The sequence below is a fragment of the Vibrio sp. 2433-A1 genome, from assembly GCF_056726085.1.
On the sequence record NZ_JBRESC010000023.1, the window covers coordinates 1 to 57,028 of the forward strand.

Sequence of the window (57,028 nt, forward strand, 5' to 3'; positions counted from 1 at the left end):
CGCCAGGCTTTAAATTTCGTTTTTAGATTTTAGACAAATCTAAAGGCAAAAACTTAGACTTAGGTCTAACCAGTGCGGAGCGGTAGTTCAGTTGGTTAGAATACCGGCCTGTCACGCCGGGGGTCGCGGGTTCGAGTCCCGTCCGCTCCGCCACTTATTCCAGACCTCAGCAGAAATGCTGGGGTCTTTTTGTATCTGTGGGATTATTTTGGTCTGCGACCAACGAGTCCCAGTTGCCCGCAACCCCGGCCGTCAGCCACTTATTTAGAAAGCCTAGTCTTGCGACTAGGCTTTCGTCGTTTTAGAAGCCCGTTGCTGACGCAACGGGCTTTTTGCGCTTAAGATATAAAGTATCGCTCCATCCCTCCATGACGTTTGTTGGAGCTGCGAGATTGCTTTCCTTCGACCTTTGACAGATACATTGTCATTTCATAGGAAAACGAAGAAGTGACTAGGGAATCTCTAGAGGTTTTATAACGAGCTGTCAGAGCTCTACTAACTGTCATGTATCACTATTGATATAGGTAACGATACTTTTGATGTGTTGCCCGCTAGACTCCCTTTCAGTGTGGGCATGCCCTTATTGCCATTTAGAACGGTTCCCATTAATTCTGTTTCGTTTTCAAATCAAGAGTTTAGTTCGTCATAGATATTCGATGGTAGAACTTTCCCTTTAATATCTCTCCATGACATGAGTCGTAGAGGGATACGAATTACTTTTCTTTAGATACAAAAAAAGCCACTCTATTAAGAGTGACTATTTGATTTTTTGTTGATTGCCTATTGCGTAGCAGGCTCGTTAATTAGAGTTAATGCCTTCTTCGACACTTCATGAGCTGCTTTGGTTAGGTTTTGCTTCTCTAGTGCGTCAGAGAGATAACCATAGTCTGTGACGTTAGAGCGCACAGACAGCGCCTTCTCGAAGTGTACTTGAGCTTCTGGCCATTTCTCGCTGCGTAGATAGAACTGAGCAAGCGCACTGTGAGCATCTGCATTGTTACCATCCTTACGTAGCACACCTTCAAGAAACGTAACAGCAGGGTGACTATCTGCCAGTTTTAGCTTGGGAAGAAGTGCGTATAAATCTGAGTTAGGATGTTTTTTTAGCGTTTCTTTGAGTAATGTGAACGCTTCACTATCAGCTTGGCGCGAGATCAGTTGCTTAGCGAAGCACTCGATTAAATGAGTGTCGGCTTTCACTTTACGAGGTAGTGAATTCCAGTGAGCCACTAGGCCTTCACTGCCCTTTTGTAAGGCTACTTCATGCAGTAATCCACATTGAGCTCGTTGTACTAAAGGCTCTTGCTCTTCTTTAAGGACGATTTTGTGCTTGATGAGCTTAGGCAGTAGGTCGAGTAGTGGCTGCCATAGCTTCAATTCAATGTATACCTGCTTAAGAAGGTTAAGCACAATGGCATTATTTGGGTAGCTAGACTTGAGACTAGATAGCGTATCAAATGCTGCGTTGTAGTTTGCCTCACGAATCAATTGTTTCGCGCGAGTGAGTTCAACAGCTAGCATCGAGTTATCTTGTTGTGCTGCTAGTTCAAGGTAGCGATCACGTTGTTCAGTATCGCCCAAGCCTTGAGCGGCTTCAGAGGCGACTAAGTAACATAGTAGTGGCATATCGTGGTGATTGGCCCAGCGAGTTACTTTCTTCTCGGCAATTTTGAAGTCACCTTCTAATAGCTTAATGATGCCTTCGTTAGTGTAACGACGCGAGCGACGCATCTTACGCACATTAAAGTAGTTCCAAGTTGCTGAGCTTGCGTAAAAGGCTTTCTTCACTAAATACTCAAGGCCAAATAGACCAGCCAGTGCAGCGATAACGAATATGACTAGTGTTGTGACACTCATTTCGATGGTCTTGCTCGCGATGGAGATCAATACATAACCTTGCTGGCCAGAAAATTGCGTGCCAGCAAATAATCCCAGTCCTAAGACGACGAAAAGGAAAATCAGTCGAAACATTATTTATCCTCCGTTACTAGGGTGGTTACTTCACGGCGTAGACGATCGCGAATGACGTCGGATAACTCTTGTTGAGTTTCTAGCTTAACTGGGTATTCGACTTGTACTGTCTGCTTACTTAGTTGCTCTAGTGCTTTATTGAACTCAATGACTTCGTTTGAATCCTGATTAAGGAAAGTCGTAGACCACTTGTCAGCAGTTGTTAAAGCTGTCGAGTAGATCTCTTGCTGCTCTACATAGACGGCTTTAATTGCTGTTTCTAGTTTGGCCTTAATGTTCTCTTTTAAGTAGAAATGCTGCTGAGGTGATAGCAATGGAATGACGTTACCATCACGAGTTCTAAAAGTAATAAAGTTCTCAGAGAAGTCTTTTAATGACGTCATGAGATTATCTTTCCAGTCATAAACATCTTGAGAAACAACCTGTTTCTCTTCTTGTTGCGCTTCAGGCAGTAGAGCATTTGCTAGTGGTAGCTTATCAACTTGCTGCTGTAGTGCCGTGATTCTTAGAACTAGCCCTTCTCTATCAATCAATGGGATGGTTTTTAGCTTAGTAATGTCATTAGCCATCGACTTTCTTAGTGGAACTAAGCTCGGATCGTTTAACGCAGCAATGCGCTGATCGGCGGACTCCATTAGCTTAGTTGCACTTACTGCATCATGTTCAAGGAATAGCTTACGTCCAGCAAGTTTTACTAAATAATCAGCTTCCGCTAGTAGCCAATCATTTGGACGACGGCCCTTCACATCGGCCATTGCGACTTGAAGGCTAACAATGCTTTTCTGTTGCTGGGCAAGAACGGTTTCGGCGCGATGAGTAATTTCTGTCGCTTTTTCGATAGCTTGCTTCTGCGCCGAGTCTAACTCTGATTTGATGCTATCTTGAGTTTGCTTGAGTTGGGTTTGCAGGGCATTGATTTGAGCTTGGTACTCAGCGTTCTTTTGCTGCATTTGGAAGGTTAAGCCGCCCCCAACAAGGATAGAGATGATAATAGCAACAGTGCCAAGTTTAACCCCTCGCTTACCTTGTTTTTCTTCGAATACAGGTTGAGAAGATTGTGCTTGATTAGCTTCAGGTACTTGTGTCGTGGACTTTTCCACGCTTGCTTCACTTGTCGTCTTTTGTTCAACGTCAGATGTGGTTGATTCAACCTTGTTGCTATCCTCTGCCGATTGCTTGTCTTGGTCAGGGGCAATGTTTTCGTTTTTATTCTTGCTTGTCATTACTTATTGTCCTGTTCTATCTGGCTGGAGAGCAGCCAACAACACTGGGTTAGAGGCACTTAAGGTATTGGTGACAACTTTAAAACCAGCCTCACGTGCATTTTGTGCAATACGCTCACTCGGTACATAAAGGTGAAGCGTAAACAACCAGTTCCGTTCTGCGTTGCTCAATTGAGAAATAAAGTACTCAAGTTGACCTGAACTGGTTATGACTAATTGGGTTATTTGTTCATCTTGCCAGAGTGGCACTAATAAATCTGAGCGGAAAGCTAGGTTTTCTCGTTTGTAGACTTCCCGATACTCTACAATAGCGCCGCGCTCGGCCAGAGTGTCAAAGATGAGTTCTCTACCGCCATTTCCTCGTAAAATAAGGATTTTTTTATTGGCGACATGCTGAAGTGTTTCCAGCTTTAATAAATGCTCGCTGTCACTGACATCAGGGTAGTGTACTTGTTGTTTAACCGCTTTGCTTAAAACGTGTGCAGTTTTTTGACCAACGGCAATATAGACCGGATTTATCGGCCAACTTTTGCATGTTTGAGTCAGATGGAGGCAAGTTTCGCTTACCGCATGTTGGCTAATCGCGATAATAATGTCGAAAGAAGAGATCTGATCTTCTAATCCGGATAGTTGCTCACCGGACTGGATTTCAATCAGAGGGTGGTGATGACCGGCGATCCCCACCTCTGATAATTGTTGGCATAGTGAAAGGCCTTCCTTTCCCGGCCTAGTGACCAGTACTGCCATACATAATTACTCGTGCTCTGCGTATAGCTTGGTCAAAATTTCTTTTGCGCCGTCATCAAGCAGTTGATTTGCCAACTCAACACCAAGAGATTCTGCATCAGCACGTGAGCCATGGATCTCTCCACGGATGATCTTAGAACCGTCAGGCTCGCCAACTAGCGCACGCAGCCAAATGTTGTCACCATCAATGAGTGAGTAGCTACCAATTGGTACCTGACAGCCACCTTCCAGAGTAAGGTTCATCGCGCGCTCGCATAGAACGCGATCGGCGGTTTCTTTGTGGTTTAGTGGTTCTAGTAGTTTAATTAGACGCTCATCATCTAAGCGACATTCAATACCTACTGCGCCTTGACCAACCGCTGGTAGTGATTGCTCTGGTTCAATAAAGCTCTTAATACGCTCTTCTAGTTCTAAACGTTTTAGGCCTGCTGCTGCAAGGATGATTGCATCGTATTGACCATCATCAAGCTTACCTAAACGTGTGCCGACATTACCGCGTAGCTCTTTAATCACAAGATCTGGGCGGTATTCTTTAAGTTGGCATTGACGACGTAGACTACAAGTACCCACTACCGCCCCTTGTGGCAACTCATCAATATTGTTGTAGGTATTCGAAACAAATGCGTCGCGCGGGTCTTCACGCTCACAAATTGTCACTAGACCTAGCCCTTCAGGGAAGTCGACTGGCACATCTTTCATCGAATGAACGGCTAAGTCAGCTCGTCCTTCAAGCATCGCAACTTCTAGCTCTTTGACGAATAGACCTTTACCGCCAACTTTTGCCAATGGGGTATCAAGGATAATATCGCCTTTAGTAACCATTGTGATTAGCTCAACTTCTAGACTTGGGTGGGCCGCTTTAAGTGCATCTTTAACAAAATGTGCCTGCCAAAGAGCAAGTGGGCTTTTACGTGTTGCGATTCGAATAGGAGTTGATTGAGTCATAGCGTTCTACTGAAAACAAAATAATGAGCTAATCCTACCACTGTCGGTTAAAAAAGCATTATTGCTTATCAAATCGAATTCAAGTTTGATGTTCGCTAGCATAAAATCATTAAAAGAGTGTGATTAAGGTCTCGTTTGTAAAATAGGCTATTATTATTAATAGGAGTTACGTACCACACTAAGAGCGATAATTTTAGGTGGGCAAAATTGTGTCGAATCGATCGTACATTTCTTTACCAACTCAAAGAAAAGTGTTAGATTGATCACGTTTTGTTGGTGCTTTAGAACAATTAATAGTCAAGGCACTATCTAGGATATAAACCAAGGAAGCTCTCTTGCAGGCTTACACCAAGACGCTAACTGAAAGACTTGATAACCTTAACCAGCAACGTATTGAACGTGCGCTGGCGCTTATGGATTTATCTAGCCAGCGTGTATTCCATCTTATTCCAACCCTGCTTCACTTCAATCATCCAGTTATGCCTGGCTATTTCGACGCACATGTTCCGTTTGGTGTGTGTGACTTCGAACTTAATGAAATTCAGCAGCAGTTTGTAGAAGATACACAGTTAACGATTGGTCAAGAGCTCGCGACATCGAAAAATCCAGCCATCCAAGGCTTGTACACGATGGGCAGTACGTCTTCTATTGGTCAAAGTACATCCAGTGATTTAGATATTTGGGTGTGCGTTTCTCCTAACATGCGCTCAGATGAGCGTGAAAGCCTGACTAATAAATGTCTTTTGATCACTGACTGGGCACAGACTCAGGGTGTAGAAGCCAACTTCTTCTTAATGGATGAGCAGCGTTTCCGCTCAAACCACTCTGAAGAGATGACCGGTGATAACTGTGGTTCATCTCAACACTTATTACTACTTGATGAATTCTATCGCAGTGCCGTTCGCCTTGCGGGCCAGCGCCTATTGTGGCAAATCGTGCCGCCTGAGATGGAAGAGTGCTACGACGAATATGTAAATGACCTTTGCAGAAAAGGATATATTGATTGTTCAAAATGGATCGATTTCGGTCAGCTCAATCGTATTCCGGCAGAGGAGTATTTTGGCTCGAATTTATGGCAGCTGTATAAGAGTATCGACTCGCCGTACAAATCTGTTCTCAAAGCTATCTTACTGGAAGCCTATTCGTGGGAGTACCCAAATACTCAACTTCTTAGCTTAGACACCAAACGTCGCTTCTTTGCCCATGAGCCTGATCTCTATGGCATGGATGCGTACTATCTAATGCTTGAGAAGGTGACGCGTTATCTAGAACGTATTGGTGATACCACGCGCTTGAATTTAGTTCGTCGCTGTTTCTACCTCAAAACCCATGAAAAGCTCTCTCGTGAACCAAGTAACGGCTCGGTAGCTTGGCGTCGTGAAGCGATGACTGACATGGTGCAAAAGTGGGATTGGTCAGAAGCGGTGATAGCTGAACTTGATGATCGCCGTAACTGGAAGGTAGAGCAGGTTAAGGTGGTTCACCATGCTTTGCTTGATGCGTTAATGCAGAGCTATCGTAACCTAATTCAGTTTGCGCGTCGTAATGACATTACGTCAGCGATCAGTCCGCAAGACATCAGTATTCTCGCTCGTAAGCTTTATGCTGCGTTTGAGGTACTACCGGGTAAAGTGACTCTGCTTAACCCACAGATTTCGCCTGACTTACATGAATCTGATCTGACGTTTATTGAGGTTCGCCCTGGGCGCACTAATAAGTCGGGTTGGTATCTCTACAAACAGCCAATAACGCCGCACCGTATTCTTGGTCAAGCACCGCTTGAGCACAATGAATACCTCAGTAAGTTAGTGGCTTGGTCATTCTTCAATGGCTTGATTACCGAGTCGACGCGTCTGCACTCTGTGATTCGTGATGCGCACTTAGACATTGATAAGTTCTACCAAATGGTGAGTGACTTACGTAATACCTTCTCACTGCGTAAACGTCGTCCGACCATGCAAGCACTGGCCAGTCCTTGTGAGATTAGCCAGCTAGCGATGTTCATCAACTTTGAAAATGATCCAACCTCAGAGCTGAGTGGTAAGTCACTTAAGCTAGATCCAAAGAGCACTGATATTTTCAGCTTTGGCCCCGAGCAGAAATGCTTAGTCGGCAGTGTTGATCTGGTTTATCGCAACTCATGGCATGAAGTGCGCACCTTACACTTCAAAGGTGAGACGGCGATGCTTGATGCACTGAAAACTGTATTGGGTAAGATGCACCAAGATGCGATTCCACCAGAGTCGGTGGATGTATTCTGCTACAGCAAAAACCTGCGTGGTGTGATGCGCAATATGGTTTATCAGCTATTGGCCGAGTGTATTGATCTGCGCTTAAAGCCTGTTGAACAAGAAAAGCGTCGCCGCTTTAAAGCGCTACGCATTGGTCAGCAAACCTACGGTCTGTTCTTTGAACGTCGTGGTGTCTCGGTACAGATGCTAGAAAACTCGGTCGATTTCTACCGCAGTATTTCGACCAATAAACTCAAGGGCTCACCACTGCTCATGCTCGATAAAGAGCAGGACTACCAATTGCCGGAAGTGGTGGATGGCTTTGCCAGTGAAGGTTTAATTCAGTTCTTCTTTGAAGATGGAGAGCAAGGTTTCAATATTTATGTGCTCGACGAATCCAATCGCGTTGAAGTCTATCATCAATTTAGAGGTGAAAAAGACGAGATGATTGCCAGTGTGAATAGCTTCTACACCTCGGTACAAGATGAAAATCCGCTATCGTCGAAGCTAATCAACTTCAACTTACCGCAGTACTATCAAATTGTGCGCCCTGAAGATGATGCACCTTATATTGTTCCTTATCGTAATGATGGCGCCAGTTACTCTAGGCCGAGTAAAATCGTCAACGTCTAATGAGTCGATTAAAAAGAGCATCAATGATGCTCTTTTTTGTATCTGTCTGATCAAGGGTTAGACCCACTCAATCTCTTCATCGCAATGTTTTTCACACTCTTGCTTAACCATGGTAATCAGCTCTAGGTGAGTTTTAGAGCAGGTCCATTGATTATCGATAAGCGAGAAATGGAAACCACCTGACTTAGACGCCAACCAAATCTCTTTCATTGGTTCTTGGCGGTTAATAATGATCTGACTACGGTCTTCAAACTCTAGGGTCATCACGTTACCAGAGGTCTCGTAGTCGATGTCCGCGCCTGAATCATCAATCATTTCCTCGATGATTTGCATTTGAACATCTACTAACTGATAAAATTCAGTCTCGTTCATCCAATCTATCCTATTGCTTTTCTTGAGTGTGGTGCGATTATAGGGGGCATTGACAGAATAATCACGATACAACCGATGAAAAAATCACTCTTAGCGCTATTTATCTTTTCGCTTCTTGGCTTAGCTGGCTGTGGTCAAACTGGACCTCTTTACATGCCTGAAGATGCTCAGCAGAACGAGCTGCCTTCACAATAAAATAGAATCAGAATATAAGGGAAAGAATTTTGGATTACTTCAACTATCAGGATGATGGCCAGCTTTGGGCTGAAGATGTCTCACTAACGGAACTAGCACAGCAGTTTGGTACACCTCTTTACGTTTATTCGCGTGCGACTTTAGAGCGCCATTGGAACGCGTTTGATAAATCGGTAGGTGAGCACCCTCATTTAGTTTGTTACGCAGTGAAAGCAAACTCAAACCTAGGTGTGTTAAACGCACTGGCCCGCTTGGGTTCTGGATTTGATATCGTTTCTGGCGGTGAGCTAGAGCGAGTGATTGCTGCTGGTGGTGACTCAGCGAAAGTCGTGTTCTCTGGCGTTGGTAAGACTGAAGCTGAAATGAAGCGCGCGCTTGAGCTAGGTATCAAATGTTTTAACGTTGAGTCAGAGCCTGAACTTGAGCGCTTGAACAAAGTCGCCGGTGAACTCGGTGTGAAAGCGCCAATCTCGCTGCGCATTAACCCTGATGTTGATGCGAATACCCACCCTTATATTTCTACTGGCTTGCGTGATAACAAGTTTGGTATCGCGTTTGACCGTGCGCCTGCGGTGTATAAGTTTGCTCAAAGCTTAGAGAACTTGAATGTTAAAGGCATTGATTGCCACATTGGTTCTCAGCTGACTGATATTGAACCTTTCATTGATGCAACAGACCGTTTACTGGCTCTGATTGATGATCTTAAAGCGCAGGGTGTGACCATAGAACACCTAGATGTTGGTGGTGGTTTAGGTGTAGTTTATCGTGATGAGTTACCTCCTCAGCCATCTGAGTACGCTAAAGCGTTGCTTGGTCGCCTTGAAAATCATCAAGACTTAGAGTTAATTTTTGAGCCAGGCCGTGCGATTGCTGCCAATGCGGGCGTGTTGCTAACCAAGGTTGAGTTCTTAAAGCACACTGAACATAAAAACTTTGCCATTATTGATGCTGCAATGAATGACTTGATGCGTCCTGCGCTTTATCAAGCATGGCAAGATATCGTGCCTGTTGTACCTCGTGAAGGCGAAGCGGTGACTTATGACCTGGTTGGTCCTATCTGTGAAACGGGTGATTTCTTAGGCAAAGATCGTGCGCTCGTGCTAGCTGAAAATGACCTTCTTGCGGTTCGCTCTGCTGGTGCATATGGTTTTGTTATGTCATCGAACTACAATACGCGTTCTCGTGCTGCGGAAGTGATGGTTGATGGTAAACAAGCCCATTTAGTCCGTCAGCGTGAAGAACTCTCTAGCCTATGGGCGCTTGAAAACGTACTTCCGGAGTAATTGAAGTCTTATGCATTTCCATTTTTCTAAAATGCACGGTTTGGGTAATGACTTCATGGTTGCTGATTGCATTACTCAAAATATTTTCTTTTCCCCTGACCTGATCCGCCGCTTGGCGGATCGTCACACTGGTATTGGTTTTGACCAACTGCTGGTGGTAGAGGCACCTTACGACCCTGAAACGGACTTTCACTACCGTATCTTTAATGCCGATGGCAGTGAAGTGGAACAGTGTGGTAATGGTGCTCGCTGTTTCGCACGGTTTGTGCGCATGAAAGGGCTGACGAATAAATACAGCATCAGCGTGAGTACTAAGAAAGGCAAAATGGTCTTGAGCATTGAAGAAGATGATCAAGTCACGGTTAACATGGGCGTACCTGAGTTTGAACCGAGCAAGATTCCTTTCAAAGCCAAGCAAACAGAGAAAACCTATATCTTACGTACTGAAGATAAGACCTTGTTCTGTGGTGCAGTGAGCATGGGTAATCCTCATGTTGTAACAGTGGTCGATGACGTAGCGACGGCAGACGTTGATACCCTAGGTCCACTACTAGAGTCTCACGAACGTTTCCCTGAGCGAGTGAATGCTGGCTTTATGCAGGTAGTTAATCGCAACGAAGTGAATTTACGTGTTTATGAGCGCGGTGCGGGTGAAACTCAAGCGTGTGGTAGTGGTGCATGTGGTGCAGTCGCTGTAGGTATCGTTCAAGGTTTATTGGATGAGAAAGTTACGGTTAACCTGCCAGGCGGTTCATTGAAGATTCAATGGCAAGGTCCAGGTAAACCGCTCTACATGACTGGCCCGGCTACCCATGTCTTTGATGGTCAACTAAGCTGCTAATAACAATAATAAAAGGAACAATCGTGTCGAATATCGAAGCAGATGCGCTGACGGCGGAAGTCGTCGCGGAATACCTGCGTGATAACCCTGATTTTTTTATCCATCGTCGTGAGCTGGTGGATCGTTTAGCACTGCCTGTGCAAGAACAAGGCGCTGTTTCTCTTGTTCATGTTCAGATGAACCGTCAACGTCAACGTATTGAAGAGCTTGAAGAAGAGATCACCGCCTTGATGTCACTGGCAAAAAGCAATGATCAAACCTTCCATGAATTTATGGATTTGCAAGAGCAGATCTTAAGAGGAGATGCATTACTGCCGGTGATTAAAGCGATTGAAGAGAAAGCCAAGGCTTTAGGCTTAGTCGCTTATGTTCGCTTAGTCGATAGTGAGTCGAGCTATTACTCGCTCGATAAAAACAACTATCAACGCTTTGCAACCAACCATCTTAATGGCAAAGACTCTTATCTTGGTCGAATGCGTAAAGTTGACCGCGAATTACTGCTGGGAGATAACTCCCGAGCTCCAGAAATGGGCTCTTACGTGGTATTGCCGCTACATAATAACGGTTTGCAAGGTATTTTGGCATTTTCGAGCAGTGACGGCGGTCATTTCCAGCCGCATATGGATACTTTATTCTTGCGTCACTTAGCCCTTGTACTTTCTCACCTTATCGAAACCCTTCCTTGGCAATGTGAGTCAAATGAGCGAATCAGCAGTACCTCTGCCTAATGGCCTTCATCAGCCTCTTGAACGCTTCTATGAATACTTAAGAAGTGAAAAGGGGCTCAGCCTACACACCCAGCGTAATTACAAACAGCAACTTGAAACCATGGCGGGCCATTTAGCTCAGCTTGGCTTAAAAGAGTGGCAACAAGTGGATGCGGGCTGGGTACGTCAATTAGCCAGTAAAGGCATGCGTGAAGGAATGAAGCCAAGCAGCTTAGCGACGCGCTTGTCATCACTGCGCAGCTTTTTTGATTTTATGATGCTACGTGGCGAGATGAGTGCCAATCCTGCTAAAGGGGTTTCTGCACCACGTAAAAAACGACCATTACCGAAAAACCTCGATGTCGATGAAGTGGGGCAATTGCTTGAAGTTAATGAGGATGACCCATTGGCAATACGCGATCGCGCCATGATGGAACTGATGTATGGGGCTGGATTGCGTTTAGCTGAACTGGTCAGTATCAATGTTAAAGATGTCGGCCTTTCGTCTGGTGAAATACGAGTAGTGGGTAAAGGAGATAAAGAGCGTAAAGTGCCCTTTACTGGTATGGCTGCAGAGTGGGTGAGTAAATGGCTAAGAGTTCGCCCAAGTTTGGCTAATAGCGATGAGCTAGGGTTGTTTGTCTCCAAGCTTGGTGTGCGTATCTCTCATCGTAATGTGCAAAAGCGTATGGCGGAATGGGGCCAAAAGCAGGCAGTTGCCAGTCATATCAGCCCGCATAAACTGCGTCACTCTTTTGCTACCCATATGCTTGAATCGAGTAATAACTTACGTGCTGTTCAAGAGCTATTGGGCCACGAGAATATCTCTACTACCCAAATTTATACTCACTTGGATTTCCAGCACTTAGCTGAAGTTTACGATCAAGCTCATCCAAGAGCGAAAAAGAAGGGCAGTGACCAATGAAATTCTACCGCCATTTGAATCCGCTTAAAGCGATGACGTTCGATCTGGACGACACCCTTTATGATAATCGCCCAATCATTCGTCAGGTTGAGGTACAAATGGCGCAATGGATGCACCATCATCACCCCGTTTCAGCAACGAAGCCGCTTGGCTGGTGGTATGAGCTTAAAATGCGTTTAGCACAGCAAGATAGCTGGATGCTAAATGACGTCACCTTCTGGCGCTTCAAGCAGATTGAATCTGGACTGATGGAGCTGGGTTACTCACAGGCACAGGCGACGCAAGCAGCCAATGAAGCGATAGAGCAAGTACATCGCTTGCGTAGTGATTTTACCGTGCCGTTGGAAGCGCATCAGGTATTAGAGCAGCTCGCGGCTAGACTGCCGCTGGTGGCGATTACTAACGGTAACGTTGATGTGGAGAAAATTGGTCTCGCGCCTTACTTTTCATTGGTGCTCAAGGCGGGTCCTGATGGTTACGCCAAACCTCACCAGCAAATGTTTGATAAAGCGAAAAATTTTCTGTCACTACCCGCTGATAACATCCTGCATGTCGGCGACCACCTAATCTCAGATGTCGCTGGGGCAAAACGCAGCGGTTTCCAAGCTTGTTGGTTTAACGACCAAGGCCAAGATATCTACACATGCAGTAAAGGCCGCACCTTACCAGATGTAGAAGTAAACCGTTTGCATCAGTTGTTACAATTGAGTGGTATATAAATAGCAGCGAATAAAACAACGCTTTCCATCTCGGGCAACATGGATTACGGTATAGACAAATACTAGATAAATAATCCCGCCTCAGGCTTTTAAGAATGCGCACCTATTCCGCACGAGTTGCAAGTCATCAGCAACTTTGCTTATTCCTCCAGGACATTCCTGTGAGAGACTCAACTTCATATTTGGTCCAAGTATTATCGTCCGATACGGAACAAGTTGTTTGTGACTATGCAAACTGGCTTAAACTGCACCTTCCCGTTTGTCATATTATTGGTCATAGCACTCGCCATACCATAAGTGATGGGGTGCTCCATCATGACGGCACTCTCATAATCGTTTCTTGTTTTGAACATACGTCCTTGACTTTGTCACGCGTTCTGCTGGATAGCGACTTAGAGTCTCAAATTGAAGTGTTATGTGAAGAGCTTCAATTGGGCATGACGTCGAAAGCGGTGATCAGTTTTTCCGCTCATGCCAGTAGGCTCTATCAAGTTTTAGGTCAAACAGTGGAGATCCCAATTGGTGGAGGGCTTGCTAGCCGTTCTGATGGGGGGAGTCAGTGGGTGCTGTTTGGGAATAAAACCTTTCAAAACGCTGCGGTATTTGTTGCTCTACATAGTGAACAACTCACAGTACATCGCAATGCGTTTTCTGAATGGGCGCCTATTGGTAGGAGACTGAGGGTGACCGATAGCCAAGGCTATAGACTCAAAACCTTAGATTATCAGTCGATATATACAGTTTATCAGCAGCGACTGGCGGAAGACCGTCCTCTCACTTTAGAACAGCTATACTGCTTTCCTCTTCAAGCGAGTAACGGCCAAATCAGCAGCATACGCGAGATGTATCCCGATGGTAGTATGCGGCTCGATAATCCGCTCAATATCGGTGATGAAGTTCGAATTTGCTATAATCACCCTTCACTGACTCTAGAACGAGTTCGATATGACGTGATGCAGTTGGCGCGGAGTAATCCAGAATCGGTGTTTATCTATAACTGTGAATCTCGATTAGAGTTTCTTGAGGGAATCAGTGAGACTAAGCCGTTTGAGCAACTTGCATGCAGCAATGGTTCTTACTGTATGGGCGAGTTTTATCGAGGCAACCGTCAGGAAACACTTCACCATAGTATGACCTATCTTGCGCTTAGTGAAGATAGACAGCGCCCTGCGATAGAGACTTGTAAGTTAGATGAATTTCCAGTTTCGCCTTTGTTCCACTTGATTCGCCACTCGATTGATGAGCTTGACCAAGCTCAAAGACAGATGCAGGAAAAATTAACCAAGCAGACCAAAAAGCTGATAGAAAGCTACCGCCTTGATAAACATACTGGGTTAAAGAATCGTATCGAGCTGCAAGAGCGACTGAAAGTAATTAAAAGTCATGAGCATGTAGTCACGATTAAAGTGTCTAACTTACACCAAGTCAATGAAAAGTATGGCTATCAGGTGGCGGATGAGTTGATCCGCGACTTAAGTGATCACTTTGTTGAACGCTTCACTCACCTTCGTGGCCAAGAATTTGCCAAGAACCTGTACTACATTGGTACAGCGGAGTGGGCGATCGTCTTTACTGCTTTAGTGCCAAGTAAACAGGTTCAACAAGACTTCTCAGCCTTTGCTGACCAAATCGAGCGCCTTAACTTTGAGCCCTATGGGCTGCCCGATGTAGACTTTCTTTCGGTTTCGATTGCCGGAGGTGTTGCCAGTGCTAGTGATTTCCCTGATATCGGGGGGGACGAACTTTTGTTTAAGTCTATCGATGCAAGACGGACCGGCAAAGAGCGTAATACCCACTTCTTCAATGCTAAAGATCGCGCGATTACCCCGGAACAGCAGCGAGATAAAATTGAGTTAATGGGAATCGTCAGTCGAACGATTCTTAAAAAGAACATCATCACCTACAGTCAGCCAATTTTTGCGGCACACACTCGCAAGCAGGTATCCCAAGAGTGCTTAGTGAGAATTGAAGATGAAGGTAATATCATCTCACCTGGATGTTTTTTACCTGTCATTGAGGGTACGCACCTTTATACTCGTTTAAGTCGCTATATGTTGTCTTCTACTTTAAGTTACATGGCAGACAGCCCCGACTCTTTCTCGATTAACTTGTCACCACAAGACATGCTCAGTAATAAGACTTTGTACTTGTTGGAAGAGTCGATCGCTAAGCTCAATGATCCGCATCGATTTGGGATTGAGGTATTGGAGTCGGAGCAAATTAAAGATTTTGGCCGGATGGCGGAAATCTGTTGTCACTTCAAAAATATGGGGGTGCGTTTAATGGTGGATGACTTTGGTGCGGGCTACTCGAACATTGATGAGATCATGCGTCTAGAGCCGGATATTATCAAGCTTGATGGTAGTTTGATTAAGACCATTGATCGAGATGCGAAACAGCGCCAGATAACTGGTCAGTTGGTTCAGCTATGCCAAGTTTTGAACGCGAAGACTGTGGCCGAGTTCGTCCACAACCGAGAGGTGTGTGAAATTGCCGAAGATCTCGGGGTTGATTATCTGCAAGGCTTCTATCTTGCAGAGCCTAGTCGCTTGTTTTAGTCACTAGAGCATGACCACTTTTGTCGGCTTTAAACGCTTGCATATAGTGGTCAAAGAAATTCAGCAACTGCATTGATTTGCTCTCTTCCCCGAGCGCCTTGAGGACTTCGCAACCCACCTCTAGGGTACACAAATGTCCATCTGCTTGATTACGACGTAATTGATAGTTAGAGGCTTGAGTTACGGTGATGTGCGCAAGGGGTAGGCTCTTGAGCCATGCACTTTTACGTAGCATCTTCTTTGCCTCTTGCCAGGTGCCATCAAGAATAATAAACAGTGGCACTTTAGCTGCTTTTTTTGCCTGCAGAGAAGCTTGGCTTACCGGTACGCTCTCTTCATGTGGAAATAATAAGTAAGACTGGTACTGGTCATTGTTCAATAGCTTGATAAGTTCTGAGCATGGGGATTTGCGTTGCCAAATATGCACGCTGGTCGATGCGGGTAAGCTCTTAAGCAGCCACTGCCCAGTATTGGTGTTACGTTGCTGCTCATTCTCATGCGTTAACAGTGCAATATGACAAGCCGATGTGAGAGCTGGTAACTGTTCACAGACACATTGGTGGCGAAGTTGGCACTGAGGGCAGGGAGCTAGCGTGCCCTCGTGGCTCGTTGAAGGTGTCACAGAGTAATACCTTCTTGATGAGGTGTTAAACCATCAGAGAAGAGTTGAATTTGACTGATCTCATCGTAGCTCGCGACAGGCGCGGTGCTTGGGTTGAGAGGGTATTGCTGGCCATCGAACTTGAGAATATGTTGATTAGGCACGGCGCCTCCACCACTGACGAAAAACACCATATCTTGCCAACCTTGACTACTGCTTACACCAAGGTTAATCGGTGTGCTGACTAAGGTAATTCGACTGTTAAATTGCCAGCTATTTTGATGGTTTTCAAAGATCAGTAGTGTGCAGCCACCAGAACCACACCAGTCAAGCTGGGTGATAAGCTCCTTGTTGCCGTCGCCATTGAGATCGTAGCTAAGCCAACGGTAGCGTGTACCCGCAGGATCGGTTTTCGTACTGGCGAAGTAGCTACGCAGTGCTTTATCCACCTTAGGGTTAAATTCCGCTGAGGATGGGATTTGGTTAGGTGATGCTTGCTTGTTTGTTTGCGTTTGCTCAGAGGCACTTTTAAATAGCGTCACGCCACCATCAGCAATCGGATAAATTACATTACCTACTTTCTCTTTGGTCGCCGTTAATTGTTCACCTTTACGAGAGAAAATGCGCTCGGATAGCAATGGCTGTTGTTGATGATGAGTCATCACGACTTGAATTTGCTCAGGGTTAAGTTGCTGCCAGTAACCTGTTTCCACCGAGTCAGACTCGCCATTATTGTAACTGTATGAGGTGGTTGCCGTGTGATCTTGCTTGAGCTGTAGTGAGATAGAAAAATCACTGCTTTTAGTTGAGTTTGCTTGGTAATTGCCTGTCCAACCTTGAGTACCATCTTGGTTGGATAAGGTCGCGCAACCTTGATATTTGACGCCGTTAAGTTCCAGTTTCGAACTCCAGCCATAAAGGGAATCACTCATATTATCGACACAACTACGTTGGTTGAGTTCTAATGAGCCTCTTTCAAATTGGTAACGACGTCGGTCGCCCTCGATATGGCTTGAGCTAAGTTCTAGCAGTTGTTTCTCTTCGCCCATTTTCTGGAAAGCCAGTTGCTTGCCTTCAAAGTTCATCGACCAGAAGGGTTCGCTGCCAAATGCACGTGTTGGCTTAGAGGCTTGTTGGCATCGTTTTGGGTTTTCAGCGGTAAGAAGGTTGACCGAATCCACCACAAAGCGTGCAGCGTAGTCAGCGACAAAACCATCAGTCAGTCCAGTTTCTAAGTGGCCGACGACTTCCCCATATAGAGGTTCATATGGGCTGCGCATTAAAGACAAAGCTTGTTGGAAGCGATCGTTAGGCAGCTCAAGCCAATATTGCTGCTGGCTACCACAAGGCGTAATGGTTCGTACTTCATGACCGAGAACGACCTCACCACGCATAATGAACGTCTGCGGTTTGATAGTGGCAGGTTTATCTAAGCTGGCTGCAGGTGTAGTCGATGTTGACTCGGAACTTGGCTGTGTTGAAATCGAACAAGCTTGTAATGTAAGTAATGTCACGATAGCGACTGGGTTTCGAAGCGCCTTCATGCTATATCTTCCCTATTCAGAAACTGGCGGATTCTATTATGGCATATTGGTTATTCAAAACAGAACCGGACACCTTCTCTATTGACACTCTCAGAACACAAAATAGTTCTTGCTGGGAAGGTGTGCGTAATTATCAGGCGCGAAATATGATGCGAGATGAGGTAAAAGAGGGCGATTTAGTGCTGATTTACCATTCATCGTGTAAGAAAGTTGGCGTTGCGGGTATCGCTAAGGTGACCAAAGAGGCTTATCCCGACCATTTTGCTTTTGACCCAGAAAGTGATTATTACGATCCGAACTCGAGCCCAGACAACCCAAGGTGGGTAATGGTCGATATTGAATTTGTACGTAAAACGGAGCGTCTGATCCCGCTGACGGTGATGAAAGCGATGCCAGAGTTAGAAAATATGCCGTTAGTTAAGCGTGGTAACCGCCTTTCTATCATGCCTGTCAGTGAGCAAGAGTGGCAGGCGATTCTAGATAAAGAAAAGCTGCCAAGTCAGCGTTAGAGCGATAGAACAAAATCAGGTAGCGATAGTGCTGCCTGATGAAGATAAATAAGTGTGCTGTTATAACAGGTTATCTTGCAGATAATGCGCAACGGCATCGTCTGCGTTACTGCCGATCACTTCATTGTTTGGTAGTGCTTCTTTCACTTTATGGTGTGAAGTCCCCATCACCAATCCTTTGCCTGCCATTGCTAGCATTTCTGCATCGTTCATACCATCACCAAACGCAATGCAGTTGTCTAACGTTAGATCGAGTGACTTGGCAACCGCTTCTAGTGCGTGGCCCTTAGACACTTCAGCCGCCATCACTTCCAGACACCAAGGTGTAGAGAACGCGATATTCAGCTTGTCACCAAATGTATCACGCAGTTTTTGCTCAAAAGTCACTAGGTGGTCATGGTCTTGCTCAGGGTGAGTAAAGAACACTTTAGCAATGCCATCAGTAGGTGCTGCATCCGCTGCAAAGCGCTTATAAGCAAAGCCTGATTCGCTGTGGAATTTCGCCAGCATTTCATCGTCACGGTCGAGTAACCAATCTTCATTTTGGTACATGTGGATAAAGATGTTTGGATCTTGGCGGATCACGTCGATCACTGGCTGAACCAATTCTTGAGGGACATTCTTGCTGTACATCAGTTGATCATTCTGGTCATGAACGCGCGCACCATTAGAAGTGATCATGTAAGCCGGAATACCTGCAATCTCACGAATTCCAGCCACATCAATATGGTGGCGACCAGTCGCAAAAATAAAGGTAAAGCCTTTTTCATGCAGTGTTTTTAATGTCTCTTTGGAGTAGGCACTAAGCTGGTGGTTTGGTGCGAGAAGAGTGCCATCGAGATCTGAGGCTACAATGTGAAAAGGAGTATCTTTGCGTGCTTCGGTCATATCACCCTCGTATGCAGTGCGAATAGTTTCCCGTTTGGGTAGAGAGGGTATTTTACTTGAACATAAAGGGGAAAAAGAGGGTAAAGATCGCCCTCCGCTATTTCCTATTTTAGTATTGAGCGAAGAACTGCAAAGTCGCATCCAGTGCTTGGTTACGATATTGGTCTTTTTCAAACAGCAATTCATGCTTGGCGTTATGAATAATCTTAAACTCACATTGGCTATGGGTCTTGGCGAGTTTTTTCATAAACTGAGTTTGCGCTTGGTTTGAGACGATTTGATCATCGCCAGCTTGCATTACCAACAGTGGAGTCTTGATATGACGAGTCATCAGATAGCACTGCTTACAAGCCATCAATCCTTGCCATACCCATTGAGTGCTGGCACCACCAATTTTCAGTTCTGGGTGCTGCTCATACCAATTGCGGAACCAGTGGTAACGGGCGTTACTTTGGCTAAGTTGATTGCCCGCAAAAGGTTTTGGGTAATAGGCGACTTGCCCCGGAGCAAAGGTTGGTTTGGGGTAAACCGCAGTGAGTACTTGGCCTAATATTGTCGCAATTGGTTTGAGGTGCCAAGGTAGGTTTACCCCATACATAGGCGCACTGAGGGCAACGGCATCAAACTTGGCGTCATGTGTTTGCAGATAACGAGTCGCAATATTGCCGCCCATTGAGTGGCCAAGTAGATAGCGCTTTGAATAACCAGATAAATCAAAATGTTCGATGATCTGAGCTAAGTCTTTAATGTAATCATCAAACTCACCGACAAAGCCCATTTGCTTATCTTCAATTAGGCGATCAGACAAGCCTTGGCCGCGATGATCAAATGAATAAATATTATAGCCTTGCTGGAAGAGATCGTAGAAAAGCTCTTGGTACTTAGAGGTGCATTCAATACGTCCGTTAACCACGACAATTGCTTTATCATGTTGAGGTGAAGTCAGCTTAATCCAATAAAGTGCTTTCTTATCAAACGACTTCAGATAGCCTTCTTCACGAGAGCGCCATAAGTTGGCAATACTACCATTGATCACTTGCTCAAAATTGGACTCTTGAGTATAAAAAGGACTAATGTTGGAGCGTGAATCATTCATGGTCAAGTAAAGCCTGATTGTGGTTTGAGTTGTGCAACAGAACTAGATTATGTGTGGCTAAGGGCGTTTAGTCGAGAGGAAATACTATGGATATACATGTTTGGCTTGCTTATGTGGTAACCGCAATTGTGTTCAGTCTTGCCCCTGGGTCGGGTACAGTAAACTCGATTAGTAATGGTTTAAGCTATGGCACAAGGCGTTCGCTTGCCGCGATTGCAGGGCTTCAGGTCGGCCTCACGATCCATATTATGTTAGTCGGTGCGGGCATTGGCGCTTTAGTTGCTCAGTCTGCGTTCGCTTTTAGTGTGATTAAGTGGGTCGGCGCGGCTTATCTGATCTGGCTAGGTATTCATAAGTGGCGTGATCATTCTAGCATTGCGACCGATGAAGCGGGCGCGCATCTATCGAGCATGGACCTGATGCGCAAGGCGATTTTGATCAACCTAACTAATCCTAAATCGATTGTTTTTCTGGTTGCACTGTTTCCGCAGTTTATTGACCCGACTAAAGACCAACTGACTCAGCTAATGGTATTGGGCCTCACAACTGTCTTTATTGATGCTGTTGTTATGCTTGGCTACACCAGTTTGGCTTCGCAAATGGGCCGCTTTATTCGTTCAGATAAGATTATGTCGAAAATCAACAAGGTATTCGGATCAATGTTTATGGGCTGTGGTGCTTTGCTTGCCGCAGCAAAATTGTAGCACTGATGTGTTGTGTTCCTTTCTCCGCGCCAGTACTTATTTGACAAAAAATTGACTTGATGAATACCTTAAGTGTGATTACCATCACAATAAATGACTGACTTGATATGCTGACAGTAAACATTTCTCATTGGTTTGTACTAGCCAACTAGTGGCCTGATTCTGTGGCAGTTTTGTATCAGTTGACAGGATAGTACGTTCTAACATATACCCTCTGTGAATGAGTGTGCTTTATGAAATCATTGACACGCTGTAGATAATCATGCCATATCGTTCAAAAGAAACTTATGAAACTTATGAAACATATGTGGCACGCCAACCTATATTTAACGCTAAGCGACAAACTATGGGCTATGAGCTGTTATTTCGCGATAGTGAACAAAATAGCTATCCTGCCCATATTGAATCCAATCGAGCGACATATCGTCTGATTGTTGAGAACTTTTTGGCTGTCGGTACAAACCCTGATGTCGAGACCTCTCGAGCTTTTATCAACTTCCCTCAAACTAGTCTGCTGCGCTTATTGCCCCTATCCTTACCTCGTAAGAAGATCGTGGTTGAAATTTTAGAAACATGCACACCTAATGATGAACTGTTTGAAGCGATTAAAGAGATCCACTCTCGTGGTTACATTATTGCGTTGGATGATTTTGTTTATAAGCCGGAATGGAAACGCTTCATGCCATATGTCAAAATTATTAAAATTGATATATCGGCGACTGGTATTGAAGAAGCGTGTGCTTTTGTTAAAGAGTATCGTGACAAAGGCAGTAAACGTAAGTTTTTGGCTGAGCGCGTAGAAACAGAGCAAGACTTCCTTACTACTCGAGCGGCTGGCTTTAACTTTTTCCAAGGTTACTTTTTTAGTAAGCCTCGAGTGTATCGCCAGCGTTATATTAGCCCACAGCATGCAACCGCATTGGCTTTGGTTCGGGAAGTATGTCGAGAAGATATTAATTATAAGAAGGTTGAGCAGCTAATTAGTCGAGATATCGCACTCTCATACAAGCTACTTCGTTTCGTTAATACTATGTCAGATCGTCTCGAAGTGCCGATATCCTCATTCAAGCAAGCGTTACTTTATTTAGGTGGCGATCGATTGAAAATGTTTGTTTCGTTAGCGATTGCCTCATTTGTTACTGATACTAAACCGAAAGAGGTTTTTAGGTTATCACTGCAACGTGCACAGTTCTTTTATTTAATGTCGAAAGATATGCCTTTTGATAGGCATCAAGATCAGGCCTTTTTGATCGGGTTGTTTTCTATGCTGGATGCGATGTTTGATATGTCTTTAGAAGATGTCGTGGAACAGCTTCCGCTTTCTAATTCAATAAAAGGCGCTATTATCCGTCGAACTGGCCCTTATGGCGAGCTTTTGACACTTGAGGAGTGTTACGAGAAAGCGGATTGGAAGGGGGTTGAGGAGCTATGTGAATTTCTCGACCTATCCTTTGATGAGATTTCATCACGCATTTCGCAGGCTCAGCGTTGGAGCCAAGAGCTTAACACCATCATCTAATCTCTTTTACCCCTCTAAATGAAACTTTTATGAAAATCTATATATATGGATTGACGTATGTGTTTCACTGTCTAATATATATGCATATCCAGATATGAGTATATAACCATGCTTCCTCATCAATTTTTTAAACTGTTATCTGATGAAACACGAGTGCGCTGCTTAATGCTGATTGTGCGCCAAGAGTGTTTATCGGTGGGCGAGCTCACACAGGCACTGCAAGAGAGTCAGCCCAAAATATCTCGCCACCTTGCTCAATTGCGTTCGAGCGGCATTTTGACTGACGTTAGGCAGGGGCAATGGGTGTTCTACCGTTTATCAACTAATTTACCCGGTTGGATGCGAAAGTTGATCGATGACCTGATCGCATCGAACTGTTTGAAAACTGAATACCAACAAGATATCGAGCGCTTAGAAGCGATGACTTCACGCCCTCAATGTTGCGTTTAACGAATCACAAAACTTTACTCCCTCAAATTTGAGGAGTAACCACTAACTGAGAGACAAAAACATGGCAGTTAAAGTAGGTATTAATGGTTTTGGCCGTATCGGTCGTCTAGCACTTCGCGCAGCTTTCGATTGGCAAGAGCTAGAGTTTGTTCAAATTAACGATGTTGCTGGCGATACAGCAACATTGGCTCACCTTCTAGAGTTTGATTCAGTTCAGGGTCGTTGGCACCATGAAGTGTCTGTTGAAGGCGATGAGATGATCATCAATGGTCAACGCATCAAAACCACTCAACAGCGCGACATTGATGCTATCGATTGGTCTGGCTGTGATGTGGTGATTGAAGCGACGGGTGTCCACCGTAAGACATCATTCCTAAACAAATACTTAGAGCAAGGCGTGAAACGTGTTGTGGTATCGGCACCAGTGAAAGAAGAAGGTATCGCGAACATCGTTGTCGGTGTCAATGACCATATCTTTGACCCTGCAGTGCACAAAATCGTAACGGCAGCGTCTTGTACAACAAACTGTATTGCACCTGTGGTTAAAGTGATCAACGAGAAGCTTGGCATCGAGAACGCGTCATTCACGACGATTCACGATCTAACCAACACGCAAACTATTCTAGATGCGCCGCATAAAGACTTACGCCGTGCGCGTGCGTGTGGCATGAGCCTAATCCCAACTACAACAGGTAGTGCTAAGGCGATTGTTGAGATCTTCCCGGAGCTAGAAAACCGCATCAATGGCCATGCTGTACGTGTTCCATTAGCGAACGCTTCTTTGACAGACATTATCTTCGAAGTGAAGCAAGACACCACGGCAGAAGAAGTTAACGCGATGCTGAAACAAGCGTCTGAGAATGAACTGAAAGGCATCCTTGGTTTTGAAGAACGACCATTAGTTTCTATTGATTACAAAGGCGACCAACGCTCAACAATTGTTGATGCGCTATCAACCATGCTGGTGGGTAAACGCATGGTTAAGATCTACGCTTGGTACGATAACGAAATGGGCTATGCGACACGTACTGCAGAGTTAGTACGTAACGTTGGCCTAGCTTAATACTCTTCATACTTGAAGCCGCAGCGTTGTTAACTGCACAAGTCCACCGGATCGCCGGCCGCCCTAATCACATAGGAAACCTATGCTCATAGGGCTGAACTTGCTTGTTGCCTAGCTGCAACTCCAATTATTTTGAGTATTAATTTAAACATATAAAAATTGTGGAAATGAATATGTCACATCCTACATGGCAACTCGATTTAGATGCTGGTGCGTTAGTCCTGACTCCGTGTCCAGGGACTAAAGATGTTGATCTAGACTCATCGCTAGCGCAGCTTAAAGAGCAAGGTGTTGAAGCGATTGTTACTGCGTTAGATGACGCGGAGCTAGCGAGTAAAGATGTTGCTGCTTTGGGCGAAAAAGCTCGTGCCCTCGGTATGCAGTGGTTTCAAATCGAAATTGAAGATGATTGCGCACCGGGTGCTGATTTTGCTGCCAAGTGGCAAGCGGCGAGTCCTGAGCTACATAAGGTCGTCGACAATGGCGGTAAGGTTGCGATGCACTGCATGGGTGGATCTGGTCGTACAGGGTTATTTGCAGCTCATCTACTGCTAGAAAAGGGTTGGAACTTGGACAAGATTGTTCAAGAGGTTCAGGCATTGCGCCCAGGTGCTTTTACCAAACCAATTCAAGTGGAGTACATCAACGCGGTGGCGCAAAAGTAATCCCTTGTTCAGCGATAAGAGCTTTTGGATCATGATGATCCAAAAGCTCTACCATCTCTCCTCAAACTCAATTCTTCCACTCAATCGGTAGGATGTTATGTTGTCAAACCTAAGCAAAAGCGTTCGCCAATACATGCTGGTGACTTTCAATTACTGGAACTTCACCGTTACTGACGGCGCCCTTCGCATGCTGGTGGTGCTGTACTTTTATGACTTAGGCTACAGTTCACTTGAGATTGCTTCACTGTTTCTTTTCTACGAATTTTTTGGTGTTGTGACAAACCTTATAGGTGGCTGGCTAGGTGCACGTTTAGGTCTTAATAAAACCATGAACTTGGGCTTGGGGATGCAGATTATTGCGCTCAGTATGCTTGCCGTACCAAGTGCAATGTTAACCATTCCTTGGGTGATGGCAGCTCAGGCTCTGTCAGGTATCGCCAAAGACCTCAATAAGATGAGTGCCAAGAGTGCGATTAAAACCTTGGTCCCTGATGATCAGCAAGGGGCCCTGTATAAGTGGATTGCTATCTTGACCGGTTCGAAGAATGCGCTCAAAGGGGCGGGGTTCTTTGTTGGTGGCTTACTTCTGTCGATAATCGGCTTTAAATATGCGGTATTGGCTATGGCAGCAGTGTTAACGATGGTGTTTATTGGTAGCGTTATCAGCCTTGAAGCGGATATGGGCAAAGCGAAAACTAAGCCTAAGTTTAGTCAGCTGTTTTCAAAATCTCAGCCGATAAATATCCTTTCTGCAGCGCGTATGTTCCTCTTTGGCGCCCGTGATGTGTGGTTTGTCATTGCCCTGCCTATTTATCTCGGTAGTGTGTTTGGTTGGGATCACGCTTGGGTTGGCGGTTTCCTCGCAGCGTGGACGATAGCTTACGGTGTGGTGCAGGGCGTTGCGCCTAAAATTACTGGCAAAGCGCAAGGTAAAGTGCCAGATGGTCATGCTGCTTTGGTGTGGGCCGCATTGCTCGCGCTAGTGACCGCAGTTATTGCTTATGCGGTGCAAATAGGTTGGCAGCCTGAATTGGTGATTATCGGTGGTCTGATGGTGTTTGGCGCTATTTTTGCGGTCAACTCATCGCTCCATTCGTATCTAATTGTCAGCTATGCCAAGGGCGATGGTGTCTCTTTAGATGTCGGTTTCTATTACATGGCAAATGCTATGGGTCGTCTGATCGGCACGATTCTATCTGGCTTAGTATTCCAAATGGCAGGTCTGTCGGCTTGCTTGTGGGTATCCTTTGTCTTCCTCGCCTTAACCACGCTGATCTCACTCAAGCTACCGAAAGTGAAACAGACCGCCATCGCTTAACTAGCCTGAATGTTTATTGACTAAAAGCTGCCCAAATGACTCATGCGGTCAGCTTTTTTATTGCTATATTCAAGAGGTTATTTTCTGAGGTGTCAGTATGAGAGAAAGGGTTCTGTTTTTTGATTTACTACGCTGTGTGGCCGCAGTAGCTGTAATTGCGATTCATGTGCTTGCGCCGTATCGACATGAGTTTGGTGTGATCCCTTTCGGTGAATGGGCGACCGCGGTGGGGGTAAATAGCGTCACTCGCTGGGCCGTTCCGGTGTTTATTCTGATTACTGGCGCCTTGATGTTGAGCGATAGTCGGCCATTTGATGCCAAGTATTATGTCAAACGGCGTTTGGGCAAGGTGCTAGTACCGTTTCTCCTCTGGTCGCTGTTCTACGCTCTGCTTTCTGGCTTAACAAGCAGTGGCTATGACGTTTCAGTGACCCAGCAAGTAATGGCTGATAGTCCATCACACGCGACCTATTATCACCTTGGGTTCTTCTATTACTTTATTCCACTCTATTTTGTGATCCCGTTTTTCCAGTTAGTGGTTATGCGTTATGGCGCAAGTGCTCTCTATGGTTTTGTTGCGGTATGGCTTGCGACATCACTGATGTACTTACTCAAAATCGATGGGCCGTGGAGCCATCAACTTTGGCTGTACAGTGGCTACCTGCCATTGGGTTATCTGCTTTATCAACGAGTGCCCTTGTCGAAAGGCTATGTTGTGCTATTTACCCTGCTAGGGACGGTGGCATTAGCGACGACGGCGTATATGGTGATTCATAACAGCCAGCTCGCTGGGGAGTACACGGTCGGACGTTGGTTGTCGTACAAGACACTCAATGTGATTCTAGCGGCGAGCATGATCTTTATGCTTTGCCGCTATTTTGGTGAAGGCTTATCAGGGCAAGCTAATAAGGTAATTGGTTTTATCAGCCAGCACAGCCTAGGGATTTATATCCTTCACCCTATTTTCTTGTGGCCGATGAAAGAGTTTGGCTGGTATCAGGGACATCCAGCTTGGGTTATTCCGCTATGGATTGTGTTAAGTGGCAGCGGCGCGTTAATGATGAGCTGGTGTCTGTCGAAATCCGATAAAACCCGTTGGTTATTGCCTTAACGTTTGAGCGCAAAGTGGAGAAACTTATCTCCCTGATAAGTGAGCGTGCCCTGATCGCCAGGATTGAGAGCGTGGAAATAGTGCACACCAACTTGGAATTCACGTTTAGGGCCTAAACGACCTTTCTGCACGTAGATCCAATATTCTTGGTCCTCTTGTCCTGGTTGAGTGTTCTCTATATCGATCGATTGCTTGTCTAATACGGTGACATCTGCGGTTTGTTCGGGCGCGTCTTCACCTTGGATATGCTTGCGATAGAAGTGGACAAAAGCCCAGCCGCTAGCAAGGGCAAAAATAACAACAGTAATGAATAGCGTTACAGGCATGTTTCACGGCCTCTAATGGGTTTAGCGTAATGATAGCGAGATTTTAGACTCTATTCTGGGTATGAGTCTTGCTATAAAGATAAAATACTCAAGTGCAAAAAACTATTCGAGCCATATCACACCACTGTAAGCAGAAAAAAGTTGGGAGAGAGTTTAAGTATTGATTCTACAGCACAAATTTTCTTGCAAGTTAGATAAAAAGTGGGAGAGTAGGTAGTAGATGGAGCAAATGTCGCTAAACTTAGTAGCAATGGAGGAAAACTATGTCTGATATCGAAAAAGTGGTTACACGCACTCGTCGTATCGAGAAGCTTCTCCGTACTCAATATCACGCTGATGGCAGAGGTTTGCATCAGCTCATTACGAGCTGTGAAGAACGGCTTCCTCATGATGTGATCGGTAAGCTGAGATACATTGCGACGATTCGCAATAAAGTCGTGCATGAAGAAGATTTTAAGCTAGATAATCGCAAAGACTTCTTAACCACGTGTGATGAATGTGAAAAAGAGCTCACGCCAAGAAGTAGTCGTTTTGTCTGGCGAGCGGCAATTACGCTGATGACACTAATTACTGTCGCGGCACTTCTGTTCTATTATGCTCATTGGGATGTGTTATCTAAGCATTTATAGCCTAAAGCTTAAAAATGGTGGTTTTAGTGATTGTGTCAAAACTAGACATGTCGCTGATAATTAAATCAAAAATGCCATAAGAAATGTTGATTAAAACAAAAAGGGACGCATCTGCGTCCCTTTTTGTTTTTAAATTTGACTTAGTACATCATCGGCAGTGTCATTAGGCCTACGACTACTGCGATCATTACAAGTCCTTGTTTTTGTGAAGAAGAAATCATAGCACTGCTCCTTTAATGTGATGTTTGATTCTATGTTTTTTAGAATAGCAGTATTTTGGTGGTTTGATCAAGTATTTTGTTGCCTAAGCTCCAAAAGTGTAACTTTTCTTGGTTGAATGGGGCTAAATTGCAGGGGTTATCTGTGATTTATAAAAAAGTAACTTGTCTATTACTTAATCTATTTTAAATTTGATTTTGTTTTAAGTTGTTGATTTTAAAGTTTTTGTTTTGTTTTTTCATATTGTTGATGATAGTTTTGTTTTGTTTTTGCTGTCTTGGTTTTTTCTGGTCATTTTTCAGATTGTTTTGTGTTAAAATGGCTTTCTGTTTCTGATGTTTCTATGACAGTGGTATTAAATTGTCACTATATTGTCAGGTTAATTTAATATAAATCTCTACTTTTCAAATGCGATCTAATCTCGTTTTTTGCATAAGTCATTGATTTGTATTTTTCATTTTTGTTTTTTTGTTATTGGTATGCCATTTTTGATGGCTTGGCATGTGTAATCGAGACAATTAAATAAAATTGTTGAGTATTATCGGTGTGTTCTTGGAAGGTTAGTAGGTGGCATACTGGTTAATCCGGGAGGAGAGAAACAGATAACTCACATCAAGATCCAAGTTTTGCTTTCTGTGGCTAGACATCTAGGTCGGTCTGCCTACACTAGCAGCTCATTTTTATTGAGGTGTTCGAATGTGGAGCTGGCTATCGGTTGCCCTTTCTGGGTATATCAGTATTTCCGCCAATGAAAATAATCATGTGAAGCAGGCTGTGATGTTTAAAACAATGTCGCTGCTTCTGCTGTTAGTCATGCTTTGGAGTCACAGTGCACCAATGAGTGCCGCGGCTGGGTGGGTATCGCTAGGGTTGGCGATCTCAATGGTGGCTGATGGACTCTACCTTGTTAAGAAACACCTTAGGTTGAGCTTTGCAGGCTTTATTGCCGCTCAACTTTGTTATAGCGCATCCTTTTGGTTCAAGCTTTCTGGCGACATGGTGCTTTGGTTACCGGCATTGCTACTTGGTATCGGTGTCGTGAGCTTTTTCTTGTTGCTGCCTAAGATTGACCAGTTGATATTTCCGGTTGTTATGATGGGGATTGTTTTGCTGCAACTGAACTGGGCGGCCGGAGAGGTGTGGTTAATTCATGGTGGGGGCGCGAGTGCGGTGGGCTTTATCGGTTCTGCTACCTTAACGCTATCAGCCGTGTTACTTGCCATTCATGACTATAAACATCCGCTGCGCCAAGGACGTTACCTGATCTCGGGTAGTTACCTGCTTGCTCACAGTCTGATTACCGCTTCTCTGGTTATCTAAAATCAAAGCAAAAACGCTTCGATTGGTTATTCTCAACACATCAAACCTTGTTGAGGAAACATTATGTCGACTGAAATCCATGCTCACAACGTTCTAAACTTATTGAGAGAACGCCCGATGTCCAAATCAGAATTGGAATCTGTGGTGAACGAAACGTTTGGTGAGCAAGCGCGTTTTAGAACCTGTAAGTGCAATGGCTTCACGCTAGATACGCTATTAGAATTCTTTATTGAGCGTGAAAAAGTGATTGTTCAAGAAGGGATTTGGCAGATTAATGCTGAGCGAGTCTGTAGCCATTAACTGAAACTGTCATTAATCGCTAAGTGATTGAGATTAATTGCGCTTGTGCCTCCAAATCACAACATGAGATTGTTATACTTCGCCGACTTTTTGATGCGCTTGATTTATAACATTTTGGAGGCTTAATTCATGGACATTCTTTCTGCCGCGACCATGATCTTTCTTATCATGGATCCGCTTGGCAACCTACCTATCGTCCTATCGATATTAAAGCACTTAGATCCTAAGCGCCGCCGTATCGTTCTGGTACGTGAACTTTGCTTTGCCCTCGGCATTTTGTTGTTATTCCTTTTTGCGGGTAAAAGCATCCTTAGTTTCCTCCATGTTCAACCGGAAACCTTGAGCATCTCAGGCGGTATCATTCTATTCATTATTGCGATAAAAATGATATTCCCAAGTGGCGGAAGTATTGTTGGTTTAGCGGCGGGTGAAGAGCCATTCTTTGTGCCGATGGCTATTCCTATGATTGCTGGTCCTTCGGTTATTGCGTCGATTTTGCTGCTTTCTAGTCAACACCCAGATAAGTTACTTGAGCTGTCGGGCGCGGTGTTGTTAGCGTGGGGCGCGACCTTCTTTATCTTGATGTTCTATAACTTCTTCCATCGTATTTTGGGCGAACGAGGCTTAAAGGCAGTGGAAAGGTTGATGGGCTTATTGCTGATTATGATCTCTACCCAGATGTTCCTTGATGGGGTCAAAGGATACTTAGCTTAAAAGACAAAAAACGCCGCTCAGTTGAGCGGCGTTTGTTTACATCATATGTTTGCGTCGGATATCGAGCAGAGCAAAAATACCAAAAATTAGAATCGACCATTTTTCCCAGCGGCTCATACTGATCTTGTCACCAAATGCACCGATGAAGATCAGCATCTGTAGACCATGCATGATGAGCAAGAATGCGGTCATGATGTAGAGCGCAATCGCAGAATTTCCTGGGAAAGGGTGAAAGATATTAAAAATCAAAATAAACCACACAAAGCCAATCGCGGCTTTTGCGAGTAACAATAACGCTTTCATATCGACGTCCTATTTAGTCTTGTTGTCGTTCAAACAGTCGGTAGCAGACTTGTCCTGCGGTTTTCTCTCTGTGTAGGTGCCAGTGTGCCGGAATGCCTTCCAAAGCCAACTCTTTTTCTGTTTCAATATAAATCATAGCGCCGTCCGCTAGCCAGCCATTACTTTCCAACAAAGCGACGGTTTCATCGAGCAATCCTTTACGGAAAGGGGGATCGATGAAAACGACGTGATGAGGTGTCCCAGGCTGCCTTAAGTAGCTAAGCGCATCGCTGTTGATCGCTTGTAGATTATCGCCTTTTAATGACGCAATATTCGTTTGTAACTGCCTGAAAGCCTGTGGGTTTAGCTCAATTAGCGTCACCATCTTAGCTTGACGAGAAGCGGCTTCAAAGCCTAAGCCTCCAGAACCAGCAAAAAGATCAAGACACTTTGCACGTGGTACGTCTTGTGCTATCCAGTTAAATAGCGTTTCTTTTACGCGATCGGTTGTCGGTCTAAGACCTTCTGCGTCATGAACAGGGAGTTTTCTTCCTCTCCATAAGCCGCTAATAATACGAACAAAGCCCGCCGATGGCTTTTTTTGTGATGTGTTTTGCTGGCGACGTCTTACCATAGATTTTTTGACCGCTAATAAAGTGATACTATAGCCAGTCGCTCTGCTGTTGAGCGCTAACATACAGCCCAAATTTGTTGATAACAAAGTGTATACCATCGCTTTATCAGTGAAAACTTTTCACTTTGTTGTCATTTGTCTTTTCTGAGTAGCGATAATAGCCCCCAGAAAAGAGTCTGATTTAATTAAGACGATCTAGGATAGCCCCAGATGACGGAAAAAAAGAAGCGCGGTTTACTCTCTTGGCTTGGCTTTGGTGATGAAGAACAAGCAAAACAACCCGTTGAAGAAACACAGCAAGCTGCTGAAGAACTTGAGCAACAGCAGCTTGAAACTGTTGACGAGCAAGTAGAACAAACTAAAACTCAGCAAGCAGAAGCAGAAGCAGAAGCAGAAGCAGAAGCAGAAGCAGAAGCAGAAGCAGTTGTTGAAGTGGAAGAAGCGATAGAAGAAGTTGCTACGCCAGCTGAGCCTCGTGTTGCTGAGCAAGAAAAACCAACAGAAAGCTTTTTTGCTCGTCTTAAACGCAGCCTAGCGCGTACCAAAGCTAACATTGGTGCTGGCTTCTTTGGCTTGTTTAAAGGCAAGCAGATCGATGATGAGCTATTTGAAGAGCTTGAAGAGCAGCTGCTTATTGCTGATGTGGGTATGGATACCACGCTAAAGATTATTGATAACCTGACGGAGAAAGCGTCTCGTCAGGATCTGAAAGATGGTGAAGCACTATACGGTCTGCTCAAAGAAGAGATGGCTGAGATTCTGTCTAACGTAGAGAAGCCGCTTGAAGTTGATAGCAGCAAAACGCCTTACGTTATTTTGATGGTCGGTGTAAACGGTGTAGGTAAAACGACGACTATCGGTAAGCTAGCGAAGCAATTCCAAGCGGAAGGCAAGAAAGTAATGTTGGCGGCCGGTGATACATTCCGCGCCGCAGCGGTAGAACAGCTGCAAGTATGGGGTGAGCGTAACAACGTCCCAGTGGTGGCTCAGCATACCGGTGCTGACAGTGCTTCAGTTATCTATGATGCGATTGAATCAGCCAAAGCCAAAGGTGTTGATGTGGTTATCGCTGATACCGCCGGTCGTCTGCAGAACAAAGCGAACCTAATGGAAGAGCTGCGTAAGATCGTCCGTGTAATGCAAAAAGTCGACGGCTCTGCTCCGCATGAAATCATGTTAACGCTAGATGCGGGTACTGGTCAGAATGCGATTAGCCAAGCAAAACTGTTTAGCGATGTAGCGCCTCTGACCGGTATTACTCTAACTAAGTTAGATGGCACGGCGAAAGGTGGTGTGATCTTCGCCCTAGCGGATCAATTCCAAATCCCTATCCGTTACATCGGTGTAGGCGAAGGCATTGACGATCTACGTCCATTTGAAACACAAGAATTTATCGACGCACTATTCAGTCGAGAAGACTAATCCAGTCATCTATCTAACAAGCAATTGAAGAAACTCAGTTAAGAGGGATTTCGAGTGATAAAATTTCAGCAAGTGAGTAAAGCCTATCGCGGTGGTCGACAAGCTTTACAGAAGGTCGACTTTCATCTCCGTCGAGGTGAAATGGCCTTTCTCGGTGGCCATTCGGGTGCCGGTAAGAGTACGCTGCTAAAGTTGATATGTGCCATTGAACGCCCAACTGATGGAAAAATCAGTTTCAATGACCACGACATCACTCGTATTCCGAGCAAAGATATTCCGTTTCTACGTCGCAATATCGGGATTGTGTTCCAAGACCATCGTCTGCTGATGGATAGAAGCGTATTTGATAACGTCGCGTTGCCTATGCGCATCGAGTCAATTGCGGAAAACGAGATTAAACGTCGAGTTTCTGCCGCGTTAGATAAAACGGGCTTGCTCGATAAAGCTAAGTGTTTACCGAGCCAATTGTCGGGTGGTGAGCAGCAGCGTGTTGGGATTGCCCGTGCGGTTGTTAATCGTCCAACGCTATTATTGGCCGATGAGCCAACGGGTAACCTTGACCCTGACTTATCCAATCGCGTGTTAAAACTGTTTGAAGAATTTAACCGTGCTGGAGTGACCATCCTACTGGCCACTCACGATCTGGGGTTAGTGAATACTCGCCCACAATACCGCCATCTAGAGTTAAACCAAGGTTTCTTGAGTGAGGTCGAAGACTATGGCCATTAATCCTCGTAAAAAAGCGAGTACTTCAAAGCGTGCCAAGAATCGCGTTAAGCGCGACAGTTTCTTCACCGTACACCTTAAGCAAGCTAAAGCGTCATTAGGTGAACTTTGGTTGCGCCCGATGGGGAATATTCTCACCTTAGCCGTTATTTCAATGGCGCTAGCGATGCCTTCTGCACTCTATTTACTCGGTAAAAACATTTCTGAAGCGTCTAGTGATGTGACTAGCCCTTCGCAAGTGAGTGCTTACTTAAAAGAGCAAACCCCTGAAGCGCGCGTGATGGTATTGAAAGACCAACTAGAGAGTGCGACGGATGTGGCGAAAGTGGAGTACGTCTCTCCGCAGCAAGGTTTAGATGATCTCAGCCAATATTCAGGCTTTGAGCGCGCGCTGACCATGCTGGATGATTATGCTTTACCTGGTGTATTAGTGATTACGCCAAGTATGGAAGATAAGGAATCGATCAAGAAATTAGCCTCACGTGTTGCGAAAGAAGAAGGCATTACTGACGTACGTCTCGATGAGGATTGGCTGACGCGCTTGGATGCGATTAAGAACCTTGTTGGCGGTATTGTCGTTACCCTATCTGTGCTTATGTTGGGCTCGGTATTCTTGATTGTTGGTAACACTTTGCGTTTTAACGTACTGGCGAACAAAGACGAAATCCAAACCATGAAGCTAATTGGTGCGACAAACAGCTATATTTTACGCCCGTATCTATACTCGGGCATGTGGTTTGGATTGCTTGGAGCAACAATTGCTTGGATTTTAACTGCGGTTATCACAATTATACTCAACAACAGTGTTGAGCAATTGGCGCTACTGTATGATAGTCGCTTCAGACTGGTAGGTTTGAGCTGGGATGAGTCTTTGCTCCTCGTGATGTTAGGCACCTTCTTAGGTTGCCTTGCGGCGAAGGTTTCTGCTCAGCGTCATCTAAAAGAAATAGAACCTGTTTAAATTGAACCTGTTTATTATGACGTTGTCATACTATTGAAAAAAGTACACGCTACCGTATACTTTATCTTGTGTAGACAGTTTGTTTGTGCATAATAACTTTCCCCTGCTTGAAACCTGTTCATTTTAGGTTCAAGATTTATGGGTTAAAAATACTCCAGATCAGAGATTGATGAGGAACTGAATGACAAGTCAAGCATACCCAATGGCAGCTGTAACCCAAGATAGCTTAGACAGCTATATTCGCTCGGTAAACAGCTACCCAATGCTAACTCCTGAAGAGGAGCGTGATTTAGCGGAGAGACTGCATTACGACGGCGAAATTGAGGCGGCAAAAGGATTGATCCTTTCGCACCTGCGCTTTGTTGTGCACGTTGCTCGTGGTTATTCAGGTTATGGCCTACCAATGGCTGACCTAGTTCAAGAAGGTAACATTGGCCTGATGAAAGCGGTAAAACGCTTTAACCCTGAAGTGGGAGTTCGTCTGGTCTCTTTCGCGGTTCACTGGATTAAAGCTGAAATTCACGAGTATGTGCTACGTAACTGGCGCATTGTGAAAATCGCAACGACCAAAGCACAGCGTAAATTGTTCTTTAACTTACGTAAGTCGAAAAAACGTCTAGGTTGGTTCAATAACGGTGAAGTAGAAACTGTTGCTCGTGAGCTTGGCGTAGAGCCATCAGAAGTGCGTGAAATGGAATCTCGCCTAGCTGCGCAAGACGCAACGTTTGAGATGCCGACTGACGACGATGATACGGGGACCTCATATACTGCACCTATGGTCTACCTAGAAGACAAAGCGTCAGACGTTGCAGACCATGTTGAAGCATCAAACTGGGAAGCTCACACCAATAATCGTTTGAGCCTAGCGCTTAAGAGCCTAGATGAGCGCAGTCAGCATATTGTTCGTTCACGTTGGTTAGATGACAACAAATCTACCCTGCAAGAGCTTGCTGAAACCTACAGCGTATCTGCAGAACGTATTCGTCAGCTCGAAAAGAATGCGATGAAAAAGCTTAAAGCGGCGGTTGGCGAGTTTTAATCTCTCCCCCTGAATTTTTAAGAAGCCGAGATTTTATGATCTCGGCTTTTTTATTGCCGATCATAAATGGAATTTAAATGCGATAACGGGATCTAATCTTGAACTAATTGCCTGTGGGTAACTCTGTGGTAAATTTCTTTGCTATCTGTCAGAAAGCAGGGTGAATAAAGGCATTAGAGGCAAGTTACTGGTGGGGATAGTTTCTTGTTTACACACATTCAAATAAGGATCATCACTATATATTGTGGATCTATGATCAAATAAACACTTTATCAACGCAATCCACAGTTTTATCCACAGATGGTCGAAATATGATCGCTAGTGGATAACCTTACTCACTCCGTGTACTTGTTAACCACTGGATAGGTTACAATGGTGGTCGATAAATAAAACAGAAAAGAGAAAGTTGATGGACCAGTTTAAACATATTGATGTTGATGGCGCGCAGCGCTTGTTGGAGCAGGGTGATGCAACCATGGTCGACATCCGTGACCCACAATCTTTTGCCGTTGCTCATGCCAAAGATGCTTTTCATCTTACCAATGACACTATGGTTGCTTTTATGGATGAAGTGGAGTTTGAACAGCCAGTATTGGTGATGTGTTACCACGGTGTCAGTAGCCAAGGCGCCGCTCAGTATTTGGTTAACCAAGGCTTTGAGCAGGTGTATAGTGTTGATGGTGGCTTTGAAGCCTGGCAAAGAGCTCAATTACCGACGCAATCCAATCTAGGATAACTTTATGCATAGACTCATCTCTCTCAATAATCCGCGTATGGCGCAGGCCTTTATTGATTATATGGCCTCACGTCAGATTGATATTCAGATGATGCCTGAGGGAGAAGGGCAATTCGCATTATGGCTAACGGACGGCCAACATCAAGTTGAGGCTCAAGCCGAGCTCGATCATTTCCTCGCCAACCCTGATGCTAGTAAATATCAGGCTGCCTCTTGGGATATGGCGGAGTCGCGCAAGAGTCATTTTAGCTACAATTCACCTAGTATGCTGGCAATGATCAAAGCCAAAGCCGGGCCAATGACCTTATTGGTGATGCTGGTGTGTGCGGTTATCTTTATCTTGCAACAGCTTGGTATGGGCAATGCCATTTTTCAGGCGTTACACTTTCCAGCTCTTGAAGGTCAAGAGTGGCAACTGTGGCGCTGGTTCGGTCATGCTCTATTGCATTTCTCGGTGATGCATATCGCTTTTAACTTACTGTGGTGGTGGCAGTTAGGTGGCGATATCGAACAAAGGCTAGGTTCAACAAAGCTGATTCAACTGTTTCTGGTTTCGGCGGCATTGTCGGGCGCTGGACAATACTGGGTCGAAGGGGCCAACTTTGGTGGCTTATCCGGTGTGGTCTACGCCTTGGTCGGATACTTATGGATGTTAGGCTACAAAGCGCCACAAGTCGGTTTGAGTATGCCTAAACCTGTTATTGGCTTTATGTTGGTGTGGTTGGTACTGGGCTTTATGCAGCCGTTTATGGCCATCGCCAATACTGCCCATTTAGTCGGTTTGTTATCTGGGGTGGTGTTTGGCTTAGTCGATGCTAGTCGAGCCAATGCCAAACAGTAGCTAATAAAAAGCGGCGTTTAGCGCCGCTTTTTTGTATCACGAGTTTACTTGAATTACTGGTATAAGTACTTGGTAAACAGCAAGTCAGCAATGATGGTTTTACCTGTTTCAGGTAGTAAAGCTTCATTGAGTTGGCTCACGAGGGTCTTACGTAAGTCTTCGCGTCCAGCTAATGAAGTAATAGTATCTTCGGACTGTTTGCCTAGCAGTTCAATCACGGCATCACGAATCAAAGGTTGGTGCAGCTCGATGAGTTTTAAATCGGCTTCACTGGCAACCATGATATCGATGCGTACTTGGATATAACCGAGCTTTTTACCTTTGGTGTAGAAGTTGGTGGTTAAATCAGGCTCAAGGGTAAAATAGGCTAACTGAGGTGCTGACTCTTCTTCTGCATAAGTCGGTAAACTAATAACAAGGCTCAACAGGCAAAATATTTGGGCTAGGTAACGTTTAATCATATTTATAACTTTTCTTTCTTCCAATCACGATATTCGAATCGCCTGAGTCTTGTTACAATAGGGCATCTATTTGTAATAAAAATGCGTTAAGCACTCGAAGTAGTGGTTAACATCAGAGATCGAAGCTTTATTGTACGATGATAAGGCTACTTATTGAATACTAGTATGAATCAATCGACTGCGCTTTATTTATCAGCTTTAAGCCAAACTAAATGGCAAGACCCTGATAATTTTAGCTTTCCTACACAAAGTGCAAAAAAATGGTTATTAGAACAGGGCTCATTGTCACGTTTATTAGAGTCTTATTGCCAATCTTTGAATGTAGATCTACTTCATAACAAAGTTGTCAAAGCAGAGAGGCTCAACGACCAAGAAATCTCCCTATTAGCACAAGAGGCGTGTTTACTGCGTAAAGTTGTGCTTAAAGGGGATGGCCAAGCTTGGGTGTTAGGTCGTACCCTAATCCCTCAATCCTCAATGCAAGACCAAGAATTCGATCTGGCTCAGCAAGGTGAAATTCCGTTAGGGCTCACCGTCTTTAGTGCTAATGATGTCAAACGAGACGCCCTTCAGGTTGGTATTGTCGAATTGAACGACGAAGTGTTACTCGCGCGTCGTTCTCGTTTGTGGATGAACCATAAGCCGATGCTCGTTGCTGAGCTGTTTTTACCTACCGCGCCCATCTATACACAGGAGAGTATTTAAATGACCTCGGACAAGGCTGTCGCGTATTGGCAATTGATGCGTATGGACAAACCCATCGGGACCTTGCTCCTGCTTTGGCCAACTTTATGGGCGTTAATTATCTCTGCTCAGGGTATCCCGGATTTCAAAGTCCTGTTGGTATTTGTGCTTGGGGTTATTTTTATGCGTGCCGCTGGCTGCGTAATTAATGACTTTGCTGACCGTAAGGTTGATGGACACGTTAAACGTACTAAGCAGCGCCCATTACCGTCAGGTCGTGTTAGTTCGAAAGAAGCGATTGCTCTATTTTTGGTGCTCGCGATTAGCTCATTCGTATTGGTATTGAGCATGAATACGCTGACGATTCAGCTCTCTTTCGTGGGTCTAGTGCTGGCGTTTATCTACCCATTTATGAAGCGCTTTACTCATCTACCACAGCTCTTTTTAGGTCTAGCGTTTAGCTGGTCAATCCCGATGGCGTGGGCGGCGCAATCTGGAGAAGTGCCGATGATAGTGTGGTTTATCTTTGCTATTAATGCCCTATGGACGATTGCTTATGATACTCAATATGCAATGGTTGATCGAGATGACGACCTGAAGATAGGGATTAGGTCGACTGCGATTCTGTTTGGCCGCTTCGACAAGATGGTGATTGGTGTCTTACAGTTGATTACTTTAGCCATGTTGATGTGTGTTGGTACCTGGTATCAGCTCGGCGCAAGCTACTATTGGAGCCTTTTGGTGGTCGGTGCGCTGTTTGTATTTCAGCAGCATTTAATTCGTCACCGCGAGCGTGACTTATGTTTTAGAGCCTTCCTCAATAACAACTATGTCGGTATGGTCGTCACCATAGGATTGTTTATCGCATTCTGGTAATCAAAAAGGACATCCATTGGATGCCCTTTTTAGATTTCAAAGCGAGTCATCTTATTACGCTTGCTTAGCTTCTACTGCTTGGTAGATGCTCTCTTCAATCGTTAAGCGTACTTCAGGATAGAGCATTGAGTAGAGTAGCGAAGCCAGTTGCTCACTCTTAGTACTGTCACAGTTACCATCAACATCAAGGTAGGCTTGCTGTTTAAGAGTGGTAAACAGTGCAGAGAATACCCCTTTGTCGAAGAACTCAGGCGCATTGATACCGTGTAGGCGACCTAATCGCTGAGCGATATCTTGGCTCTTAAGCTCTAAGTCTGATTTACCCAATTCAGGGTTTGCTACCAACAGATTCAGTGCAATTGAGTAGCGCTGCAGAGTTTCTGTGATAGTGCGACCGAGCAGAACAAGCACTTGGCTGTTAGCCGTGTTGATTGATACTTGCTGTTCACTATTGATGGTCACTAAGCCTTGGCTAGCCAGTTCTTCAATATACGCTTCGGTGAGCTCTGCTAAGTTTTCTTCTTCAACACTCAAGAACAGCTCTTGTTTCAAGAATGGGTAAACCAACGCCACATTCTGCTGGATCTGCGCTAGTGATAGCTGTTGGTGACGTACAAGCATCTGAGCAATCAACGACGGCAGTGCCAGTAGGTGAATGATGTTGTTACGGTAGTAAGTCATCAAGATCGATTGGTTACGATCGAGAGAGACAATATCACCCATGCTGTCCGCTTCGAGCATAAACTTATCTAGTGATTCCGCGTGCTTAACCAAAGATTCAGCATCCTCTTGCGGCACAGTATAAGTCGATGAATACGAGACATTTTTCAGAATTGAAAGGTAGCAATCGATCTGATTGACTAAGCTGTCACGAGAGAGCGCACGTTGGCGAGAAGCAAGCAATGCAGTGGCACATAGCGTTAGTGCGTTGGTTGCTGCAGCATCATTAATGTGCGTCATCATTTTAGTGGCAAGATCGTTGACCACAGGGTTTAACCATTGTGGTTTGCTAGAGCCCATAGGGTCGATATCTTTGGTCCACTCAGGTGCTTGCTCATTGAGGTATTGATTAAGCGGAATCGGTTCACCGAAGTTCACATAGCCTTGACCAAAGTTACGTAGTTTACGAATAGTGCGCAGCACTAAACTCGCGTTCTCTTTCTCTTTGCGTTTACCACGCAGCTCTTTGGCGTAAGTCGCCACTTCCATAACGTGCTCATAGCCAATGTAGACAGGCACTAGCGTCACTGGGCGGTTAAGACCGCGTAGCATCGCTTGAATCGTCATCGCCAGCATGCCAGTTTTCGCTTGTAGTAAACGACCAGTACGTGAACGACCACCTTCACTGAAGTATTCCACTGAGTATCCTTTAGCAAATAGCTCAGCTAGGTATTCACGGAAGATCGTCGAGTAAAGTTTGTTGCCTTTGAAGCTACGACGGATAAAGAACGCACCGCCACGACGGAAGATAGGCCCAGCAGGGAAGAAGTTTAGGTTGATACCCGCAGCGATATGCGGTGGCACCATACCTTCTCGGTAGAGAACATAAGAAAGCAGCAAGTAGTCCATGTGGCTACGGTGACAAGGAACGTAGACAATTTCATGACCATCTTGAGCCAATTTGCGCACCGTCGCGGCGTTAGTGATGTTCAAACCTTGATAGATACGGTTCCATAGCCAACCCAGTAGGCGCTCACCATTTTTAATCAGTGAGTAAGAGAAGTCAGCGGCAATCTCATCCATGATCGCTTGTGCTTCTTTGCGTACTTTCTCTATCGGAATGTTTTTCGCTTTTGCTTCATCTTCAATCACTTTTTCAATCGCTTTTGACTGCATTAAGCGATCAAACAAGGCTTGGCGACTTGGCAGATTAGGACCAGATGCGGCTAGCTTCTGACGTGAGAAGTGAATACGAGCAACGCGTGCTAACTTGTGGGCAATCGAAGTATCGGTACCGTGTGAGTCTGCCATGTAACGCAGTGATACCACTGGGCTAATACGTACTAAACAATCACGACCAGCCAGTAGCATCGCTTTAGCTTTTTGTGGTCCATTTAATGATTGCAGATATGGCTTTTGCTGCGACTCTTTACCCGGCTTACGGCCCCAAAGTACAGTTGTCGGAATGACTTGAACATCCAACTCACTATCGAATTTGTGCAATTCCAGTAGTTCAGAGAATTGCGTGATCGAGTCGCTAGGTACGTCTTGGTCATTGCTCATGACCGTTTGGCGAGAAGAGGTGAAAATGTAGCGGTTAAATTGCTTACCGTTGATTTCCACAGCTTCAAGTGGATCAGGTAGACCTAATTTTATGACCTGAGCTTGCAGCGCGAGTAAGTCGACATCTGAGCGGTATGGCAAAGCGTAGACAATAGGCTTGTTTATATCAATGCTATGATCTTCAATAGGGTTTGAAGGAATTGTGGTCCCTTTCACTAACACTGACATCGGCAGTTTTAGCAAGGAACGCGATAACATTCGTCCAGAAGACATAAGGTTCTTAGCCTCGAAATAGATGTTGTGCATAAGCGCATTTCCATTTCTCTAACTATAGAAGTGGGAATGCACCCAAGCGGGTATTTTTATAGCCGGCAAGGATAACAGAAACTGGTCGAACCTTTTACTTATTATTGATTATGAAAACATCAATCTTTGTTCTAAATGAATTGTTTGTTAAATAAAATAGAGAAAAGAGCTTGAAGCCAAAAACGACACATGGATTTAAACGGCTGAGAAATGCCACCCGCTACTCATGCCAAGGATTAAGAGCCGCGTTTAAACATGAGCCTGCTTTTCAAGAAGAAATTATCCTCGCATCCCTGATGATTCCCGCTGCATTTTTTATTGCTGACAGCCAGCTTGAGCGCATTTTGCTGATCGCGACAGTGGTGATGGTATTAATCGCGGAGTTATTCAATAGTGCCATTGAAGCTGTGGTGGATCGGGTTAGTGAGGAGCATCATCCGCTGTCTGGACGAGCCAAAGATATCGGCTCCGCAGCGGTTATGGTTACCATGTTATTGGCGGGTTACACTTGGCTAGAAATCCTATTTTTCTAAACTCATCAAAAAACAATCAATTGGCTTTTCATTTAACCAATTACTGGATATACTCACAGTTAACTGTATAAAAAGACAGGTGACTTATGAAGCCGTTAACGCCCCGCCAACAACAAGTTTTTGACCTGATCAAAAACAAAATTGAATCGACAGGTATGCCGCCAACTCGTGCTGAAATTGCACGTGAACTCGGCTTCCGTTCAGCCAATGCTGCTGAAGAACATTTAAAAGCGCTTGCTCGTAAAGAAGCGATTGAAATCATTCCTGGTGCCTCTCGTGGTATTCGTATCTTACTAGAAGATGCTGCCAACGATGAAGAAGGTTTACCATTGATTGGTCAAGTAGCCGCAGGTGAGCCGATCCTTGCTCAAGAGCACGTAGAAACTCATTACCAAGTCGATCCGGGGATGTTTAAACCACAAGCGGACTTCTTACTGCGTGTTAACGGTGAGAGTATGAAAGACATCGGTATTATGGATGGCGATCTACTTGCAGTGCATAAGACACAAGATGTTCGTGATGGACAGGTTGTTGTTGCACGCGTTGATGATGACGTAACGGTGAAGCGTTTAGAGCGTAAAGGCTCGACGGTATTACTGCATGCAGAAAATGAAGAGTTTGCACCAATTAAAGTGGATTTGACCAGTCAGCACCTAGCGATTGAAGGTTTAGCTGTTGGTATTATTCGCAATACCGATTGGATGTAATCTCTGTTTGAGATAAGTTCTCACTTGTTGATTTTGTAATTGATATTCATTATCATCTGCTTTCTGGCTACAGAAGGAAGATGATAATGGCCGCCAATCAAACATCAGCTAAACATCGCTATCAAATACCCAGTAATTTGCTGAAACCCTTATGGCTTCGTAGTCGTGAAAGTTTAGTTGATAATGGCTTGGTGTATGATCCTGTCGCTGCCCGCGCGTGTCAGCGTTGCCAATTAGCACCTGAGTGTTTTTCTGGTGACATCGACCAAAAACAGCTCCTTCACGCCACTCTCACCCAATTGTGCGATCAGCACGTTTCTGACTTTATCAAGCGTAATCCTGACGGTTGGATCGTTAATGTTGGTGCCGGATTAGATACCCGTTTTTACCGCGTTGATAATGGCTGTTGTCATTGGCTCGAACTCGATGTCACTGAAAACCTACTATGGCGACAGAAACTGTTCCACAATAGTGAGCGCTACCACCATGTCTGCGGCAGTGTTGATGATATAAGTTGGCTTGCACAGCTACCAGTGCCAGAAAAAACTCCGGTGATGATTGTATGTGAGCATGCATTACTGGATTGTTCAGAAAAACAGGTAGCGAAGTTCATTCAGGCTCTGGGCTGTCACTTTGATAGCGCTCGTGCCTGTATCGTTTTAGCCGGTGATCTTACCCATACCAAACTCGGCCAGAAACTTGGCTCCGATCATTATGGTCATGGCTACAGTGCGCCGGGCGAGGCGATGCTGGGATATTTACCATGGGCACGTTGGGCAAAAACCTATCAACCTTTAGAGCAAAACTGCGGGCGATGGAAGCTTTGGCAGCGCTGGCTCAACAAAGTTAACTTCTTAAAACAACGTTTAACACCGGTAGTGGTTCAGCTTCGCTGGTGATACCGTTACACTTGCCATTCAATCTTTAATTGAGTGGCAACGTGCAAATACTTCAGACTCTCTCTAATCGCGATGTGCACAAACAAGTGCTACTGCTCGCGATCCCCATGGTTCTCTCTAACATTACCGTTCCGCTGTTGGGCTTGGTTGATGCAGCGGTGATCGGCCACCTTGACCACGCTTGGTATCTAGGTGGTGTGGCACTGGGGAGCACGATGATTAGTGTGACCTTTTGGCTACTTGGCTTTTTACGTATGTCGACCACGGGCTTAACAGCGCAATCTTACGGTGCGAATAATAAGCATCAATTGGGGCTGGTCTTTACTCAAGGGATGGCGATGGCTTTGGGCTTCGCTGGGTTGTTTCTCTTATTCCATCAAGCGATTGCGGATTGGGTATTTAGCTTTAGTGATGCCAGCGACAAGGTAAAACACTACGGTGAGCAATATTATTCAATTCGCGCTTGGAGTGCGCCAGCGGCATTGGCCAACTTTGTTCTACTCGGCTGGCTGCTTGGGACACAAAATGCCAAAGCGCCAATGTGGATGGTGATCATTGCCAACGTGACCAACATAGCGCTAGATGTGCTGTTTGTGATTGGCTTTGGTTGGAAAGTTGAAGGTGCGGCGCTGGCTTCCGTCATTGCCGACTATACCGGAATGAGCTTTGGTCTGTGGTGTGTATGGCGTAAGTGGCATCAAGATAATTTGCCACCAATACTTGGCTTAATTAAAGATACCACCAATGGCCTGAGTCGATTTGTAAAGCTTAATCGCGACATCTTTCTGCGCTCACTGTGTCTGCAAATGACCTTTACCTTTATGACCTTCCAAGGTGCCAGCTTTGGTGATGAGATTGTCGCAGCTAATGCGGTATTGATGAGCTTTTTGATGATGATCTCCTACGGCATGGATGGTTTTGCCTATGCGATGGAGGCGATGGTGGGTAAAGCGATTGGTGCTAAGGACCGCAATCAGCTTAATCAGTCATTGATTGGTACCTTCTTCTGGAGTTTGGTGATTTGTATCGGACTGACCATCGCCTTTGCGTGTGCCGGATCGAACCTGATCAGCTTGATCACGGACATTGAAAGCGTTCATACCATTGCACTCAATTATTTGCCTTGGCTGGTGGCAATGCCACTTATCTCAATGTGGTGCTTTCTACTTGATGGCATTTTTGTTGGTGCGACTAAAGGCAAAGAGATGCGCAACAGTATGTTTTTCTCTACCTGCTCCTTCTTTATTATCTTTTACTTGGCGATGGGCTGGGGTAACCATGCGCTATGGTTGGCAATGCTAAGCTTTATGGCGATGCGAGGCGTGACACTTGGTTTGATATTGACTCGCCAGTGGCGCAGAGGAGAATTCCTCGTTTAATAGATGATGGTTAATGATGAACCGGGCTATAGGCCCGGTTTTTTTGTTTATGCGGTTAATTATTACGTATATGTAATAATGATTTTCAGTTTGATGGGATTATCATTTTTTGTGAAACGCCTAAAATGGCAACCAATAAAACGACGCAGAAGTGAGACGAAAGCTCTACTACGCTTACTACGTCATCTTAAATACCTATTTGAAGGAAACATCCAATGACACTTGAACTCAAACCAGGTCAAACTCATATCCAATCAAAAGCAATGGTTGCTTGGACTGCTGGCGAACCTCTAAAGCGTGAAACGGTTGATGTTGAACTACCTAAAGCAGGTGAAGTTCTTGTTCGTATCGTAGCGACTGGTGTTTGTCACACTGACGCTTTCACTCTATCTGGTGACGATCCAGAAGGTATCTTCCCTTCGATTTTAGGTCATGAAGGTGGCGGTATTGTTGAAATGGTTGGTGAAGGCGTGACTAGCGTTGAAGCTGGTGACCACGTTATCCCACTTTACACCGCAGAATGTGGCGAATGTAAGTTCTGTAAGTCTGGAAAAACTAACCTCTGTCAGGCAGTGCGCGAGACTCAAGGTAAAGGCCTAATGCCAGATGGCACAAGCCGTTTCTCTATCAACGGTGAGCCAATTTACCACTACATGGGTTGTTCTACTTTCTCTGAGTACACGGTACTACCGGAAATCTCACTAGCGAAAGTAAACAAAGAAGCGCCACTTGAAGAAGTTTGTCTTCTAGGTTGTGGTGTGACGACTGGTATGGGTGCGGTACTTAATACAGCAAAAGTTGAAAAAGGCGACACAGTTGCTGTATTCGGTCTAGGCGGTATCGGTCTTTCTGCAATTATCGGTGCTCGTATGGCTGGTGCTAGCCGCATCATCGGTGTCGACATCAATGAAAGCAAATTCGAACTAGCAAAACAGTTGGGTGCGACTGATTGCATCAACCCAATGAAACTCGATAAGCCAATCCAAGACGTTATCGTTGAGATGACTGATGGTGGTGTTGACTACTCATTTGAATGTATCGGTAACGTAAACGTGATGCGTCAAGCACTTGAGTGTTGTCACAAAGGTTGGGGTGAGTCTGTAATCATCGGTGTTGCTGGTGCAGGTCAAGAGATATCTACTCGTCCATTCCAACTAGTTACTGGTCGTGTATGGCGTGGCTCTGCTTTCGGTGGTGTTAAAGGCCGTTCAGAACTTCCAGAAATCGTAAACCGTTACATGGCAGGTGAGTTCGGACTGCAAGAGTTTATCACTCACACAATGGGTCTAGATGACGTAAACGAAGCATTTGAACTCATGCACAAAGGTGAATCTATCCGTACTGTTCTACACATGGATAAGTAATTCACTTAGGTTTCTGATCAATAAACTGTCCAATTGATCAGAGACCGTCTGTTCACCCAGACATCTTTTTCGCCACCTTTCGCCCGGGAGGTGGTGACATTCCCTTTGTTAAGAGTGTCTTTACCTGCACTGTTACCAAAGTGAATGCCTTTTAATTGAACCGTCAGCTTTATGGAGCTTATTCAATGACTATCGAAAATATTAGCCAAGCCAAAGTTGCTGGTGGTTGGCACAAGCAATACACACACGACTCTGTAACGCTGAACTGCAATATGCGCTTTGCGATCTTTTTACCTCCAAACGCATCGAAAACCAAGCCAGTACCGGTTCTTTATTGGCTGTCAGGTTTAACTTGTACCGATGAAAACTTCATGCAAAAAGCAGGTGCTTTCCGCCGAGCTGCAGAGTTGGGGATTGCCATTGTTGCACCAGACACTAGCCCTCGTGGTGCAGATGTCGCTGATGATGAAGGTTACGATCTTGGTCAAGGTGCCGGTTTCTACCTTAATGCGACGCAAGAACCTTGGTCACGCCACTACCATATGTATGACTACGTGACAGAAGAGTTACCAGCACTGATCGAAGCTAACTTCCCTGTATCGCGTATTAAATCGATCTCTGGTCATAGTATGGGTGGTCATGGCGCGTTAACCATCGGTCTTAAAAATGCTCAGCGTTACCGCTCAATTTCAGCATTCAGCCCGATCAGTAACCCAATGCAGTGCCCCTGGGGTCAAAAAGCATTTAACGCTTACTTGGGTAATGACTTTGAAACGTGGAAGCAGTACGACGCAAGCGAACTGCTTAAACAAGCACAAGCAAAACTGCCTATTTTGGTTGACCAAGGTGATGCCGATAATTTCTTAGTCGAGCAACTGAAACCAGAAATGCTTCAAGTAGCGGCAAAAGAGCATGACTCAGATGTGGAAGTTCGTATTCAGCCTGGTTACGACCACAGCTACTACTTCATCTCTAGCTTTATCGATGAGCACCTAGAGTTTCACGCTGCTTACTTAAAGCAATAGCTCGAATTCATTGATGAGCCTGCGCTTAATCGGAGCAGGCTTTTTTGTTTGTGACAATATTTAGAACAGGCGATTTAAGCCATTTAGCGCCGCAACACGGTACGCTTCCGCCATCGTCGGGTAGTTGAAGGTGGTGTTGACGAAGTACTCGATGGTATTCGCTTCGCCTTTTTGTTCCATGATCGCCTGCCCGATGTGAATGATCTCAGCGGCACGCTCACCGAAACAGTGAATACCAAGAATCTCTTTGGTTTCGCGGTGGAATAGAATTTTTAAGCTGCCAATGTCTTTGCCTGCAATCTGTGCACGAGCAAGGTGTTTAAATGAAGAACGGCCAACTTCATAAGGTACTTTAGCAGCGGTCAGTTCCTGTTCCGTTTTACCGACTGAGCTGATTTCTGGAATGGTGTAGATGCCGGTTGGAATATCTTCAATAAGATGGCCTTCGGCTTGGCCTTTGTTAATTGCCTGAGCAACAAATCGACCTTGGTCATAAGCGGCACTTGCAAGGCTAGGGTAGCCAATCACATCGCCCACTGCGTAGACATGGTCAACCTCAGTTTGATAGTTACCATCGACTTTTAGCTGGCCACGCGAGTCTGCTTCTAGGCCGACAGCGGCTAGGTTTAATTTATCTGTGTTACCCGTACGTCCATTGGCGTAAAGAATACAGTCGGCACGCATTTTCTTGCCAGATTCTAGGTGAACAATCACGCCATCTTCAGTGCCTTCAATCTTCTCAAACGTTTCATCATTACGAATCACCACACCACTGTTCCAGAAGTGATAGGAAAGCGCATCTGACACTTCGTTATCTAAGAACGCCAGTAGACGGTCACGGGTATTGATCAGGTCTGTTTTGACCCCTAAACCACGGAAGATAGAAGCGTATTCACAACCGATGACGCCCGCACCATAGATGATGATATGACGAGGATCATGCTTAAGGCTTAAGATTGAGTCGCTGTCATAGATGCGCTCATGAGTGAAGTCAACGCCCTCTGGCTGGTAAGGGCGAGAACCTGTGGCAATAACGAAGCGATCGGCGCTATATGTCTCTTCAGTACCATCGCTTTGCATAACGGCAATGGTGTACTTATCAATAAAACGCGCCGCACCAAAAATTAGTGAGCACTGGTTACGATCATAGAAGCCTTGGCGTAGACGAGTTTGCTTATCGATAACAGATTTAGCATGACCAAGGATATTCGAGAAGGTTGAATGTAGGCTGGTATTGTTATGACAGAACAGAGGGTTGTTATTGAATTCGATAATACGGCTAACCGCGTGGCGAAGTGCCTTTGAAGGGATGGTACCCCAGTGAGTACAACCACCACCGACGCTGCTCTCTTTTTCGACAATGGCGACATTTAGCCCTGCTTTGGTTAATCCCATCGCTGCCCCTTCACCACCTGGGCCACTACCAATAACGATTACATCAAAGTGGTTACTCTCCACCATAGCTTCTTCCTTGTTATATTGTCTTAACATTGCTGTAGCGAGATTTTAACTGATTCCGATGCAGCGTACACCAAAAGCACACTAGGAGAGTCGGCGGGATCACGTAGAATCAAGCAAATAGATTAAAGGGTATGTCGTATGTCTCTAATTAAGAGCGAAAAGATTGAAAAATCAACGGAACTCGGTTTAATTGTCTCTCGATCGTCAAAGCGAGAGATTTTGGGTTATCTCCTTAAGTCAATCGTTGTATATTAGTGATCATCGAAGTACGAAGTAGAAAACAAATATGAAATCCATGGGAATCCGAGCACAGCAAAAAGAGAAAACACGTCGTTCTTTGATTGATGCAGCGTTCAGCCAACTCAGTGCCGATAGAAGTTTCTCCAACTTAAGTTTACGTGAAGTTGCACGTGAAGCTGGCATTGCTCCTACCTCATTTTATCGCCACTTTAAGGATATGGATGAGCTAGGTTTAACCATGGTCGATGAAGGTGGTTTGTTGCTGCGTCAGCTGATGCGTCAAGCTCGCCAACGCATTGTCACAGAAGGCAGTGTGATTCGTACATCGGTCGAAACTTTTATGGAGTTTATTGAAAGTAGCCCTAACGTGTTCCGACTATTATTACGTGAGCGCTCTGGTACTTCATTTGATTTTCGTACGGCGGTTGCAAGAGAGATGCAGCACTTTGTGGCTGAGATGACCGAATACCTGATCAGTACAGGTATGACTCGTGATGAAGCGTTTACCCAAGCGGAAGCGTCAGTTACTTTAGTTTTCAGTTCTGGCGCGGAAGCGTTAGATCTTGGTGGGCATGAGCGAGATGAACTTGCTGAACGCCTAATAATGCAATTGCGAATGATAGCCAAAGGGGCTTTCTGGTATCGCAAAGAACGTGAACGTAACCGATTAAAAGGTGGGATAGATTAATGTCGAATGAAATAAACCAAGTTAATCGTGGTTCTGAGAAAAAAACGCTCGTACTGGCACTGGTTGCGGGTATGTGTGGTGATGCAATGTTGTCTTGGCTGACAATGAGCGAAGTTTCTTTCTCTATTTTTCCACTGATTGCGCTTGTTCTGTCAGTACAAGCTCTTTATCAAGAATACCTTAACAACCCTGTATCTGAAGACATTCCGCTAATTGGTCTAGCGTGTTTCTTTGTTGGTGCCTTTGGCCATTCTGCCTTTATCAAGGCGCAATACCCAGACGCGGGCTCAAATATGTTTGCTATCTTTATTACTCTAGGGTTATTGGTGTGGGTGGCGAAGAAGTTAGGTTTCTTAACCCCATCTTCTGAAAAAGCACAATCTTAAGCTTTAAAGCGCAGAAATAAAAAAACGAGCCAAATGGCTCGTTTTTTTGTTTTGACATTTTTTGTTTTGAGTAGTTACGCTTTGCGCTCTAGCAGCACACCCGCTTCCATATGATGGGTGTATGGAATCTTGTGTCCAGTAAGATTTATTACAGTCCATATTTTTAATTTAAGTTGCTGTTAATAAAGGTTTCTCTCTGTTTGGTTGTCCAGTGGGGTTCTAGATTATACAATAGAGACTTACTTGTTCCCGTACCCTGAGCCGTACCCAGAAACGTAGATTTAAAATAATGACAAAGAGAATTAGCAGCAATGCCACATTGCAAGCGTTGAAGCCTCAAGATAAAGAGTACATGATCCCTGATAAAAAAGTTGAAGGATTAAATATCCGTGTTCGTCCCACGGGAACAATGACCTGGACCTTTCGCTTTCAAATAGGTAAAAAACACGAAAAGATTTCAATGGGTCGATACATAAAGTCGAAGCCTCAAACGGGTATGACTTTAGAGCAAGCTAGAGAAGAAGCGGGTCGTTATCGTAGTTGGTTAGAAAATAACAAAAATCCTAAACTTGAGCTAGTTAGAGAAAAGCGAGAACAGGAGGCAGCAAAAACTTTCCATGATGCATTTGTTAGTTTTGACGCTATACACTTATCGAAACAGTTACGAGGAGAGCAGGCTAGGACTATTTACTTACGAGATGTGAAACCGTTTATTGGTGACGTCAAATTAGATGATCTTAATATTATGGATCTAAATAGAGTATTTGACGCTAAAACTGATCAGTCTGGGCAGCGTATGGCCGGAGCTATAGGCGCATGTCATAAAGTGATGAACCAAATCATAAATCATGCGTTAGCTCTCAATATGCTTGAGGTGCACCCAGCCCCACAACTAAAAGCAAAAGATGTGGGAGGCGGTTCAAAAGTAACTAAAAGAAATTTGAGTTTTAATGAATTAGAATTACTACAGTTGAGTTTAGAATCGTGGAAGACTAACACCTCTAATATTCGGCTAATTAGATTTTTACTTGGTTGTGGTCAGAGAATACGAGCTGTTTTAGAAATGAGATGGGAAGAAGTAGATTTGAAAAATAGAACTTGGATTCTTCCTGCAAGTTCAAAAGATAGGCATAGTAAGAGTCCAGAAAGTCGAAAAGTTCCATTGAGTGACTATTTGATTGAATTGCTTAAAGAGCAGCGAAAAGAAATTGCTAATGGCAGGAAGTTAGTTTGGCCTCAATTAAACTCAGATAAAGTACAAGAATCATCAGCTATTAGAATTATTATTAAAAGAAACCTCCCAGATGGAATAGAACCATTCTCACCTCATGACTTACGCCGAACCTTTATTAGCCGATGCAATGAAATGAAGCTCGATATAGTCGCGGTCGAAAAAGCGGTCGGGCATCAGTTACCTGGTATGTTGCGAGTTTATAATCATTACGACTACTTCAATGAGCAATTACAGGTAATGCAAGCGTGGGGGAGAAAGTTACAAGCTCTTTCTCCTAAGAAAAAAGAGCAGATATCGCCCACAAAAGCAGCATTTTTGCGTCGACACTATGGTATATAGTCTGCTATTTCTGCTATTTGTAGCAGAAATAGCAGACTATGAGGAGATATGCATGTCGAGCTTACGTAAGTTTCGAGATTTGGAAAATATCAAAAATGAACGGGATGTAAAGACTTTCCTGATGAAATGTCAAGACAAAGATATTCCACTCTACTACAAAGTTCCTCCAGCACATCATATTTGGCATCGAATTTGGTGGAGTCAAAACGGGCAATTTTCTCAAAGTTTGAACATTAACATTTCCATAGAAAAAGATCTTTCTGTAAATTGGCCTTTTTTGATTCAACTAGATGAAATGTTAATTTCAGATTTAATTGGTTTTAGTTATGCTAATTTCTTCTCTTCTTCCAAAGTCTTTTATTACCATTTCAATAATTTAAAGAAGATAATTGATATGCCGATCGCTGAACTGTGGAAAAATAAGGTGGAAAGCGATAGGTGTAACTTAATAAATCTGGTTGGGTTTGACCCGGTCAATTCATTGATGAAATGTTTATTTTCACCATCAGAATATGAAAGTTATTCAAAAAAAACCGGTAGTAATAAACCTATGGAGGAATTCTACTTTAAAGATGTTTGCAATGAGAAAGAAACCGACATTTATGAACCGAAAGAGTTTCGTATCTCTGTTGATGATATCTATCTTCTAGATGAAGACTTGGATAAGTTATTTAAGCTTCCTACGCTTCCAGGCTTTGAAGATATGAAGAAAGATAGTCCTTATAATATTGTCAAGTACTATCCTGACTATGAGGTTTTATGCAAGCTAGCGAGAATTGGCTTCGTCATTTTTGAAATGAAACCAACAGAAACACAAGATCTAAATGAAAATGATGGAGCCCTTATGCTAGAAAGGTATGGATTATTTAAACGAAAGCCCACCCCTGGACCTCCCACCAAGCGAGCAAGTAAAGATGCTAGGACTGCCTATTCGTTAATATCTATGAATTATAGGAGAACAAATGGGGAAGAGAAGCTAGAGAACCCTCTAATCCAATACTTAAAAAATATACCCTTAAAGAAAGATGTTGGATACAGCAGGGTAAAGGATGAAGTTGTTGCTATCAAGTATAATATTGACCAAGAAAAACTTGTACTAAAACTCCTGAATAAAAATGAGAAGCAATTTTTTGGGCCAAGATAACTGGTTGTTTTTTATCGTTTAATTGTTTTTGGGTAAATAGGGTAAAAGAGGGCAAAAAATCGCTCTCTTTCAAAATACAGAGAACTTGGATAGTTTTGTCCGTGAAGTCTAACTAACACGGAGTACTAGAAAATGGTATTACCCTTATCTCAACAAAACCAAAATCAGATCATCTATCGTATTGATGACTTGACTAAAATCACGGGTCTTTCTAGATCATCTATTTACGACAAATTGAACCAACACTCTCCACGCCACGATGCCTCATTCCCAAGATCGGTACCGCTTGGCCCGCGCGCTGTCGGGTGGCTATCTTCAGAGGTGCATGCTTGGCTAGACTCTAAAGCTAAAGCACGACACTCTGATAAGAAGGAGGTCACTCAATGAGTAATACACTCCCTATTGGCCTGAGTGGCACAAGCTGGTTTCCTTACCAGTCTATGCCTCCCTATTTTAGAAACGAATCTACAATATCTAGAGCCTTAGACAATCTAGAACAACTGACTCAAACGCCAAGGGCTATGAACCTGTCAGCCATTCTAGCAGCGTCATCTACTTCTCTTCAGGGGTTAGTCGATGTTGAGAATCCACTAACAGGTAAAGCGGGGCCAATCTCTTTGAATCTCCTGACCGTTGCCGGCTCTGGCGAGCGAAAATCGAGTCTAGAATCTAAGGTAATTAAAGGGCTTAAGAGGTTCATGTTAGATGATACTAAGCTCCTAAAGCGTGCCCTAGTCAAACATGCCCTAATCATAAGTGAGCATCGAGAGGTAGAGAAGAATTTAATTCAAGAAATGGTAGAAGCTGCTGGTGAAGAGAAAGAACTAGCTATTGAGAGGCTGGTTGAGCATCGGTCAAACAAGCCGCAAGCGCCTAAGCCAAGAGTGATTCGATTTGAAGACGTCACGCCACAATCTCTACAGGCTGAACTACAAGGTGTCGGAGCAAATGCGTTACTTAACAGTAGTGAAGGAGGGAAGATCCTAAACTCTTTGTTAATGAAGAACACCAGCTTCTTAAACGATATTTGGAGCGGCGAAGACACTAGGGTAAGTAGGAAATCAAGCGATGATATCATTATTGAAGATGCTCGATTGACCGTGTCGATAATGACTCAGGTTAGCACCGTCAAGAAATTTATTGCTAAATCTACAGATGATGTTCGCGATAATGGCTTCTTCGCTCGTTTCTTGCTTTGCTATCCGCCCTCAAACTGTGGCAACCGTCAATCGTACGGCTTAAAAATCCCGACGGAAGCTATCGATGAGTTCAATGAACGAGTTTACTCTTTACTTCAGCTATTGCCAATGAAAGTTGATGAGCGTGAACGAAGGGTTGTTTCCTTCTGTTACGACGCTAAAAAAGTACTTACTGATATATCGAATGATATAGAGGCTGGAATGAAGCCTGGTGGACGATTTGAGTTTGCTAAAGACCACGCTAGCAAATTGATTGAAAACACAGTTCGTGTTGCGGCTATATTACACTGTTTTGAAGTCTACTCAGAGGATGAAACTCTCCCAGAGATACCGCTCTCGACGCTTTGGGATGCTATCAACATTGTAGCCTATTACTCAAGCGAGTTTATGGGGCTGTTTTGTCCACCACCAAGCCCCCCACAGTATGTACTTGATGCGGAGGTATTAGTGAATTGGTTAGCCCAAAGAGCAAATATAGGGACTCGATACATTAAAATTAACTACATACTCCAGTATGGTCCCAATTGTTTACGAAAAAGTAAAGCTCTAAAGGCAGCGCTAGACTATCTGGGGCCTGACCCTCGGTTTTCACAGCTGTTAATCGGAAAAACGAAGGTCATCGATTTATATCCTTCAAGTCCACAAGATTTAGCTAAGCAGCAGCTTGATTTATCAACGGTCGTGCTGCCAACTACGCCACAATATTAAACCTTTAGGTGGATAAAAACTCAGTATCTCCGGTTTATCCAGTGATTATTGGCAGCTGTATTATGGGGAACCCAGCAAGGCTAAAGAAGCCTACGGTTAGTAAAACAGACAAAGCAATAAGGTATAAAATTTTTAGTGTTTTCATGATTGTTCCTATTTGGGTTAAATGATTCATATTAATTAACTTCGGAGTGATTTGTATTACTGCATTTGAAGGTGTTTTATAGGAATGATAAAGATTAACTATAAATGTATTGCTATAGATAGGTTCGGTTATTGGTAATATATAAGTAATACTTAGTAACAATATACTATCACTACTAATTAATAACATCAGTAGTATCAATACTTATACCTTCAATAGAGATTGATAATACGTGGTTGTGACTAATGAACAAGAATATATCAACAATATATTAAGGGGAATACTACCAATGGAGGGAGGTATGAATAACATTGACTACCCTATATTTACTCAATATACACATAACAGGGCTTACCTATTATCAATACAAAGAGTATTTAATAAAGCATTAGCCAATAACAGTGCACGTGTTTTAGTGTTTCGAGTGGATTTACGCTTACCATCAACCTGCTCTATTGATGGTTATGGTTTATATGATTTGAATCCGATGACGTTATTTATAGAGTCATTACGCAGTCAAATTGAAGCTGAACGTAAACGTAAGCAACGTTTCGGTCAAAAGGTACACGCATGTCCAGTGCGTTACATTTGGGCCAGAGAGCGTCACACAGCGGAGAAAGATCACTATCACGTCATGATATTGGTCAGTAATGAGTACTACAGTGGTCTCGGCGATTATACGAGACTAAACCCTGAGTACTTGAGCGGTAAAGTGTATACGGCTTGGGCTAGAGCGATACAGAGTATGGAGCGGAGGTTATTTCTACAATCATTGTCCGATGACGTGGAAGATTACATGCCGCTGGTGGAATTTCCAGATAAAGCGGGATATGTGATCAGACGTAATCAGTGTGGTTGGCAAGACAAGTTATTTGAAGCTTATAGCAGGGCAACCTACTTAGCCAAGCTAGACACAAAGCATTATGGCGAAGGATATCGTTGCTTTGGAACAAGCAGTAATTAAACCCATTTAATTATTTATTAATTACGTATTAAACGTACGAATTTTATTTTAGCACTGTCAGTCTAGAGGCTCAGTGTAGGAGCGTTGTATTTTAAAAATACAGCCATTTATAAAGATAATGTAGACAACAGAAGGAGTTCTACAATGGAAAAAGTAACATCAAAAGCAATAAGTGAACTTAATTTTAACTTTGATAATATAAATACGCAGCCATTTCCTATTTCGGAAGAGTTGACAAAAATCGTTGCATCATTCGTGAATGCTAACTTAGATAATATCGACATCCCTGAAGATACAGCAAGTTATTATAATTATATCATAATAGATTTTGTCGATTCTAATCTTAGTCGTGAAGTAGCGGGGTTTCAACCTTTTACATTCTGTTTTAAAAGGGCTTGTAGCATTAGTCCTTGGCATTATAAGGATATTAGTGGGTTTATCCATATGGGGGGGAGGTTTCTGTACCATTTGGTTTTTAATTTTTTAGGTGAAGACTTGGAAATCAGCATTAGTCATACGGATGACTTTGAATTCTATAAAAAATGGGAGAGGAATTTTTTATCTATAGTGAAAGAAGGGGGATTCGATAAAGTAGAGATAAGTGTGAACGTAAATCCACCTGAAGATTTTTCTTTATGTGAGCCTTCGTATGACGGTTATTATCCCGAAGATTATTGAAGATGCTTAATTTTTCGTGAAATGAGGTCATGCTACACACCATGAAAATCACACTGACTCCTCAACAGAAGCAGCAACTCGAACAAATGCACGATTCCACTCGTGATGGTCGAGTGCGTGACCGTATTAAAGCGGTATTGCTCGCATCTGAACGCTGGAGTCAGGTTATGATTTCTCAAGCTCTTCGTATCCATGATTCGACAGTCGCTCGACATCTCAGCGACTGTGTTCTTTCTGAGAAGCTTAAGCCCTTAGGTGGGTCAATTTTACATCGGCGCTGACAGTAGCCTATATAAGCCGTTTAGGTGGTATTGGTGTATAGTTTTACAACAGGGTAAAACTTGCCTTTGAAAAGGTGGTATTATTCTATGTGTAGTGAACAAGCGTATGTAGTAAGTAAATCGGTTCGAATAGACCA

The 57,028-nt window shown here is 44.2% G+C and carries 57 protein-coding genes, 1 tRNA gene and 1 pseudogene; 44 read left to right on the top strand and 15 right to left on the bottom strand.

Going from position 1 to position 57,028, the window contains the following annotated elements; all coding sequences use genetic code 11:
- Positions 1-76 precede the first annotated feature (76 nt).
- Positions 77-153: transfer RNA gene (locus tag ACU01J_RS18205), tRNA-Asp, on the top strand.
- 627 nt (positions 154-780) lie between these two features.
- Here the strand turns inward: ACU01J_RS18205 and ACU01J_RS18210 are convergent.
- From ACU01J_RS18210 to hemC, 4 genes are read right to left on the bottom strand one after another with little or no spacing between them, the layout of a single operon-like run.
- Positions 781-1,971: a heme biosynthesis HemY N-terminal domain-containing protein gene (locus ACU01J_RS18210; RefSeq protein ID WP_481086982.1), complete on the bottom strand. Its 1,191-nt coding sequence runs from the start codon at positions 1,969-1,971 to the stop codon at positions 781-783.
- Positions 1,971-3,194 carry a uroporphyrinogen-III C-methyltransferase gene (locus ACU01J_RS18215; protein ID WP_481086983.1) on the bottom strand — a complete coding sequence of 408 codons (1,224 nt, stop codon included), beginning with the start codon at positions 3,192-3,194 and terminating at the stop codon, positions 1,971-1,973. Before ACU01J_RS18215 ends, ACU01J_RS18210 begins: the two co-directional genes overlap by 1 nt.
- 3 nt (positions 3,195-3,197) lie before the next feature.
- A complete protein-coding gene (locus ACU01J_RS18220) occupies positions 3,198-3,941 on the bottom strand; it encodes a uroporphyrinogen-III synthase (RefSeq protein ID WP_481086984.1) in 744 nt (247 codons plus the stop codon).
- A 6-nt stretch (positions 3,942-3,947) separates the two neighbouring features.
- The gene (hemC, locus tag ACU01J_RS18225) at positions 3,948-4,886 is read right to left on the bottom strand and encodes a hydroxymethylbilane synthase (protein ID WP_481086985.1); all 939 of its coding nucleotides are present in this window, start codon (positions 4,884-4,886) and stop codon (positions 3,948-3,950) included.
- Between the two features lie 335 nt (positions 4,887-5,221).
- Here hemC and ACU01J_RS18230 point away from each other — a divergent pair, with 335 nt between their 5' ends.
- Complete coding sequence (locus tag ACU01J_RS18230; RefSeq protein ID WP_481086986.1) at positions 5,222-7,750, top strand: class I adenylate cyclase; 2,529 nt, start codon at positions 5,222-5,224, stop codon at positions 7,748-7,750.
- Positions 7,751-7,807: 57 nt separating this feature from the next.
- Here ACU01J_RS18230 and cyaY read toward each other — a convergent pair whose 3' ends face one another.
- The gene (cyaY, locus tag ACU01J_RS18235; protein ID WP_481086987.1) at positions 7,808-8,122 is read right to left on the bottom strand and encodes an iron donor protein CyaY; all 315 of its coding nucleotides are present in this window, start codon (positions 8,120-8,122) and stop codon (positions 7,808-7,810) included.
- Between the two features lie 75 nt (positions 8,123-8,197).
- Between cyaY and lptM the strand changes: the two genes are divergently transcribed.
- The 7 genes from lptM to ACU01J_RS18270 all read left to right on the top strand — a co-directional run bounded on the left by lptM (position 8,198) and on the right by ACU01J_RS18270 (position 15,350).
- The gene (lptM, locus tag ACU01J_RS18240; protein WP_481086988.1) at positions 8,198-8,317 is read left to right on the top strand and encodes an LPS translocon maturation chaperone LptM; all 120 of its coding nucleotides are present in this window, start codon (positions 8,198-8,200) and stop codon (positions 8,315-8,317) included.
- 29 nt (positions 8,318-8,346) lie between these two features.
- Complete coding sequence (gene lysA, locus ACU01J_RS18245) at positions 8,347-9,600, top strand: diaminopimelate decarboxylase (RefSeq protein WP_481086989.1); 1,254 nt, start codon at positions 8,347-8,349, stop codon at positions 9,598-9,600.
- Between the two features lie 10 nt (positions 9,601-9,610).
- Entirely contained in the window at positions 9,611-10,441 is an 831-nt protein-coding gene (dapF, locus tag ACU01J_RS18250; RefSeq protein ID WP_481086990.1) for a diaminopimelate epimerase, read from the top strand.
- Between the two features lie 23 nt (positions 10,442-10,464).
- On the top strand, positions 10,465-11,169 hold the full coding sequence (locus tag ACU01J_RS18255) for a DUF484 family protein (RefSeq protein WP_481086991.1): 705 nt from the start codon (positions 10,465-10,467) through the stop codon (positions 11,167-11,169).
- Positions 11,141-12,073: a tyrosine recombinase XerC gene (xerC, locus tag ACU01J_RS18260; RefSeq protein WP_481086992.1), complete on the top strand. Its 933-nt coding sequence runs from the start codon at positions 11,141-11,143 to the stop codon at positions 12,071-12,073. The genes ACU01J_RS18255 and xerC overlap by 29 nt, the downstream gene beginning before the upstream one ends.
- On the top strand, positions 12,070-12,792 hold the full coding sequence (gene yigB / locus ACU01J_RS18265) for a 5-amino-6-(5-phospho-D-ribitylamino)uracil phosphatase YigB (RefSeq protein WP_481086993.1): 723 nt from the start codon (positions 12,070-12,072) through the stop codon (positions 12,790-12,792). Before xerC ends, yigB begins: the two co-directional genes overlap by 4 nt.
- A 95-nt stretch (positions 12,793-12,887) precedes the next feature.
- Positions 12,888-15,350, top strand: a complete 2,463-nt coding sequence (locus tag ACU01J_RS18270) for a bifunctional diguanylate cyclase/phosphodiesterase (RefSeq protein WP_481086994.1) — start codon at positions 12,888-12,890, stop codon at positions 15,348-15,350.
- Here the strand turns inward: ACU01J_RS18270 and ACU01J_RS18275 are convergent.
- Positions 15,334-15,972, bottom strand: a complete 639-nt coding sequence (locus tag ACU01J_RS18275; RefSeq protein ID WP_481086995.1) for a tRNA-uridine aminocarboxypropyltransferase — start codon at positions 15,970-15,972, stop codon at positions 15,334-15,336. The genes ACU01J_RS18270 and ACU01J_RS18275 overlap by 17 nt on opposite strands.
- Positions 15,969-17,495, bottom strand: a complete 1,527-nt coding sequence (locus ACU01J_RS18280; RefSeq protein WP_481086996.1) for a COG3650 family protein — start codon at positions 17,493-17,495, stop codon at positions 15,969-15,971. Before ACU01J_RS18280 ends, ACU01J_RS18275 begins: the two co-directional genes overlap by 4 nt.
- Before the next feature lie 38 nt (positions 17,496-17,533).
- Here ACU01J_RS18280 and ACU01J_RS18285 point away from each other — a divergent pair, with 38 nt between their 5' ends.
- On the top strand, positions 17,534-18,004 hold the full coding sequence (locus ACU01J_RS18285) for an EVE domain-containing protein (RefSeq protein WP_481086997.1): 471 nt from the start codon (positions 17,534-17,536) through the stop codon (positions 18,002-18,004).
- Positions 18,005-18,064: 60 nt separating this feature from the next.
- On the opposite strand, the gene ACU01J_RS18290 is transcribed toward ACU01J_RS18285, so the two are convergent.
- Both ACU01J_RS18290 and ACU01J_RS18295 read right to left on the bottom strand, forming a co-directional pair.
- Positions 18,065-18,892 (bottom strand): Cof-type HAD-IIB family hydrolase, encoded by an 828-nt coding sequence (locus ACU01J_RS18290; RefSeq protein WP_481086998.1) that lies wholly within the window; start codon positions 18,890-18,892, stop codon positions 18,065-18,067.
- 109 nt (positions 18,893-19,001) lie between these two features.
- Positions 19,002-19,988, bottom strand: a complete 987-nt coding sequence (locus ACU01J_RS18295) for an alpha/beta fold hydrolase (protein ID WP_481086999.1) — start codon at positions 19,986-19,988, stop codon at positions 19,002-19,004.
- 86 nt (positions 19,989-20,074) lie between these two features.
- Between ACU01J_RS18295 and rhtB the strand changes: the two genes are divergently transcribed.
- The 7 genes from rhtB (at position 20,075) to ACU01J_RS18330 (ending at position 26,818) form a co-directional block, all read left to right on the top strand.
- Positions 20,075-20,692 carry a homoserine/homoserine lactone efflux protein gene (rhtB, locus tag ACU01J_RS18300; protein WP_481087000.1) on the top strand — a complete coding sequence of 206 codons (618 nt, stop codon included), beginning with the start codon at positions 20,075-20,077 and terminating at the stop codon, positions 20,690-20,692.
- A 262-nt stretch (positions 20,693-20,954) separates the two neighbouring features.
- The gene (locus tag ACU01J_RS18305; protein WP_481087001.1) at positions 20,955-22,211 is read left to right on the top strand and encodes an EAL and HDOD domain-containing protein; all 1,257 of its coding nucleotides are present in this window, start codon (positions 20,955-20,957) and stop codon (positions 22,209-22,211) included.
- Between the two features lie 108 nt (positions 22,212-22,319).
- Positions 22,320-22,661: a metalloregulator ArsR/SmtB family transcription factor gene (locus ACU01J_RS18310; RefSeq protein WP_481087002.1), complete on the top strand. Its 342-nt coding sequence runs from the start codon at positions 22,320-22,322 to the stop codon at positions 22,659-22,661.
- 61 nt (positions 22,662-22,722) lie between these two features.
- On the top strand, positions 22,723-23,724 hold the full coding sequence (locus ACU01J_RS18315) for an ArsJ-associated glyceraldehyde-3-phosphate dehydrogenase (RefSeq protein WP_481087003.1): 1,002 nt from the start codon (positions 22,723-22,725) through the stop codon (positions 23,722-23,724).
- Positions 23,725-23,897: 173 nt separating this feature from the next.
- Positions 23,898-24,389, top strand: a complete 492-nt coding sequence (locus ACU01J_RS18320; protein WP_481087004.1) for a cyclin-dependent kinase inhibitor 3 family protein — start codon at positions 23,898-23,900, stop codon at positions 24,387-24,389.
- A gap of 97 nt (positions 24,390-24,486) precedes the next feature.
- Entirely contained in the window at positions 24,487-25,707 is a 1,221-nt protein-coding gene (gene arsJ, locus ACU01J_RS18325) for an organoarsenical effux MFS transporter ArsJ (RefSeq protein WP_481087005.1), read from the top strand.
- Between the two features lie 97 nt (positions 25,708-25,804).
- A complete protein-coding gene (locus ACU01J_RS18330; RefSeq protein WP_481087006.1) occupies positions 25,805-26,818 on the top strand; it encodes an acyltransferase in 1,014 nt (337 codons plus the stop codon).
- On the opposite strand, the gene ACU01J_RS18335 is transcribed toward ACU01J_RS18330, so the two are convergent.
- Complete coding sequence (locus ACU01J_RS18335; protein ID WP_481087007.1) at positions 26,815-27,144, bottom strand: DUF2500 domain-containing protein; 330 nt, start codon at positions 27,142-27,144, stop codon at positions 26,815-26,817. The genes ACU01J_RS18330 and ACU01J_RS18335 overlap by 4 nt on opposite strands.
- A 263-nt stretch (positions 27,145-27,407) precedes the next feature.
- Between ACU01J_RS18335 and ACU01J_RS18340 the strand changes: the two genes are divergently transcribed.
- The 4 genes from ACU01J_RS18340 to ACU01J_RS18355 all read left to right on the top strand — a co-directional run bounded on the left by ACU01J_RS18340 (position 27,408) and on the right by ACU01J_RS18355 (position 30,326).
- Positions 27,408-27,773, top strand: coding sequence for a hypothetical protein (locus ACU01J_RS18340; RefSeq protein WP_004409587.1), 366 nt, complete (start codon positions 27,408-27,410; stop codon positions 27,771-27,773).
- 915 nt (positions 27,774-28,688) lie between these two features.
- A complete protein-coding gene (locus tag ACU01J_RS18345) occupies positions 28,689-29,312 on the top strand; it encodes a lysoplasmalogenase (protein ID WP_481087008.1) in 624 nt (207 codons plus the stop codon).
- A gap of 63 nt (positions 29,313-29,375) precedes the next feature.
- Complete coding sequence (locus tag ACU01J_RS18350; protein ID WP_481087009.1) at positions 29,376-29,612, top strand: YecH family metal-binding protein; 237 nt, start codon at positions 29,376-29,378, stop codon at positions 29,610-29,612.
- A 129-nt stretch (positions 29,613-29,741) separates the two neighbouring features.
- A complete protein-coding gene (locus ACU01J_RS18355; RefSeq protein ID WP_481087010.1) occupies positions 29,742-30,326 on the top strand; it encodes a YhgN family NAAT transporter in 585 nt (194 codons plus the stop codon).
- Positions 30,327-30,362: 36 nt separating this feature from the next.
- Here ACU01J_RS18355 and ACU01J_RS18360 read toward each other — a convergent pair whose 3' ends face one another.
- On the bottom strand, positions 30,363-30,629 hold the full coding sequence (locus ACU01J_RS18360; RefSeq protein ID WP_481087011.1) for a DUF1145 domain-containing protein: 267 nt from the start codon (positions 30,627-30,629) through the stop codon (positions 30,363-30,365).
- Positions 30,630-30,642: 13 nt separating this feature from the next.
- Positions 30,643-31,242 carry a 16S rRNA (guanine(966)-N(2))-methyltransferase RsmD gene (rsmD, locus tag ACU01J_RS18365; RefSeq protein WP_481087012.1) on the bottom strand — a complete coding sequence of 200 codons (600 nt, stop codon included), beginning with the start codon at positions 31,240-31,242 and terminating at the stop codon, positions 30,643-30,645.
- Positions 31,243-31,452: 210 nt separating this feature from the next.
- Between rsmD and ftsY the strand changes: the two genes are divergently transcribed.
- The 6 genes from ftsY (at position 31,453) to glpG (ending at position 36,967) form a co-directional block, all read left to right on the top strand.
- The gene (gene ftsY, locus ACU01J_RS18370; protein ID WP_481087013.1) at positions 31,453-32,664 is read left to right on the top strand and encodes a signal recognition particle-docking protein FtsY; all 1,212 of its coding nucleotides are present in this window, start codon (positions 31,453-31,455) and stop codon (positions 32,662-32,664) included.
- A 54-nt stretch (positions 32,665-32,718) separates the two neighbouring features.
- Positions 32,719-33,393 (top strand): cell division ATP-binding protein FtsE, encoded by a 675-nt coding sequence (gene ftsE / locus ACU01J_RS18375; RefSeq protein ID WP_134837024.1) that lies wholly within the window; start codon positions 32,719-32,721, stop codon positions 33,391-33,393.
- A complete protein-coding gene (ftsX, locus tag ACU01J_RS18380) occupies positions 33,383-34,351 on the top strand; it encodes a permease-like cell division protein FtsX (protein WP_481087014.1) in 969 nt (322 codons plus the stop codon). Before ftsE ends, ftsX begins: the two co-directional genes overlap by 11 nt.
- Before the next feature lie 181 nt (positions 34,352-34,532).
- Complete coding sequence (rpoH, locus tag ACU01J_RS18385) at positions 34,533-35,390, top strand: RNA polymerase sigma factor RpoH (RefSeq protein WP_481087015.1); 858 nt, start codon at positions 34,533-34,535, stop codon at positions 35,388-35,390.
- A 409-nt stretch (positions 35,391-35,799) separates the two neighbouring features.
- On the top strand, positions 35,800-36,126 hold the full coding sequence (gene glpE / locus ACU01J_RS18390) for a thiosulfate sulfurtransferase GlpE (RefSeq protein ID WP_053441693.1): 327 nt from the start codon (positions 35,800-35,802) through the stop codon (positions 36,124-36,126).
- A gap of 4 nt (positions 36,127-36,130) precedes the next feature.
- Complete coding sequence (glpG, locus tag ACU01J_RS18395) at positions 36,131-36,967, top strand: rhomboid family intramembrane serine protease GlpG (protein WP_481087016.1); 837 nt, start codon at positions 36,131-36,133, stop codon at positions 36,965-36,967.
- A gap of 53 nt (positions 36,968-37,020) precedes the next feature.
- Here glpG and ACU01J_RS18400 read toward each other — a convergent pair whose 3' ends face one another.
- On the bottom strand, positions 37,021-37,428 hold the full coding sequence (locus ACU01J_RS18400) for a flagellar basal body-associated protein FliL (RefSeq protein ID WP_481087017.1): 408 nt from the start codon (positions 37,426-37,428) through the stop codon (positions 37,021-37,023).
- A 165-nt stretch (positions 37,429-37,593) separates the two neighbouring features.
- Here ACU01J_RS18400 and ACU01J_RS18405 point away from each other — a divergent pair, with 165 nt between their 5' ends.
- The gene (locus tag ACU01J_RS18405) at positions 37,594-38,133 is read left to right on the top strand and encodes a chorismate lyase (protein WP_481087018.1); all 540 of its coding nucleotides are present in this window, start codon (positions 37,594-37,596) and stop codon (positions 38,131-38,133) included.
- Entirely contained in the window at positions 38,134-38,988 is an 855-nt protein-coding gene (gene ubiA, locus ACU01J_RS18410; protein ID WP_481087019.1) for a 4-hydroxybenzoate octaprenyltransferase, read from the top strand.
- Positions 38,989-39,042: 54 nt separating this feature from the next.
- On the opposite strand, the gene plsB is transcribed toward ubiA, so the two are convergent.
- A complete protein-coding gene (gene plsB, locus ACU01J_RS18415) occupies positions 39,043-41,484 on the bottom strand; it encodes a glycerol-3-phosphate 1-O-acyltransferase PlsB (protein WP_481087033.1) in 2,442 nt (813 codons plus the stop codon).
- Positions 41,485-41,687: 203 nt separating this feature from the next.
- On the opposite strand from plsB, the gene ACU01J_RS18420 reads away from it, so the two are divergent.
- The 6 genes from ACU01J_RS18420 to fghA all read left to right on the top strand — a co-directional run bounded on the left by ACU01J_RS18420 (position 41,688) and on the right by fghA (position 47,424).
- Positions 41,688-42,050 carry a diacylglycerol kinase gene (locus ACU01J_RS18420; RefSeq protein ID WP_394128402.1) on the top strand — a complete coding sequence of 121 codons (363 nt, stop codon included), beginning with the start codon at positions 41,688-41,690 and terminating at the stop codon, positions 42,048-42,050.
- 86 nt (positions 42,051-42,136) lie between these two features.
- Positions 42,137-42,757, top strand: a complete 621-nt coding sequence (lexA, locus tag ACU01J_RS18425; protein ID WP_053441699.1) for a transcriptional repressor LexA — start codon at positions 42,137-42,139, stop codon at positions 42,755-42,757.
- 86 nt (positions 42,758-42,843) lie between these two features.
- Complete coding sequence (locus ACU01J_RS18430) at positions 42,844-43,656, top strand: class I SAM-dependent methyltransferase (RefSeq protein WP_481087020.1); 813 nt, start codon at positions 42,844-42,846, stop codon at positions 43,654-43,656.
- A 41-nt stretch (positions 43,657-43,697) separates the two neighbouring features.
- Entirely contained in the window at positions 43,698-45,035 is a 1,338-nt protein-coding gene (dinF, locus tag ACU01J_RS18435) for an MATE family efflux transporter DinF (RefSeq protein WP_481087021.1), read from the top strand.
- 215 nt (positions 45,036-45,250) lie between these two features.
- On the top strand, positions 45,251-46,399 hold the full coding sequence (locus ACU01J_RS18440; RefSeq protein WP_481087022.1) for an S-(hydroxymethyl)glutathione dehydrogenase/class III alcohol dehydrogenase: 1,149 nt from the start codon (positions 45,251-45,253) through the stop codon (positions 46,397-46,399).
- A 185-nt stretch (positions 46,400-46,584) separates the two neighbouring features.
- On the top strand, positions 46,585-47,424 hold the full coding sequence (gene fghA, locus ACU01J_RS18445; RefSeq protein ID WP_481087023.1) for an S-formylglutathione hydrolase: 840 nt from the start codon (positions 46,585-46,587) through the stop codon (positions 47,422-47,424).
- Positions 47,425-47,484: 60 nt separating this feature from the next.
- On the opposite strand, the gene sthA is transcribed toward fghA, so the two are convergent.
- Positions 47,485-48,915: a Si-specific NAD(P)(+) transhydrogenase gene (sthA, locus tag ACU01J_RS18450; protein ID WP_134837266.1), complete on the bottom strand. Its 1,431-nt coding sequence runs from the start codon at positions 48,913-48,915 to the stop codon at positions 47,485-47,487.
- A gap of 256 nt (positions 48,916-49,171) precedes the next feature.
- On the opposite strand from sthA, the gene fabR reads away from it, so the two are divergent.
- The 9 genes and pseudogenes from fabR to ACU01J_RS18495 form a co-directional block, all read left to right on the top strand.
- Positions 49,172-49,813, top strand: coding sequence for an HTH-type transcriptional repressor FabR (gene fabR / locus ACU01J_RS18455; RefSeq protein WP_481087024.1), 642 nt, complete (start codon positions 49,172-49,174; stop codon positions 49,811-49,813).
- Positions 49,813-50,199: a YijD family membrane protein gene (locus ACU01J_RS18460; protein ID WP_481087025.1), complete on the top strand. Its 387-nt coding sequence runs from the start codon at positions 49,813-49,815 to the stop codon at positions 50,197-50,199. Before fabR ends, ACU01J_RS18460 begins: the two co-directional genes overlap by 1 nt.
- Before the next feature lie 289 nt (positions 50,200-50,488).
- A complete protein-coding gene (locus ACU01J_RS18465; protein WP_268664457.1) occupies positions 50,489-51,772 on the top strand; it encodes a tyrosine-type recombinase/integrase in 1,284 nt (427 codons plus the stop codon).
- 52 nt (positions 51,773-51,824) lie between these two features.
- Positions 51,825-52,916, top strand: coding sequence for a hypothetical protein (locus ACU01J_RS18470; RefSeq protein ID WP_268664456.1), 1,092 nt, complete (start codon positions 51,825-51,827; stop codon positions 52,914-52,916).
- Between the two features lie 132 nt (positions 52,917-53,048).
- Positions 53,049-53,303 carry a helix-turn-helix transcriptional regulator gene (locus ACU01J_RS18475; RefSeq protein ID WP_268664455.1) on the top strand — a complete coding sequence of 85 codons (255 nt, stop codon included), beginning with the start codon at positions 53,049-53,051 and terminating at the stop codon, positions 53,301-53,303.
- Positions 53,300-54,823: a YfjI family protein gene (locus ACU01J_RS18480; protein ID WP_268664454.1), complete on the top strand. Its 1,524-nt coding sequence runs from the start codon at positions 53,300-53,302 to the stop codon at positions 54,821-54,823. Before ACU01J_RS18475 ends, ACU01J_RS18480 begins: the two co-directional genes overlap by 4 nt.
- Before the next feature lie 446 nt (positions 54,824-55,269).
- Entirely contained in the window at positions 55,270-55,932 is a 663-nt protein-coding gene (locus ACU01J_RS18485) for an inovirus Gp2 family protein (protein WP_481087026.1), read from the top strand.
- Between the two features lie 144 nt (positions 55,933-56,076).
- Positions 56,077-56,610: a hypothetical protein gene (locus ACU01J_RS18490; RefSeq protein ID WP_481087027.1), complete on the top strand. Its 534-nt coding sequence runs from the start codon at positions 56,077-56,079 to the stop codon at positions 56,608-56,610.
- Positions 56,611-56,651: 41 nt separating this feature from the next.
- A pseudogene (locus tag ACU01J_RS18495) lies at positions 56,652-56,870 on the top strand (IS630 family transposase); the annotation flags it as partial.
- Positions 56,871-57,028 lie beyond the last annotated feature (158 nt).

What these genes read in the sequence shown, in the direction of transcription:
- rsmD (WP_481087012.1), bottom strand. Translation starts at nt 31,242, where the DNA reads ATGGTAAGACGTCGCCAGCAAAACACATCACAAAAAAAGCCATCGGCG.
- ACU01J_RS18285 (WP_481086997.1), top strand. Translation starts at nt 17,534, where the DNA reads ATGGCATATTGGTTATTCAAAACAGAACCGGACACCTTCTCTATTGAC.
- ACU01J_RS18360 (WP_481087011.1), bottom strand. Translation starts at nt 30,629, where the DNA reads ATGAAAGCGTTATTGTTACTCGCAAAAGCCGCGATTGGCTTTGTGTGG.
- ACU01J_RS18440 (WP_481087022.1), top strand. Translation starts at nt 45,251, where the DNA reads ATGACACTTGAACTCAAACCAGGTCAAACTCATATCCAATCAAAAGCA.
- ACU01J_RS18430 (WP_481087020.1), top strand. Translation starts at nt 42,844, where the DNA reads ATGGCCGCCAATCAAACATCAGCTAAACATCGCTATCAAATACCCAGT.
- ACU01J_RS18320 (WP_481087004.1), top strand. Translation starts at nt 23,898, where the DNA reads ATGTCACATCCTACATGGCAACTCGATTTAGATGCTGGTGCGTTAGTC.
- ACU01J_RS18310 (WP_481087002.1), top strand. Translation starts at nt 22,320, where the DNA reads ATGCTTCCTCATCAATTTTTTAAACTGTTATCTGATGAAACACGAGTG.
- ACU01J_RS18270 (WP_481086994.1), top strand. Translation starts at nt 12,888, where the DNA reads ATGCGCACCTATTCCGCACGAGTTGCAAGTCATCAGCAACTTTGCTTA.
- xerC (WP_481086992.1), top strand. Translation starts at nt 11,141, where the DNA reads ATGAGCGAATCAGCAGTACCTCTGCCTAATGGCCTTCATCAGCCTCTT.
- yigB (WP_481086993.1), top strand. Translation starts at nt 12,070, where the DNA reads ATGAAATTCTACCGCCATTTGAATCCGCTTAAAGCGATGACGTTCGAT.
- ACU01J_RS18355 (WP_481087010.1), top strand. Translation starts at nt 29,742, where the DNA reads ATGGACATTCTTTCTGCCGCGACCATGATCTTTCTTATCATGGATCCG.
- ACU01J_RS18480 (WP_268664454.1), top strand. Translation starts at nt 53,300, where the DNA reads ATGAGTAATACACTCCCTATTGGCCTGAGTGGCACAAGCTGGTTTCCT.
- ftsX (WP_481087014.1), top strand. Translation starts at nt 33,383, where the DNA reads ATGGCCATTAATCCTCGTAAAAAAGCGAGTACTTCAAAGCGTGCCAAG.
- rhtB (WP_481087000.1), top strand. Translation starts at nt 20,075, where the DNA reads ATGGATATACATGTTTGGCTTGCTTATGTGGTAACCGCAATTGTGTTC.
- ACU01J_RS18350 (WP_481087009.1), top strand. Translation starts at nt 29,376, where the DNA reads ATGTCGACTGAAATCCATGCTCACAACGTTCTAAACTTATTGAGAGAA.
- ACU01J_RS18345 (WP_481087008.1), top strand. Translation starts at nt 28,689, where the DNA reads ATGTGGAGCTGGCTATCGGTTGCCCTTTCTGGGTATATCAGTATTTCC.
- ubiA (WP_481087019.1), top strand. Translation starts at nt 38,134, where the DNA reads ATGACCTCGGACAAGGCTGTCGCGTATTGGCAATTGATGCGTATGGAC.
- dapF (WP_481086990.1), top strand. Translation starts at nt 9,611, where the DNA reads ATGCATTTCCATTTTTCTAAAATGCACGGTTTGGGTAATGACTTCATG.
- fabR (WP_481087024.1), top strand. Translation starts at nt 49,172, where the DNA reads ATGAAATCCATGGGAATCCGAGCACAGCAAAAAGAGAAAACACGTCGT.
- ACU01J_RS18280 (WP_481086996.1), bottom strand. Translation starts at nt 17,495, where the DNA reads ATGAAGGCGCTTCGAAACCCAGTCGCTATCGTGACATTACTTACATTA.
- ACU01J_RS18330 (WP_481087006.1), top strand. Translation starts at nt 25,805, where the DNA reads ATGAGAGAAAGGGTTCTGTTTTTTGATTTACTACGCTGTGTGGCCGCA.
- ACU01J_RS18400 (WP_481087017.1), bottom strand. Translation starts at nt 37,428, where the DNA reads ATGATTAAACGTTACCTAGCCCAAATATTTTGCCTGTTGAGCCTTGTT.
- ACU01J_RS18485 (WP_481087026.1), top strand. Translation starts at nt 55,270, where the DNA reads ATGAATAACATTGACTACCCTATATTTACTCAATATACACATAACAGG.
- ACU01J_RS18465 (WP_268664457.1), top strand. Translation starts at nt 50,489, where the DNA reads ATGACAAAGAGAATTAGCAGCAATGCCACATTGCAAGCGTTGAAGCCT.
- ACU01J_RS18470 (WP_268664456.1), top strand. Translation starts at nt 51,825, where the DNA reads ATGTCGAGCTTACGTAAGTTTCGAGATTTGGAAAATATCAAAAATGAA.
- ACU01J_RS18295 (WP_481086999.1), bottom strand. Translation starts at nt 19,988, where the DNA reads ATGAATGATTCACGCTCCAACATTAGTCCTTTTTATACTCAAGAGTCC.
- plsB (WP_481087033.1), bottom strand. Translation starts at nt 41,484, where the DNA reads ATGTCTTCTGGACGAATGTTATCGCGTTCCTTGCTAAAACTGCCGATG.
- sthA (WP_134837266.1), bottom strand. Translation starts at nt 48,915, where the DNA reads ATGTTAAGACAATATAACAAGGAAGAAGCTATGGTGGAGAGTAACCAC.
- ACU01J_RS18335 (WP_481087007.1), bottom strand. Translation starts at nt 27,144, where the DNA reads ATGCCTGTAACGCTATTCATTACTGTTGTTATTTTTGCCCTTGCTAGC.
- ACU01J_RS18490 (WP_481087027.1), top strand. Translation starts at nt 56,077, where the DNA reads ATGGAAAAAGTAACATCAAAAGCAATAAGTGAACTTAATTTTAACTTT.
- ftsY (WP_481087013.1), top strand. Translation starts at nt 31,453, where the DNA reads ATGACGGAAAAAAAGAAGCGCGGTTTACTCTCTTGGCTTGGCTTTGGT.
- ACU01J_RS18210 (WP_481086982.1), bottom strand. Translation starts at nt 1,971, where the DNA reads ATGTTTCGACTGATTTTCCTTTTCGTCGTCTTAGGACTGGGATTATTT.
- rpoH (WP_481087015.1), top strand. Translation starts at nt 34,533, where the DNA reads ATGACAAGTCAAGCATACCCAATGGCAGCTGTAACCCAAGATAGCTTA.
- ACU01J_RS18460 (WP_481087025.1), top strand. Translation starts at nt 49,813, where the DNA reads ATGTCGAATGAAATAAACCAAGTTAATCGTGGTTCTGAGAAAAAAACG.
- lexA (WP_053441699.1), top strand. Translation starts at nt 42,137, where the DNA reads ATGAAGCCGTTAACGCCCCGCCAACAACAAGTTTTTGACCTGATCAAA.
- ACU01J_RS18215 (WP_481086983.1), bottom strand. Translation starts at nt 3,194, where the DNA reads ATGACAAGCAAGAATAAAAACGAAAACATTGCCCCTGACCAAGACAAG.
- glpE (WP_053441693.1), top strand. Translation starts at nt 35,800, where the DNA reads ATGGACCAGTTTAAACATATTGATGTTGATGGCGCGCAGCGCTTGTTG.
- ACU01J_RS18340 (WP_004409587.1), top strand. Translation starts at nt 27,408, where the DNA reads ATGTCTGATATCGAAAAAGTGGTTACACGCACTCGTCGTATCGAGAAG.
- ACU01J_RS18405 (WP_481087018.1), top strand. Translation starts at nt 37,594, where the DNA reads ATGAATCAATCGACTGCGCTTTATTTATCAGCTTTAAGCCAAACTAAA.
- fghA (WP_481087023.1), top strand. Translation starts at nt 46,585, where the DNA reads ATGACTATCGAAAATATTAGCCAAGCCAAAGTTGCTGGTGGTTGGCAC.
- ACU01J_RS18305 (WP_481087001.1), top strand. Translation starts at nt 20,955, where the DNA reads ATGCCATATCGTTCAAAAGAAACTTATGAAACTTATGAAACATATGTG.
- glpG (WP_481087016.1), top strand. Translation starts at nt 36,131, where the DNA reads ATGCATAGACTCATCTCTCTCAATAATCCGCGTATGGCGCAGGCCTTT.
- ACU01J_RS18220 (WP_481086984.1), bottom strand. Translation starts at nt 3,941, where the DNA reads ATGGCAGTACTGGTCACTAGGCCGGGAAAGGAAGGCCTTTCACTATGC.
- hemC (WP_481086985.1), bottom strand. Translation starts at nt 4,886, where the DNA reads ATGACTCAATCAACTCCTATTCGAATCGCAACACGTAAAAGCCCACTT.
- cyaY (WP_481086987.1), bottom strand. Translation starts at nt 8,122, where the DNA reads ATGAACGAGACTGAATTTTATCAGTTAGTAGATGTTCAAATGCAAATC.
- ACU01J_RS18290 (WP_481086998.1), bottom strand. Translation starts at nt 18,892, where the DNA reads ATGACCGAAGCACGCAAAGATACTCCTTTTCACATTGTAGCCTCAGAT.
- arsJ (WP_481087005.1), top strand. Translation starts at nt 24,487, where the DNA reads ATGTTGTCAAACCTAAGCAAAAGCGTTCGCCAATACATGCTGGTGACT.
- ACU01J_RS18315 (WP_481087003.1), top strand. Translation starts at nt 22,723, where the DNA reads ATGGCAGTTAAAGTAGGTATTAATGGTTTTGGCCGTATCGGTCGTCTA.
- ACU01J_RS18475 (WP_268664455.1), top strand. Translation starts at nt 53,049, where the DNA reads ATGGTATTACCCTTATCTCAACAAAACCAAAATCAGATCATCTATCGT.
- lptM (WP_481086988.1), top strand. Translation starts at nt 8,198, where the DNA reads ATGAAAAAATCACTCTTAGCGCTATTTATCTTTTCGCTTCTTGGCTTA.